The sequence below is a fragment of the Microcoleus sp. w1-18aA5 genome, from assembly GCF_036701705.1.
Classification (GTDB): Bacteria; Cyanobacteriota; Cyanobacteriia; order Cyanobacteriales; family Microcoleaceae; genus Microcoleus.
Window position 1 is genome coordinate 57672 of record NZ_JAUPTE010000014.1, and the last position, 46467, is coordinate 104138.

Annotated in this window: 32 protein-coding genes; 14 read left to right on the top strand and 18 right to left on the bottom strand. The window is 44.7% G+C overall.

The features are described from left to right. Window positions 1–94 precede the first annotated feature (94 nt). Window positions 95–991 carry a metal ABC transporter permease gene (locus Q5691_RS07655; RefSeq protein ID WP_333208812.1) on the bottom strand — a complete coding sequence of 299 codons (897 nt, stop codon included), beginning with the start codon at window positions 989–991 and terminating at the stop codon, window positions 95–97. Window positions 992–1262: 271 nt separating this feature from the next. Then, window positions 1263–2072: a metal ABC transporter ATP-binding protein gene (locus tag Q5691_RS07660; protein WP_333344332.1), complete on the bottom strand. Its 810-nt coding sequence runs from the start codon at window positions 2070–2072 to the stop codon at window positions 1263–1265. A 102-nt stretch (window positions 2073–2174) separates the two neighbouring features. Between Q5691_RS07660 and Q5691_RS07665 the strand changes: the two genes are divergently transcribed. Continuing rightward, window positions 2175–3410: a metal ABC transporter substrate-binding protein gene (locus tag Q5691_RS07665; RefSeq protein WP_445304805.1), complete on the top strand. Its 1236-nt coding sequence runs from the start codon at window positions 2175–2177 to the stop codon at window positions 3408–3410. A gap of 187 nt (window positions 3411–3597) precedes the next feature. Here the strand turns inward: Q5691_RS07665 and Q5691_RS07670 are convergent, their stop codons facing one another. Genes Q5691_RS07670 through Q5691_RS07680 form a run of 3 tightly spaced genes read right to left on the bottom strand, consistent with a single transcriptional unit; the run spans window position 3598 to window position 10574 of the window. Continuing rightward, a complete protein-coding gene (locus tag Q5691_RS07670; RefSeq protein WP_333344334.1) occupies window positions 3598–7263 on the bottom strand; it encodes an ATP-binding protein in 3666 nt (1221 codons plus the stop codon). Further along, the gene (locus tag Q5691_RS07675; RefSeq protein WP_333344336.1) at window positions 7253–10291 is read right to left on the bottom strand and encodes a hypothetical protein; all 3039 of its coding nucleotides are present in this window, start codon (window positions 10289–10291) and stop codon (window positions 7253–7255) included. The genes Q5691_RS07670 and Q5691_RS07675 overlap by 11 nt, the downstream gene beginning before the upstream one ends. 13 nt (window positions 10292–10304) lie before the next feature. Continuing rightward, a complete protein-coding gene (locus tag Q5691_RS07680) occupies window positions 10305–10574 on the bottom strand; it encodes a YciI family protein (protein WP_333344338.1) in 270 nt (89 codons plus the stop codon). 160 nt (window positions 10575–10734) lie between these two features. On the opposite strand from Q5691_RS07680, the gene Q5691_RS07685 reads away from it, so the two are divergent. Continuing rightward, window positions 10735–11307 (top strand): Uma2 family endonuclease, encoded by a 573-nt coding sequence (locus Q5691_RS07685; protein ID WP_333311759.1) that lies wholly within the window; start codon window positions 10735–10737, stop codon window positions 11305–11307. A 70-nt stretch (window positions 11308–11377) separates the two neighbouring features. Here Q5691_RS07685 and pheT read toward each other — a convergent pair whose 3' ends face one another. Further along, complete coding sequence (gene pheT / locus Q5691_RS07690; RefSeq protein WP_333344340.1) at window positions 11378–13822, bottom strand: phenylalanine--tRNA ligase subunit beta; 2445 nt, start codon at window positions 13820–13822, stop codon at window positions 11378–11380. Between the two features lie 533 nt (window positions 13823–14355). Here pheT and Q5691_RS07695 point away from each other — a divergent pair. The 4 genes from Q5691_RS07695 (at window position 14356) to Q5691_RS07710 (ending at window position 22143) form a co-directional block, all read left to right on the top strand. Continuing rightward, on the top strand, window positions 14356–15987 hold the full coding sequence (locus tag Q5691_RS07695) for a serine/threonine-protein kinase (protein ID WP_333344342.1): 1632 nt from the start codon (window positions 14356–14358) through the stop codon (window positions 15985–15987). A gap of 230 nt (window positions 15988–16217) precedes the next feature. Then, window positions 16218–19394 (top strand): MASE1 domain-containing protein, encoded by a 3177-nt coding sequence (locus Q5691_RS07700; protein WP_333344344.1) that lies wholly within the window; start codon window positions 16218–16220, stop codon window positions 19392–19394. A 128-nt stretch (window positions 19395–19522) separates the two neighbouring features. Continuing rightward, window positions 19523–21331 carry a PAS domain-containing sensor histidine kinase gene (locus tag Q5691_RS07705; RefSeq protein ID WP_333311764.1) on the top strand — a complete coding sequence of 603 codons (1809 nt, stop codon included), beginning with the start codon at window positions 19523–19525 and terminating at the stop codon, window positions 21329–21331. Window positions 21332–21645: 314 nt separating this feature from the next. After that, a complete protein-coding gene (locus tag Q5691_RS07710) occupies window positions 21646–22143 on the top strand; it encodes a hypothetical protein (protein ID WP_333208797.1) in 498 nt (165 codons plus the stop codon). Window positions 22144–22298: 155 nt separating this feature from the next. Here Q5691_RS07710 and Q5691_RS07715 read toward each other — a convergent pair whose 3' ends face one another. Further along, entirely contained in the window at window positions 22299–22790 is a 492-nt protein-coding gene (locus tag Q5691_RS07715; RefSeq protein ID WP_333208795.1) for a WbuC family cupin fold metalloprotein, read from the bottom strand. Window positions 22791–22866: 76 nt separating this feature from the next. Here Q5691_RS07715 and Q5691_RS07720 point away from each other — a divergent pair, with 76 nt between their 5' ends. Continuing rightward, complete coding sequence (locus Q5691_RS07720; RefSeq protein ID WP_333208793.1) at window positions 22867–24090, top strand: tetratricopeptide repeat protein; 1224 nt, start codon at window positions 22867–22869, stop codon at window positions 24088–24090. Window positions 24091–24218: 128 nt separating this feature from the next. On the opposite strand, the gene Q5691_RS07725 is transcribed toward Q5691_RS07720, so the two are convergent. The 3 genes from Q5691_RS07725 to Q5691_RS07735 form a co-directional block, all read right to left on the bottom strand. After that, window positions 24219–25166, bottom strand: coding sequence for a radical SAM protein (locus Q5691_RS07725; RefSeq protein ID WP_333344347.1), 948 nt, complete (start codon window positions 25164–25166; stop codon window positions 24219–24221). Window positions 25167–25195: 29 nt separating this feature from the next. Continuing rightward, window positions 25196–26527: a three-Cys-motif partner protein TcmP gene (tcmP, locus tag Q5691_RS07730; RefSeq protein WP_333344349.1), complete on the bottom strand. Its 1332-nt coding sequence runs from the start codon at window positions 26525–26527 to the stop codon at window positions 25196–25198. A 169-nt stretch (window positions 26528–26696) separates the two neighbouring features. Then, complete coding sequence (locus Q5691_RS07735; RefSeq protein ID WP_333344352.1) at window positions 26697–27569, bottom strand: S-methyl-5'-thioadenosine phosphorylase; 873 nt, start codon at window positions 27567–27569, stop codon at window positions 26697–26699. 209 nt (window positions 27570–27778) lie between these two features. Between Q5691_RS07735 and Q5691_RS07740 the strand changes: the two genes are divergently transcribed. Further along, entirely contained in the window at window positions 27779–27979 is a 201-nt protein-coding gene (locus tag Q5691_RS07740) for a hypothetical protein (protein ID WP_333344355.1), read from the top strand. 144 nt (window positions 27980–28123) lie between these two features. On the opposite strand, the gene Q5691_RS07745 is transcribed toward Q5691_RS07740, so the two are convergent. The 3 genes from Q5691_RS07745 to Q5691_RS07755 form a co-directional block, all read right to left on the bottom strand. Then, window positions 28124–28963, bottom strand: a complete 840-nt coding sequence (locus tag Q5691_RS07745) for a Tab2/Atab2 family RNA-binding protein (RefSeq protein WP_333344357.1) — start codon at window positions 28961–28963, stop codon at window positions 28124–28126. A 284-nt stretch (window positions 28964–29247) separates the two neighbouring features. Next, window positions 29248–30453, bottom strand: a complete 1206-nt coding sequence (locus tag Q5691_RS07750) for an adenylate/guanylate cyclase domain-containing protein (RefSeq protein ID WP_333344358.1) — start codon at window positions 30451–30453, stop codon at window positions 29248–29250. Between the two features lie 21 nt (window positions 30454–30474). Beyond that, a complete protein-coding gene (locus Q5691_RS07755) occupies window positions 30475–31017 on the bottom strand; it encodes a peroxidase-related enzyme (protein ID WP_333344360.1) in 543 nt (180 codons plus the stop codon). A 580-nt stretch (window positions 31018–31597) separates the two neighbouring features. Between Q5691_RS07755 and Q5691_RS07760 the strand changes: the two genes are divergently transcribed. After that, window positions 31598–32875 (top strand): valine--pyruvate transaminase, encoded by a 1278-nt coding sequence (locus tag Q5691_RS07760; RefSeq protein WP_333208780.1) that lies wholly within the window; start codon window positions 31598–31600, stop codon window positions 32873–32875. A gap of 288 nt (window positions 32876–33163) precedes the next feature. Beyond that, window positions 33164–33724, top strand: coding sequence for a Uma2 family endonuclease (locus tag Q5691_RS07765; protein ID WP_333311945.1), 561 nt, complete (start codon window positions 33164–33166; stop codon window positions 33722–33724). 48 nt (window positions 33725–33772) lie between these two features. Here Q5691_RS07765 and Q5691_RS07770 read toward each other — a convergent pair whose 3' ends face one another. The 5 genes from Q5691_RS07770 to Q5691_RS07790 all read right to left on the bottom strand — a co-directional run bounded on the left by Q5691_RS07770 (window position 33773) and on the right by Q5691_RS07790 (window position 40966). Beyond that, window positions 33773–35944 (bottom strand): caspase family protein, encoded by a 2172-nt coding sequence (locus Q5691_RS07770; RefSeq protein WP_333344362.1) that lies wholly within the window; start codon window positions 35942–35944, stop codon window positions 33773–33775. A gap of 207 nt (window positions 35945–36151) precedes the next feature. Beyond that, entirely contained in the window at window positions 36152–37333 is a 1182-nt protein-coding gene (gene sat / locus Q5691_RS07775) for a sulfate adenylyltransferase (protein WP_333208774.1), read from the bottom strand. A 162-nt stretch (window positions 37334–37495) separates the two neighbouring features. Further along, a complete protein-coding gene (locus tag Q5691_RS07780; protein ID WP_333311944.1) occupies window positions 37496–38566 on the bottom strand; it encodes a DUF6745 domain-containing protein in 1071 nt (356 codons plus the stop codon). Between the two features lie 126 nt (window positions 38567–38692). Then, complete coding sequence (locus Q5691_RS07785) at window positions 38693–39292, bottom strand: hypothetical protein (protein WP_333311943.1); 600 nt, start codon at window positions 39290–39292, stop codon at window positions 38693–38695. Between the two features lie 201 nt (window positions 39293–39493). Then, window positions 39494–40966: a site-2 protease family protein gene (locus tag Q5691_RS07790; RefSeq protein ID WP_333208770.1), complete on the bottom strand. Its 1473-nt coding sequence runs from the start codon at window positions 40964–40966 to the stop codon at window positions 39494–39496. Between the two features lie 33 nt (window positions 40967–40999). Here Q5691_RS07790 and Q5691_RS07795 point away from each other — a divergent pair, with 33 nt between their 5' ends. From Q5691_RS07795 to Q5691_RS07810, 4 genes are all read left to right on the top strand, one after another. Then, the gene (locus tag Q5691_RS07795) at window positions 41000–41674 is read left to right on the top strand and encodes an MBL fold metallo-hydrolase (RefSeq protein ID WP_333208769.1); all 675 of its coding nucleotides are present in this window, start codon (window positions 41000–41002) and stop codon (window positions 41672–41674) included. Window positions 41675–41812: 138 nt separating this feature from the next. Beyond that, window positions 41813–42373 carry a sugar O-acetyltransferase gene (locus Q5691_RS07800; RefSeq protein WP_333208767.1) on the top strand — a complete coding sequence of 187 codons (561 nt, stop codon included), beginning with the start codon at window positions 41813–41815 and terminating at the stop codon, window positions 42371–42373. A gap of 336 nt (window positions 42374–42709) precedes the next feature. Beyond that, a complete protein-coding gene (locus Q5691_RS07805) occupies window positions 42710–43174 on the top strand; it encodes a hypothetical protein (protein WP_333036242.1) in 465 nt (154 codons plus the stop codon). Window positions 43175–43868: 694 nt separating this feature from the next. After that, window positions 43869–46274, top strand: a complete 2406-nt coding sequence (locus Q5691_RS07810; protein ID WP_333344364.1) for a cache domain-containing protein — start codon at window positions 43869–43871, stop codon at window positions 46272–46274. The last annotated feature ends 193 nt before the right edge of the window (window positions 46275–46467 follow it).

A 46467-nucleotide genomic window follows, 5' to 3' on the forward strand; every position in this document is an offset into this window, starting at 1 on the left:
GCCTGTTCCACAAGAAAATTCACTCTGTGTGGAACAGGCCGGAAAGCCTGTTCTTGAGAATGGTGCAAGATGTGAGTTACTACAAACTTAATTGTTATCGGCCTTTAGTTAAATTTTTTAATTCCCGCCATATTGGAGGAATTTGACCGGAGTGTGTGCGGGGCTGGGTGAGGATTCCTTGAGTGGGACTGAAGAGCAATGATAGCACAAATAACCCCGATGCAACTAAAACTATTGCGGGGCCGGATGGCAAGTTATAGAAGTAGCTGAGATACATTCCGCTAATGCTGGAAATAACTCCGATTATTGCGCCTAAAATCATTACTTGGTGCAGGCGAGTTACTAGGAGATAGGCGGTACTTGCGGGTGTAATTAATAGGGACAAGACTAGCACTACGCCAACGGCTTTGAGGCTGGCAACTATTGTGAGGGCGATGAGTACCATCAGTCCGAAGTTGAGCAGGTTTACTGGTAAACCTGTGGCTTGCGCTCCTAATGGATCGAATGTATAAAATAGCAGTTCTTTGTAAAAGACTACTACAACTAATAAGACTACGGCGACTATGACGGCTGTGTCGATCGCATCTTCGACAGTAACCCCCAGGATGTTGCCGAAAAGAAAGTGGTTGAGGTCGATTTTGTTGTCTTTTTGGACGATCGTAATTAGGGTGATGCCGAGGGCGAAGAATGCCGAAAATACGATGCCCATTGCCGCGTCTTCTTTAATTGTCGATCGAGCTTTGATCCAAGCTATGATTACTGTACTCAAAACTCCGGCAATGAAAGCGCCGATAAAAATGTTTGCTCCGAGGATAAATGCGATCGCCAATCCGGGCAAAACCGAGTGGCTGATGGCGTCTCCGAGCAAGGCCAGCCGCTGTACCATTAAGTAGCTGCCGACGATCGCGCAGACGATGCCGACGAGAATGGCAATTATGAGCGATCGCTGCATGAATCCGTACTGCAACGGCTCAATTAAGGTTTGGATCATAAAATTATCAAATCACAGTTAACTAATGACTAACAACCAAAGCAACCCGGTTTTATCTGAGATGTTGTACCATTCTCAATAAGCTTTTTAGGAACAGGCTTTCCGGCCTGTTCCACAAACAGTGAATTTTATTGTGGAACAGGCCGGAAAGCCTGTTCTTGAGAATGGTGCAAGATGTGAGTTCGATCCGAGATTTATCGTTGCCCAATTCAATATTATCCAAGAAACCGGGTTCAAGAGAGTAACTCCTAGATTAATGACTGCTGGCTAATTAAGCTGCTTGTCCGGCAAAGAACATTACTTGTCCGCCGTAGGCGCGGTAAAGGTTTTCTTGGGTTAGCACTTCTTGGCGGGAACCAGCGGCAATCAATTCTGTATTCAGCAAAATTAAATCATCAAAATTGGTGATTGATTCGCCTAAGTCGTGGTTGACTACTAAGACGATTTTTCCGGAATTTGCTAGCTGGTGGAAGATGTCAAAAATGATATTTTGAGTTTTTTGGTCAACGCCGACAAATGGCTCGTCAAAGCAGAAAATAGCGGCTTCTTGGGCTAATGCTCTCGCTAGAAATACTCGCTGTTGCTGTCCGCCGGAAAGTTGTCCGATCGGTCTGTCTTTGTAAGCACTCATACCTACTCTTTCTAAGGCATCGGCAGCGGTGCGGCGGCTAGCTGCCGAAAAGCGGCGAAACCATCCGGCTTTTCTGACTCTTCCCATCATCACGACATCCCAAACGGTGGCGGGATAGTTCCAGTCAATTTGCGATCGCTGGGGCACGTAGGCTACTGTTTCGAGTCGATCGGCGATCGCTTCTTCGCCCCAGGTAACAGTGCCGCGATTTGCCGGAATTAAGCCCAACATTGCTTTGATCAGCGTGCTTTTGCCGGCACCGTTGGGGCCAATAATACCCGTCAGCCTTCCCGGTTTGACGGAAAGATTGATATCTCTGAGTGCCTCTACCGTGCGGTAGTTTACTGCTAAGTGCTTAACAGCGATAATTTCAGTGTCGGTAGCGCTGTCTTTGAGGTGGCAAACCATTTCAGACCAAGGATTCTCGTTGGGGAAGGTGGCGGTATTCATTGCGGTGACTCTATCTCCTTTTTATTAAGTTTACTGTAAAAATGAAAAGAATATGAAATCATCGGTAAATAGGAATAATCGGGAACGCACCAGAGGTAGATAATGCGACAGTCCAAGCTGGAAACCCCTCAAACTATAGGTTTGGCGGCGAAAATCTCAAGTCGGTTAAAACTCATATCTTCCACAATTCTCAATAACAGGCAAGATGCCTGTTCCACAAAGAGTGAGTTTTCTGGTGGGGTGGGCATCCTGCCCGCCCAGACAAGGGTTATTGAGAATGGTGTCAGATGTGAATTAAAAGCGAGGGCAATTGTGAAGCAATCCTATAAAGGGGAGTTTAGCAGTGAGTCGGCGATTGAAACCTCCCGCCCTGGATTGAACAAGTCCAAAGTATTTTTTATCAGAACTATTGCCTGCGGCATTTTGACTTTGGGCTTATTTAGTTGTACTCAAACCCAGGGTGATCGCCTCTCTCCAGAGGCAGATGCTAAACCCAAGGTAGTTGCTACCAGCACAATTATTGAGGATTTGACCGATCGAGTAGCGGGTGGCGAAATTCAGCTAACAGGAATTTTGCAGCCGGGAACCGATCCTCACGTTTACGAACCTGTGCCAAAAGATTCTCAAGCTTTAGAACAAGCTAACTTAATTTTGTATAACGGTTACAATTTGGAACCGGGATTAATTAGGATGATGAATGCGGCCGGAATTAAGGCGCGGAAATTAGCAGTGGGGGAAGTTGTCAAGCCTTTGCTACTGAATAAAGAAGGCAATACAGTACCCGATCCGCACGTTTGGGGAAATGTGGAAAATGTAGTTCAAATGGTGGAAGCAATTCGGGATGCGCTAATTGACCTGTCGCCGGAAGATCGGGAGAAGTTTACGCAGAATGCTGTGAAACTTACTGCAGAGTTAAAACGTTTGGATAGTTGGATCGAACAAGAGATTAAAACTATTCCCGAAAATAAGCGCGAATTAGTAACAACCCACGATGCTTTTCAATATTACAGCCGCGCCTACGGATTGGGAAGTGCTGGCAGTTTGATCGGGATTAGTACGGAGGAACAGCCCAGCGCTCAAACGGTGCAAAAGTTAGTAGAATCCGTGAAAGCTGCGGGAGTTCCTGCTATTTTTGCCGAGACTACAATTAACCCGCAACTGATTAGAACAGTGGCGGAGGAAGCGGGGGTGAAATTGGCGGCGCAGCAACTTTATTCGGATTCGATTGGGGCGGCAGGAAGCGAGGGCGATTCTTATGTGAAAATGATGTCTGCTAATACTCGCGCCATCGTCGAAGCTTTGGGGGGGAAATACACGCCATTTGAAGTTAGCAAATAGCAAGTATGGTGCCCCGGAAGAGTTTTATTTTCTCTGCGGGGTGATAGCTAGCTGACGCAGCCTACAAGTTTCAGTAGGCTTGCATTGCATAAGTCTTTGATTGGTACATAAACCGCAGATGCAAGGCAGATAAACACAGATAAACGCAGATTATTGAAGGGATTGAAAGCTTGGGAATGCGAGAGGTCTAGTTTATCTGCTTCGACAAAATTAAATTGAGCACGTTCAATTCGTTGGAACTTAAAAGATATTTATCTGTAAAAATTTTTTCTCGGCTTTGTTCTAAACTGTAGCTTCTAAACACGATAAACGGGAATTCGTGATACTTGTACCCGATCGGCATTACACTATCTACAGGGTAGATCGATCGCACATAAGCCGACAAAATATCCCGAAACCGCCTGTCTTCCGGTTCTTCCAGCCTGCTGTCAGCAAAATACTCCTGCATTTCCTCCCCGCTGACAAAAGCAAACAGCGGTATGGCATAATAGCGATCGAAATGCTGACTCTGCTCTTCAAAATACTGAGTTTTCTCGACTTCGCTGTTGAGAAATTGCAAAAGCTCGATCGCACCGCCTCTAATGGCCGATATTACATTCTCCGGGGACGAATCGCTATCCCTAATTCGATACATTTTGTCCAGCAACTTCTTCTCTAGACATTCCTTAATTTCTCGATGAAGTGGCATCTGGTATGTTTCTACCAAATTTTGCTTAGCTAGAGGTACGAGCAACAAACTACCGCAAACATGACCAGTCTCTAGATTATCATAACTCAGCAAACCATCCAGCGGATTACACTTCTCCAAAAACTTACGATTAAAATCGTCCCGCATTTCCAGATAGAAATCGCCCTTTTGACGAGACTTCTCAGAATTTTTCAAAAGAAACTCCCCGCGACCCAAAAGCTGTTCCAGACTCGTATAAACCTCCTTAAACAACATATTTCCTCGCTGGCTCTCGCTCTTTAATGTCTTAATTAGAGCCGCCATTTTGCTGCTAAAAGTATCCCCGACTGCGGAAACCGACTTACCGCCAATCGGAATCATCAAAAACTTATCCCTACCCAAATATCCATATCCCACAATCCGCGTCATCACCGCAGTCTTCAGAATTAGCAGTAAATTCAACAAACTCAACTTGCTTTCTTGTAAAGAAAGTTCCGCATCATCAGCGTAATAAACTGCTGTATCAGACAGATAAAAAACCAATTCCTTATCTTCACCATCAAGGGTTTTACCGTTGTCATATTCTCCGCGTCCCCGATAAATTACCTGTATCACTTCCATGAGATTTTTCTCAATCTGAAAGCGGGGAATATCTACTAAAATATGCTTAGTTTTTGGGAAAGATAAGCCGCGACTTCCCGATGCAGTCATAAAAATTACTTTAGCTGTATTTTTGCACTTTTGTATTTGCTCCTTCTCCTCTTCCGAGATATTCGCGTGGACTTCCAGATAATCGGTATAGCGATTAAATTCTCGCTCATTTTGGATTTTATCAATTAACTCCGCCAATCTTCGCTTATCCTGAATGTAGACGATAATTTGTTCAACTCCCGGTATTGCTAACCGCTGATTGATATCCTCAATTATTTGAGACTGTACCCGTTTTACCAAATCATAATTTATTTTTAAAGAAATATCTTCAGTGAATTTAACAGCTTCTACAAACACCTTGTAAGTTATCTCTAAACTGCTAGCCGGATAGGAATTCGTATTGATAAGTTTAGCAGCTAATCGTTTAAATTCAAAAGGAATAACTTGTAAAAACGGGATTTGCTCAGAAGTTTTTGGGAGCTTTTTGAAATAGATTTTATCCGGTTCCGGCGAGGTATCATCGAGGTGTTGTTTAATCACATCCGGGTCAACAATCGAAGCGTCGGCTACAATAATTTTAGTATTAAAACCGTGTTTTTGGGTGTGCAAGTCATATTTGTTAAGCAGCCTACCAATTCCATGCAAAAACTCAACGCCGCCGTCGTCTCCAGTGATTTCATCTATCATAATGAAAATGTGTTTGATGCGGCTGGAGATTTCTTGCATTCTAGGAGAAATGACTGCTTTTTCCCCCTTGTTGTAAGCATCTTGAAATATTTTCTCTAAATGCTGGAGAGTATTTTTTCCGGTTTCTGTCACCTTTAAAGACTGAATGGAAACGGTAGCCACGATATTGTTCGATGTTTTACGATTGACGAGCGAATATATTCCCTCACAAACGCTATTTAGCACTCCATGCTTTTTGCCTATCCTAGGTTTGATTACTGTTTCTCCCTTCCTTTCAAGTTGCGGCTGGTGATATTCCTTCCGCTGCATTTCGGCCCTGTTGTTGATGAAGTGGACACTTTTTTGTTGAAAATTTTCGTGATGATTATTTGCGACGTAGTTGACGGTACATTGTCCAAAATTGCTGTCTATAGTATCGGAACTTGAGTTAATGCAAAATAAGCGATTGTCGCACAGCAAACCAGTCTTTTTGTCTCGAAATTTATCGATGATATCTAAGTTGACTTGCTTGCGGGGACTGACGTACAGGAATAAGAAACCGTCCTCGATATGGCTTTTGAGAAAATTGGCGATCGCAGTTGTTTTCCCAATTCCCGGATTCCCCGTCAAAAAGATATAAGTTTCATCAGATTGCAGTGCTTTGACAATCAATTGAGCGTGAGCATTTCTCAGATGTAATCCGCGATCGATTTGCAAATCATCGGCCAGTTTATCTGATATAATATCTATGGAATTAACAAAATTATCGATCCGCTCTGTATTACGTACAGGTGTAGAACTTTTGCCAATCGTCAACAAATCGCTGACAAACTTTTTGCCATTTTGAAAACTGCGAGCTGCGTTGAGTTGAATCGTATCTAAAACATCGCCGCGAGCATCGTTAATCTCTTTATTTTTCGCTTCCTGCTGGTAGATTTTGGCACAATTCGCCAAGATGTCAATTTTATCACTGCGGAGGGAAATTGCGCTAATTGTGCGATCGCTATAACCGACAACATTCAACAACACCTCAGCATCATCAGGAATCATACCAGTCGTTTGCAGAAAACCGTAGAAGCTGTGAGCGTAGCTACCAGCCTGAATCAACTTAGCGCTTTCCTTATCCTTATACTTAAAAGCCGTAAAATATCGGTTTAAACCCTCCGAAAAGTCAATACCTAAAGTGCTAGTATCGATTCGCAGATTAGAAAAAACACTTTTCGATCGCAAGTAGCTAATTTCTCTGAGCAAAGACTTCCGCATCACCTCTATTTCGTTGAGATTATCGACTTTTTCCGAAGTCAACGGAGGAGTAAACACAGACAAATCAACGCACAGAATTCTAAACTCCTTACCATTTTGCAACAAAATCAGGGTATCAGCTTGCAAAAACTCGCCTTTTTTCTTGTAGCGGCGGATGTAGGAGTTAATCTCATCGTCTGAGAAATTGGGTTGCGCTGTTTCAAACTGAGATAATACCTTCTTAAACGCTTTAAAAACTTCTGTCTCATCGTCATTCTGGGTTCTAATACTGTTAGCACAACTCAAACTGCACTGAAAATACAAGATTTGCGATAACCTTAAAGTCCAGCCCGTAGATGTGAGGTACTCCCGGAAGAAATTCAACCCACCAATAAAGCCTTTTTGGAGAAAAAATAGACTCCACTTCTCAACAATTTTAGCATCCAAACTACCGAGGAGATTAGCTTCCCTAGTTATTTCCGCCATCATCTTTGGCAATTCTAGTTTCTGCAAATCGAGACGGTAGGAATCTCCGAAATTGTGAGCTATATTTTCACGCTGAATATACGCCAGAATCCCAATATTAAATCCCACCTCAAACAGCCGTCCAAAATCTTCACCAATCATGATTAATACCTCCCTCATCCACATTTAAGACTTCTCTTACCTTATTCAAAAATGCCAGGGAATTAAAATCCGCACTACCGCCAGCATGACTAAATACAGATAAAGCACCCACCGATTCATCGCCAATAATTCGCTCGTAGGGGTCAAGTTTTAAACTAATATTGTGACGAGCTTCATACCGAGAAAAGTGGAATATTGTTAGATAATGTAGCAAAGTATTTTTGATTGCACCATCATAAATCAAACCTTCACGAATATCTTGATCGTCTAGGATACCTTGATAGATATTCAACAGCGTCGAGTAGGAAATCACACCGTTATAAAAGTTTTTTTCCTCCCTGACTCTAATTCCGTTAAACAAGTTGAAAAACATCACAGCTTGCTGACTGGTATCTGCAAACAAGTTTTCAAGCTCCATTGCATCCTGAATGTAAAACGATTTTCCCTTATCGCCTAGGAAACTGCGGACATAGTATTTGTCAAAGAATATTGGATAAATTTTGATATCTCGGCGCTCTCCTTTCAAAGTTCGGAGCAATTTTTTTGACATGAAAGACAATTCCTCATCTTCCTCAGTCTTAGTAATATGCAGCGTACTCATGTAAGGTGCTTGGGAAATATATGCGAAATTCCGATATCCTTGCTGATAAAGCTGGCTCATGACATCTTCAAGGATTAACGGCTCAGAATAAAGACGGCTGACACTGTAATTCTCGGAAAGTGTTTTCAGCATTTCGACTTGAATTGTACTGTCATCTAGACGATTGATTCCGACAATTTCTCCGATTAAGCAGGCTTGTCTTTGGAAGCGGTTTTGATTGCTTCTTTTCGCATCACTATCCCGGCTGGAAACGACAATAATTGCCAATTTATCCAACTCAGGGGCTAGCTGTACATTATCATCGAATCGAAACTTTTTAGGAAGAATTGAATACAGGGAACTCAAACCGTTACGAATTGTGTAACCATTGGGCGTTTTTCTAATCCGAAATCCTTGAGAAGTTGAGCGTTGTTTTTCACTCAAAATATGAGACAATGTTTTAGAAAGGTTAGCCATAAATTTTTCTGATGGCGAAGGGTGTTTGTCGTCACCTTCGTGGAGCCTCACCATCGGAATAAACAAGTTGTCCGCAGTGTTTTCGAGTAATATCCTCAGACAGATATAGGACAGCAGCAACATGGTAAACTTATACACAAAAATTGCTGCGGGTTGTAAACCTTTGTCGCCGCAGTCTAGTCGTCTATCGTCATAGGGAAACACAACTAATTTGGTCTGAAAATGTTTTTCGTAGATTTCTCTAGAGCGAGGGGCTTTAGGTGCAGAAAGTACAGGCAAAACATCGACACCTTTGATATTGTATTCCATGCTAAAATTTTGGCGTTCATCAGTTGGGAAATACCGGACATCTTCGATGCTGATATTGACGGGTAGCTGACAAATAGATTTTTCATCCACACTAGGTTCTTTGACTGTAATATAATGAAGCGTTTGCTTGTAATTTCGCTCCATAATGTCATTAAAAAATTTACCATTCGTCAAAATATTGTCAATATCTTCTACCAGACCTATTTTGAGGTTTACGTGTCGCGTTTCTGTGCGGGTTGGTAAAATTGTTTGACGCTCCAGAAAGCCTTTTAGCATTCTTCTCAGATGCGTAATTTTGTGTTTTATGTTAAACTGATTAAGCCCTTTAATAAAGTTGCGAAAAAGCTCTTTTTTTTGCTCATCGTTAGAACCTTGCAAAACGGGCAAGACTCTTTGTTCAAATAGGATTCTAGGCTGATGATTTAGTTCAGATTCCGGGTCGTATTTTTTTGCTAGTGGGTCATTGCGGGAAGCCAGCACAAAATAGTAGAGCAATGCTATTTTTAACAGTTTGCGGACGAAGGTTTCGGGATTAGAATCCTCATCAAATTCTGCTTGATGTTCTTCACTGTCGGGATTTAGCAGGTTCAGATAATACTCAAATACATCTTTTCCGCTGCGCGCTTGAACTGAGTTATCAAATTTGATTTTGAGGCCAAAGATAAACTTACGCTCGTTACGATAATTGTCCGTACTTTCTCCCAAGTAACCTGATACAATAGGAATAATGGGCAGTGCATCTAAAAATTCTGATCGGGCAAATATCTCTCTGTAATTAACTCGAACTCCAGCATAATTAACTTCGTAGTCACCATCAGAGTTCCCTGGATCGTTGATGTATTCTTCTATTAATCTGAGGCGGCGAATTAAGTCTTCTAAATAGATGATGCCTACAGTATCTGTGTTGCTCGCGCGGATGTGTTCTAGCAGATACTCTAAGTAAGTAATCTTAGCTTCTTTTTGAATTTTGCCGAGAGTTTCTTTGTCTACCAGTCGGATTAATTTGTGGAAATCCGAGTCAAGATTTTTAACCATCTCATCAAGACCGTGGTTAAGGTCTTCTTTCTCACTGCTAGTCTCGGCATTTTCATTGATATAGTTTTGCAAACCCTGCTTGAGTTCTTGTTCAAAAATATCAGTATTTCGGACGGTAATGGTCAATTTATGCAATTTTAAAGCTGCATGGCTTCCAGTACCTCGGCTTTCCAAAGTTAGCCTTTCTTTTTCTAAAGAAGGGTGGCGGATGCCAAAATCGTATTTAAAGCCTAACTCTTGGCCGCTTCCCCGAAAAGAGGGTGAGCATAAGGGACTAATCAAACTAGCGACAAAGCTTTCAATAGAAGTATTTTGTGGCAGTTTAAATTCTAATTGCTGCAGCAAAAACTGTTGAATCTGTCTAACTTGACTGCCAAAACGCTCCTCAATTTCCGGCGGTAAGTTAACAGTAGCAGAATGTGCTTGACGTTCCCCGGAACCCAGGGGTTGCCGCACTTGCTTGTTGGAAACATCAGCAGCAATGGTGTCAATATCAATTAGCAAGCGGCGGCGGTCATCTGATATATTAAACGGGTTTTTCGATTGCAAAACTTCTAAAATCTTGTCCAGCAAATCGCCATAGTCAACTGGAACTAAATCGCTGTCATCCAATCTTAAGAGGTTCACCCTGTTAACTCCTTCAAAAAGCTTGAATCCACTCTTTCACATCGTACTCAGTCCAAACCCCATTTACCCAATAAGGATCGGATTCCACCAATTGTCGCACGGCCGCCTCCTCTTCTGCTTCGTAAATTGCAAAAACTTTTGTTAAATCTTTCGTTGGCCCGATCGTACTTAACACACCCGATTCCTTCTGCTTAGCCAATCCAGCCAAATGAGCGTCTCGAAACGGAGCGCGTTTTTCGAGAACGTCTTCGCAGTAACTTCCCCACATCACATATTTGGTCACGGTTTTGAGCCTTAGATAAATTTATTTAAAAGTTATTGTACAATAAGAGTAACAGGATTTAACGAAAATTTTAACGATAAGATTAATGAACCGCAGAGGGCGCAGAGGGCGCAGAGGAAGAGGGGAAAGAGAGAGGTTTGTTAGATAGGAGAAGATGGCTATGACTTTATTAGACATTCGTTTGTTGACGGTTCAAGAGTATCACCGCATGGCAGAAGTTGGTATTTTTGAGGAAGACGAACGAGTTGAATTATTGGCAGGACAGATAGTAAAGATGGCCGCAAAAGGAACAGCACACAGTGCAGCGGTGACACGTACAGAGAAGTTACTGGAAAACCGTTTGGGAGAGCGAGTTTTGGTGCGGCTGCAAGATCCTGTTCGGTTAAATGATTTCTCTGAACCTGAACCCGATCTTGCTGTGGTCGTACCCGATCCGCTTTACTATGAAGACCACCATCCAACTCCGTCTGAAATTTATCTGATTATTGAAGTTGCTGATAGAACCCTGAGAACAGATTTGGGGATAAAAGCGACAATTTATGCTCAATCTGGAATTGCGGATTATTGGGTTTTGGATGTTAATAATCGGCAACTTCACGTATTTAGAGAACCGAGTCAGGATGGCTATCAGAGTATAGTAGTTCTTGAGGATGATGCGAGTATTTCTCCTTTGCAATTTCCTGATTTTTCTTTTATGGTTGGGGAGATGTTGCGGCCGTTGGTGACAATTTAATTAACGTTAAAAATTGAGTCCGCCAGGGAATTCATTCCCTGGCGGTTTCCAGTGGTGAGTAGCGGCCTCTTTAGCTTCTCAAACTAACGCCGAATTTCTCTACTAAAACATCGCGAACTTTTTGTTGTGCCGGTTCGACATCAGTTTCGCTCAAAGTTCGATCGCCCGCGCGGTAAACTAACCGAAAAGCCAAACTCCGCTGTCCCGCCGGCACGTTGTCGCCCCGATATTCGTCGAACAGTTCCACCGAATCCAGCAAACTACCCGCCGCCTTTTTCATCGCACTCTGCATCTCAACAACCGCAACCTCTACAGGCGCGAAAAACGCAATGTCTCTGTCAGAAGCGGGGAAACTCGAATAACCCGCGAATTTGCGAGTTAAGTTGCTCGATCGATTCAACGCTGCCAACAGCACCGCCAAATCTAATTGAAACACGTAAACCTGTTCCGGCAAATCCTTTTCCTGCTGCAATTGCGGGTGCAACTGTCCGAAAACTCCTAAATGTTTCCCGTTTAACGATAAGGCCGCCGTGCGACCAGGATGCAAGCGTGTATTAGAGGAATCGCTTTGATATTCCACCGCCAAACCCAACCCTTGAAATGCGCTTTCCAAAATACCTTTTGCCTCAAACCAAGTCAAAGGTCGATCGCGCCCGGACTGCTGCCATTTCCACACAGTCGGATCGCCGCCGATAATCCCCGCAACTGCATCCGCTTCCTTCATTGCATCCCCATCTTTCCAGAAAATCCGGCCGACTTCAAAACCGTTTAGTGCGCCATTTCCCTGTTCCAAATTGTACTGGAAAGCATCAATCAAACCCGACAGCATTTCTGTCCGCAAAGCCGAATACTCCACAAACAGCGGATTCGCCAGCACCACCTGATTTTCTCCCTCAGTTTTCACCAAAGAATAGTGCATCAACTCCGTCAAACCGGCCGCCCGAAAAGCCGATCGCACATTCCGAATTGCCGCGTATTCTGGTGACAGATAACCGGGTTCCGTTTTGCTGGGCAAAGTATCGCAGAAATTGTCATAACCGTGGAGTCGGGCAACTTCTTCAATTAAATCGATTTCCCTTTCTAAATCTCGGTAGCGGTAAGGAGGAACAGTTATCGCAAACACCCGTTCTTTTTCTGTTGGAAAAACTTCGCATCCCAAAGCTATGAGAATATTTTTTACCTCTTCCGGTTCCAGATATTTAGAACCGCCAGTTTGTCCTCTTTTCAACTGCCCCAAAACCAGATTTACTCGGTCTAAACGCAATTCGAGCGATCGCAAAAAACTCAAATCATCACCCGAACTCGCCGTTTTCTGCACCGTCGCAGTGCCTCCAGCCAACTCCAAAATTAGAGCTACAGCGCGGTTGCAAGCAGTGGTCAAAGCTGCCTGATTCACCCCCCGCTCGTAGCGGATCGATGCCTCGCTACGCAAGCCTTGAGCGCGCGCAGAACGGCGAATCGTTGCCTGGTCAAAAATCGCTGCTTCCAAGACTAAATTTTGCGTTCCTTCGTGAACTTCCGTATCTTCACCGCCCATTACCCCAGCTAAGGCAACGGGTTTGTCGCTAGCAGTAATTAACAAATTTTGAGCTTGCAAATTGCGGTTTTGTCCGTCCAAAGTTTTGAAGGATTCGCCTGTTTTGGCAAAACGGACGCCGATGCTGATATCTTGAGTACCGGTGAAAGATTGCAGGCGATCGGAATCGAAAGCGTGCAGCGGTTGTCCCCATTCCAATAAAATGTAATTAGTTACGTCAACCACATTATTAATTGGTCGCACTCCCGCCGCCTGCAACCGCTGCTGCAACCAAGCTGGAGAAGCAGCAATTTTCACACCTTCAATTGCCGTGCCGATGTAAATCGGGCATCCTTGCGGTTCGGATATTTCTACTGCCAAACCAGGACTTTCTTTGCCCTCAATCGCTACACCATTCGCTGCAGGAATTCTCAAACTTGCCCCAGTCAGCGCCGCCACTTCTCGCGCTACACCCACCATGCTCAAAGCGTCAGCACGGTTGGCAGTTGCTGTCAAATCTAAAATCACATCGTCTAAACCCAAAAGTGGGCGAATATCGCTGCCCAATTTGGGATTTTCTAACTCGAAAATGTGAATCCCGGCTGACTCTTTAGATAGCCCCAATTCCGCCAGAGAGCAAATCATTCCTTCGGAAGGAACGCCCCGCAATTTAGCAGGTTTAATCTTTAAATCAATAGTCGATAAATAAGTGCCAACAACAGCGACAGGCACGTAAATATCTGCCCTAGCGTTGGGTGCGCCGCAAACAATATTCAAAGCTTCTGAAGAACCGACATCCACTTGACAAACTCTCAATTTGTCTGCATTCGGATGCTGTTCGCAGGCGATGATTTTGCCCAAAACTACACCGCTTGCCCACGGGCGGCGGTCTTCAATTTCTTCAACTTCAAAGCCTGCCATTGTCAGGGTTTCGGCTAATTCTTCCGGTGACATCGCCACATCCACCAATTCCTGCAGCCACTTTAGAGAAATACGCATAATTTAGTCAGTAGTTAGTTGTCAGTGCTCTGTAGTTATTAGTCATTAGTCGACGCCGACGGGCTACGACTTTTGAGTCCCAGAATTTATTCGGGAAAGCTTTTCATAGCATATTAACTTAAATTTGTCAAGACTGTTATGGTACACATCAGCAAAAACAATGGATCTGCCCAAAGGTAGATGTCTACTGGGGGATGAGTAGCATTCTCATTCAGAGAATGAGGTATGCTAGATACATCTAACAACGCAAAAAGCACTTAAGTTTAGAAAGACTTTACACAAAAAAGCACAACTTTAGCAAGTCTTTAAACTATCTTCAAGGATAATCAACCGAAAAAACTCAAACCAGCGAGATAATCAAAATAGGGAAAAGATATCGGCTTAAAAGACTTAGGTGCAATTCCAATTCGCGATCGAACGCACGGCTTGCCGAAAACTGATAGATTAGTATGTCTACCAGAAGCAGGAACAGGCTATTTGTGCAGTCGAGCGACGCTGACAAGATCAGAACAACATAGGCAAACTCAATCAATATGAGCTACTGCGTAAATCCGGGCTGTCCCCATCCTCAAAATCCTGCTGACTCTATTCTTCAGTGTCAGACTTGCGGTGCGCGGTTATTGCTGCGCGCTCGCTACCGAGTCATTGAACCGTTAGGACAAGGAGGTTTTGGAGCTACATTTCTGGCAAAAGACATCTCATTGCCCGGTCAACCGAGTTGCGTGGTCAAGCAACTGCGACCCAGTAGTTCGTCGCCGCGAGTTTTAGAAATGGCGCGGGAATTATTCAAGCGAGAGGCGAAAACCCTCGGCCAACTGGGCGACCACCCGCAAGTACCGAGGCTGCTAGACTATTTTGAAACGGAACAGCAATTCTACTTAGTTCAAGAGTATGTTAAAGGCTCGACTTTGAAACAAGAAGTCAAGCACTCAGGCCGTTTCAACGAATCGGATGTTAAAAATTTTCTATTAGAAATTCTGCCAGTAGTGCAATATATCCACAGCCAAGGAGTAATTCACCGAGACATCAAACCCGCAAATATTATTCGCCGAATTCAAGACGGTCACTTAGTTCTGATTGATTTCGGAGCGGTAAAAGACCAAGTTAGCCAAACAATATTATTAGACCCCGCCGACCAAAGCGCCAACACGAAATTTTCAGTGGGCACATTTAGTTTTGCCCCCCCGGAACAAATGGCGCTGCGGCCGATATTTGCCAGCGACATCTACGCGGTGGGCATGACTTGCTTGTACTTGCTGACAGGAAAATCGCCCAAGGATTTAGATTTTGATGGAGTAACCGGCGAAATTGTTTGGCAGCCACACGTTCAGGTGAGTCCAAATTTTGCGCGGATTCTCGAAAAAATGCTCAAGCCGATGGTTGGGCACCGCTTCCAATCGGCAGCAGATGTCCTCAGAGCTCTCTCGGGCCAATTTGAAGACCCAAGTCTTGTGGATGGCTTGGCAACTCAATTCAACGCCTCTTCTCGTACAGTTGAAGAACCGACAATATTTAATGACGAGGGTTCTTCGTGGTCACCCCCTCAGAGCAAAATTAATCAAGATTTACGATCGAACCACACCCGCACTGGTAGAACTTCCTTCAGCCAATCCGGGAACACGGGAATGCAGCCGAGAGTTTCCCGGACTCTGGCTGAGTCCGGCAGAACTTTCGGAACCGTTGGACCTTCTAGTGGCAATTTAGCAGGGTCAAAGCTATCGAAAGTTGCTCCTAAGTGGGACACCAACAGCGTGCGAGCGGCATATTTTAAAGGCAAGCGTGATTTTGCTGACTGCGAACTGTCGGGTTTGCAACTGCAAAAAGCGCAGTTAGCGGGGGGGAATTTTTATCAGGCTAGGTTGGTGAAGGCAAATTTGCAAGCAGCGGATTTGTCGGGCGCGAATTTGGGTCACGCGAGGTTAATTCAGGCGAATTTGCGAGATGCTAATTTGACTGAGGCTTATTGCAGCACTGCCAATTTTGAAGGCGCGGATTTCCGAGGTGCTGACTTGACGGGGGCTTATTTGACTAAGGCGAATTTGCGGGGAGCAAATTTGTGCGGGGCGAATCTTACGAACGCTACAGTTTCTGAGGAACAACTGGCAATGGCAAAGACCAATTGGCTTACTGTTAAGCCTGATGGTAAGCGGAGTTTTGGATTTTAAGTAGTCATGGGGCATGGGGCATGGGGCATGGGGCATGGGGCATGGGGCATGGGGCATGGGGCATGGGGAGTTGTTAGCTGCTACTAATCACCAATCACAACAGTCAACACTCAACAGTCAACAGTCAACTTCCCACTCCCCCAGTCAGGTGAGTCGTCAGGAGGAAGCTCGATCGCCCCAAAGCCGCCTAAATTAAAAACTAGGAATGGAGGATTCGATCGCACCTAAACATGAAACTGCTCAACCGCCGCACTCGAACGCTTTTGTACACCGGCATCCTGGCGCTTGCCTACTTTGTTACCGGAAAACTCGCAGCGTCGATGCTGGGACTGGTGAAAGCCGAACCCTCCCCCGTGTGGCCGCCCGCCGGTATTGCTCTAGCAGCACTGCTACTGCAAGGGCGACGGATGTGGCCGGGAATTGTTCTCGGTTCAGTGCTGTTAAACTCTACCGGCGGTGTACCGTCGGCTGTCATTGCCACATCGGCCTTTAGCGTCACCCTGCAAGCGCTGGCTGGAGAGGCTGTGCTGACTTGGAGCGGATTTTCTACCAAACTCGATCGATTACGAGATGTTCTGGCTTTAGTGGCAGGCGCTGTCATCGGGTCTACTTTGGTCGGTTCTATCCTCGGCAACTTGGGTACGTGCATTTTTGGTTGGGCCCAGTGGAGCAATTTCTCTCGGAACTGGTGGACTACGTGGCTCGGAGACGGCATGGGAATTTTGATTGTGACGCCTGTGCTGTTGACTTTGAACCACGCCGTTAACAGTTTTAAATTTCCACTAAAACTTAGATATTTCACTATTCTCAATTACTTGTTTAGGAACAGGCAAGATGCCTGTTCCACAAGAGATGAATTTGATTGTGTAACAGGTATCTTGCCTGTTCTTGAAAATGGTGTAACAGGTGAGAAAAAATCTCGAATCATTTCAAGTTTAAAAGCATTTTTTAAGTGGAACAATAACCAATCAGAAGTTACAAATTATTCCACCAAATTGTCTGCAAGTGAAAACCGATATAATCTTCTATTTTTAATTATTAATTATTCAGAAATAGCGCTCTGGCTGACTCTATTGCTGAGCGTGAGCTGGCTGTTTTTTTGCTCAAAAACACAAGCGGCGATCGCTCAGTATCCGCTGGAGTATCTGCCTTTTCCTCTGATAGTTTGGGCTGCCCTGCGGTTTCAATCGGCGGGAGCGATTTTTGCTTATTCGATCGTCTCTTACATCGCGATTTGGGGAGCAGTGCAGGGAGGCGGCCCGTTTTTGGCCAAAAGCGATAATCTCAAACAGGCGGTTTTATTTTTACAAGCTTTTACCGGTACGATCGCCCTTGTGGCTCTGATGCTGGCTGCAGCCGTAGCAGAACGCCAGCAAGCACTGGTGGAGGTGCGTCGCACGGCCGCCATGCTGCGCGATCGCGAAGCTAGTTTAGCCAACGCTCAGCGCATCGCTCAGTTGGGAAATTGGGATTTAAATTGCGCCACCCTCACAGCAACTGACAACTCCGAAGAATCCGCAGAACATCATATATCCAATATCAAATTGCGGTGGTCAAACGAACTTTACCGCCTCTTGGGTTTTGCTCCTGGAACTGTCAAACCGACACCAGAAGTTTTTTTGCAGGCTGTACATCCAGAAGACCGAGAATTGGTGGCGAGATCGCAGCGCCAAGCTATGTTTGAGCGCACACCCTATTGCATTAACTACCGAATTGTGCTAGCAGACGGCTCCGAACGCACTGTCTGCGAACAGTCGGCAATTCAGTCAGGGGCGATCGCCGCCACAGTCCAAGACGTTACCGAACGCCACCGCGCGGAAACCGCTTTGCGGGCGTCCTCCGATCGCGATCGCTTGCTTTCAGAAATCGCCCTGCGAATTCGCAACTCCCTCGACCTCGAAGAAATTCTCAACACTACTGTTGCCGAAGTCCGGCAATTTTTCAAGGCAGACCGCGCTTTCATCGGTATTGTGGACGCGGACGGGATAAATCTTCCTAGCCCGGTATACGGTAAGGTTGTAGCCGAGTCTGTGGATGCCCAATGCCGTTCTCTTTTGGGGTGGGTACTCGCTGACGAGAATCACCTCGAAAGCCAGAAAACTTTTTATGCTAACAACCGCGTCCGATCTATCTCCGATACTGCTAGCATTCAACTGAGCATTCCAATTGCCCAATTGTACAGCGACTATCAAATTCGCGCGACGTTAAATGTGCCGATCTTCCTAGGGGATGAATTGTTCGGGATCTTGGCCGTCAACCAGTGTTCGGGGCCTCGCCAGTGGCAGGAATTTGAAATTGATTTGTTGGAAAAACTCGCTACCCAAGTGGCGATCGCCCTTCAGCAAGCCCAACTTTTGCAGCAGGTAAAAGCTCTCAATGCCAACTTGGAATCTCAAGTCGAGGAACGCACCCACCAACTACAGCAAAAAATGCACGAGTTGCAAGAAAGCAATCGGCTGAAAGACCTATTTTTACACGCAGTTTCTCACAATCTCCGCACTCCTGTTATGGGAATGTTAATACTGTTGAAAAATTTGCTCAACAAATCGGCATCTGATTCTCTACAAGATGTTCCGGTTTCTCGATCGATCTTGCAGCGCATCGTTCAAGCCAGCGAACACCAGTTGACGATGGTTAATGCCCTGCTCGACGCTCACGCTAGCGAGGTCAAAGGGATTGTTCTCAATACTGTACCGCTGTATTTGCCGTCTTTAGCTTCAGCCATTGTTGCCGATTTAGAACCGATGCTGGCCAAAAATCAAGCAACTTTGACTCAGGAAATCCCGGCGGATTTGCCACAAGTCAAGGCCGACAGCAAACACTTGCAGCGGGTGCTAGAAAATCTGTTGACTAATGCTATTAAACACAATCCTCCGGGAGTCAACATCAATTTTAAAGCCGAGGTAATTGAAGTTGAAACAGCGCTAAGCTATGAAGAAAATTCAGAGGCTTTAAGATCGCCCAATAATCCGCTTGCCCGCTGTATCGCTAACCGAATACCTGCTGCGGGCGATCGTCCTAGGATCGGCGAGACCACCCAGAAAAATCAGGAAACCCTGGCCAAATTCAACCTCGACGGCAGTTGCAAAATGCCCCGCTATCAAGGTCAAATTGGCAATATCGGCAGCAAATTGCCGGGTGTCACCGTAAAAATGGTTCGCTGTACTGTAACAGATAATGGAGTGGGAATCAGCGCCAAACAGCGGGAATCTTTGTTTGAACTTTACGTTCAAGACCCTAATAGCCGACAATTAACAGGGCTGGGTTTGGGACTGTACCTGTCCAAGCAAATTATCAAAGCTCACGGCGGCTTCATCGGCGTCGAAAGCACTCCCGGCGGTGGTTCGACTTTCTGGTTTTCGCTACCTGCTGTCAACTCGGACGATCGATCTTTCTCAATTCTTTAATCTCTAATATAAAATCCGCGCAACCGCTAAGTTTTTCGACTCACAGTCAACAGTCAACAGTCAACAGTCAACAGTCAACAGTCATTCCGGTGCAACCGGAATTGATATAATCTAAAATCTAAAATGGTATGAACTCTTTGGGCAAGGCAAAATCTGTTCAGGCGTTAACGGTTTACGAGGTGTGGCGCGATCGCTTCCTCCGAGATCGGCTGCGCCCTGCTGTCGGAATTGCCATCTTTTTTGCCTTCACAATAACGATCTATTTTCTGGGCGAAAGATTCTTCGCTCGCCAGGAGTTTAAAAGTGTTTATTTGTATACGAGCGCTGCTGTAGAGTTGGGTTTGTTGACCTGTTTTGTGTTGCAAAAAACATCCTTCGGACAGCGCTATCCCGGTTTGCTATTTTTGGGTTTTTCCTGGTCGCTGACGGTAGTTGTACAGGTTGGGCTAGCTGTCGCACAAGCCGGGGAATTACCAATTTTTACCTGGATTTTAGCGTTTCTGATCCAAGCTACGCTGATGCCCGTCCGCTGGCGTCTCCACCTGATTTCTCAACTCGGCGTTTTGTGTTGCCACGTCGGGATAAATTTGGTTTTAAATCTAAGTTTTGCTAAGTATACTCCTTTTAAGTTGACCGGGTTGTACTTATATTTGTTTTGGATTTGTTTGATTTGCGATTTGTCGGTTTATTGGTACGAATGTCTGCAACGGAAAGAGTTTAGTACCAGGCGTGAGTTGGAATCTGCTTACCAGCAGTTGGAGGTGGCAGAGGCGAAGTACCGCAGCATTTTTGAGAATGCGGGCGAGGGGATTTTTCAAAGCACTCCCGATGGTCGTTATATTACTGCCAATCCAGCTTTGGCGCGGATTTACGGCTGCGATTCCCCGGAAGAAGTGACGGCAAAGTTTACTGATATTGAGCGGCAGTTGTATGTCGATCCGTCTCGCAGAAATGAGTTTTTGCGATCGATCGAGGAAAGCGGCACAGTATCGGATTTTGAATCTAAAATTTACCGCTGTGACGGCAGTATTGTCTGGATTTCTGAGAAGGCGCGGGCGGTACGGGACAGCAGCGGCGCCGTGCTTTATTATGAGGGTTTAATTGAGGATATCACGCAGCGCAAACAGGCACAAGAATCGCTGCGGCTGTTTATCCACGCTCTTTCTCACGACTTGCGAAACCCGGTAGCGGGAATGTTAATGGTGCTGAAAAATTGGCAGACGAAACCTGGGGATTCGATCGCAATTCCCCGTTCTATTTTGGAGCGGATGATTCAAGGTAGCGAGCAGCAATTGCGCTTGATAAATTCGCTGTTGGAAGTTCACGCCGGGGAATTGCGTGGTTTGGTTTTGCACTGCGAATCAGTTAATTTGAGGGCGATAGTTGAAGCTGCTGCGACAGATTTAGAGCCTTTAATGAAGGAGGGTAAAGCTACTTTTAAAAATTTGGTATCGGGTGATTTGCCAGCCGTGAATGCCGACAAAACTCAGTTGTGGCGTGTGTTTTCTAATTTAATAGCTAATGCTTTGAAACACAATTTTCCGGGACTAAATTTAACAGTTTCGGCTCAAGTAATCAATGCGGAAAAATTAACTAGAAATCAAAGCACAGCAAAACAAAAAATAGACAAATTACCGATTACCAATCCACAATCCCCCATTACCCATCCCCAATCACCAATCCCCAATCCCGGAAGTAGGATGATTTACTGTACCGTGGAAGATGACGGGGCGGGAATATTGCCGGAACAGTGCGAACATCTTTTTGACCTTTACGTTAGGGGTGATCAGTCCCGACACTCCGTTGGTTTGGGTTTGGGTCTATATCTTTGTCGGCAAATTATTGGTGCTCACGGTGGCCAAATAGGGGTAATTAGCACTCCCGGTGCTGGGGCAAGTTTTTGGTTTACTTTGCCGCTGGCTGAGAATTTCGGGTGATTTTTTGGTATTTTTAATTACATTTTATCTAGCACTTGTGCCAGATATTTAGAACGTTATTAATTGCTGAAACCCTTGCGAAATATGCTTCTTCGTTTTCCCGTGGCTATACTTGTGTTGTGCCGTCGCAGGTGCTTTTTGAGTGGTTCAAGCCAAATATGTCGATCGGACTATTTCGATCGGACTATTGATATTAACTTAAAACCGTGGTATAGTTACCGAAATGTTTTTCAATGAAAAATAAATTTCAGATCTTCACATTTTCTTTAGAAACATCATTTAATCTAGAAAATCTCTAAAACTAGATAAAAAATATGCAATTTATCTTGATCGAGCAAAGCTCAGAAAATACAGCCAAAGACGATGCAGCTAAGTACGACTCAGCTAAATATAACGAGCGGTCGTTCTCAACTTTAATTCGGGCTCTCCGTCTTTCCCAAGGTTACTTTTCTTTCGTTTTAGTAAACTGCAACTCGCTGGCTTTGCGGCAGCAAATAGTCGATCGACTGCAAGTAAATTGTCCCGTGAAACCGCGACAACTGTTTTTGCCCAAATCAGCGACAACTCTCTACACGACAATCGCAGCGGAAATAGACGGGGAACAGCCTCCAGCTTTAATGCTCCTCGGTTTGGAATCAGTGGAGCCGATCGATCGATTGCTCGTTTCTACCAACCTATTATGCAGCGAATTCAGCAAAAAATTTTCCTTTCCCCTCGTCTTTTGGGTGACGGATGAACTTCTGAGAAAAATTATTCGCACCGCCCCAGATTTATACAATCGGATGACGACAATTAGATTTATCAGTAATTAGTAATCAGTCGATCGATTTTAGATTTTAGATTTTAGATTTTAGATTTTAGATTTTAGATTTTAGATCTAAGATTTTTAACAGTCAACACTCAATCGATTTTAGATTTTAGATTTTAGATTTTTAACAGTCAACCGTCAACAGTCAACAGTCAACCGTCAACTGTTAAATTCCGCTTCCCAAATCAGGACTAATTCTCGCGCCGCCGCAGTTCCCTCAGCAGGAAAACCTGCCAAAAAGTCTTTATCAGCCCCCACGTCGTAAGGCCCTTCCTTAAACTCCAAAATCACAGTATCCTGTGTCAAGGCTACTAACGTGTGAATAGTCCCCTGTGGCAGTTCGACAGCGCGAGTCGGGCCGGCCGCGCTGACTCGCAAGGATTGCAGGATGTGACCGTTTTCGTTCAAAATAACAATACCAACTTCTCCTTGAATCACCACAAAAAACTCAAAACCGTTAACTGCAGGCGGGCGCAGGTGTTGGTGAGGGCGGACGTAAGTGCCTGGTTGCAGCACGTTGACAAACCGCTGCACTTTTTCAGATAAATCATGGAAATTGTAGTTTTGTCGCTGGCGGGGACTGCGCCGGGAGGAAGCGGCAACTTCGTCTAGCAATTCTTGCGTCAGCAATTTGATCGGAGGGGACTGCACAACAGATATCCTGTATTTAAGAGTTTGTGAACAAATGGGCTAGTCTGGGATCATCGTTATCAGCATCTCTTGACACATGGAAATCGCAACTCAGGTGCGTATCACTAAGGCAATGCGTTTGTCAAGTATCTTTAGAAAAAGTATTAGCCCGATCGCCCTTTTGACTATTCTAGTCTGCGCCAGTAGCGTTTTTGCATCTGAACCGACGGCGGCAATGTTACTTCAGCAGGAATTCCCACAGCAGCAACTTAAAGAAGAAATTCGCGATCGAGTTCAAGAAGAAGTTGACATTGCTTTCGGGCGCACGGCGGTACTGCTTAACGGACTGGTAATTGCCCTAACTTTGTTTCCGACAGCAGCCGGAGTCGGGGTTTGGTTTCTATTGAGAAAATTGTCCAAGCAGACAACAATTGCTCGCCAAGAAATTGAAAGTCTCCATTACGATACAATCTCTCAATTAAAACTATTAATTTCCGACGCTGAAACTATCTTAGGCGAACTTCAACACCAAAATCACTCGGCAGAGGCAGAAACAGACCTTTTATTCCCCGATGCCCAAATTCAAGAATTTGCTCCGGTTAACTATGGCAATTACCAACAGCTATTGACGGCCGGCGACTATGCTAAACAGGGAGATGCTTGTTTCTTTGAAAACCGTTATCAAGATGCGATCGCAGCTTACGATCAGGCCCTGCAAATTCAGCCTGATTTAGCCGATACTTGGAATAACCGAGGAGTAGTGCTCACAAGAATGCAGCGGTATCCAGAGGCGATCGCATCTTACGAACAAGCTACTACAATTCGCCCCAATTACCCCGATGCTTGGAACAATCGAGGCGTGGTATTGTTGGAGTTGCAGAAGTACCAGGAAGCGATCGGCTGTTACGAACAAGCAATTCAAGCCAAACCCGATTATGCCGATGCTTGGAACAACCGAGGCGTTGCTTTTTCCAAAATGCAGGAGTACGAACAAGCAGTAATTTCTTACAATCAAGCCCTACAAATTAAAAATGATTATACTGACGCTTGGAACAATCGAGGCGTTGCACTCTCCAAGTTGCAAAAATACGAAGCTGCGATCGCTTCCTACGACAATGCTGCTAAAATCCGACCTGATTTTTACAGAATTTGGTACAACAAAGCCCGATGTTATGCGCTACAAGGTAAAATTGAATTAGCAATTGAAAATTTAAAGCGCGCCCTCAATCTCAATCCGAATGTGTGTAAAGAGTTGGCAAAAAGTGAAGCTGATTTAGAAAAAATTCGCGAACATGAGGCATTCAAGCAGTTGATAAGTTGATACATTGGGCCTAGGGCTGTAATTAAGAAACCGGGTTTCTATACAAAAATATTTGTTTGGATGCCAAAGTTGTCTAAGAAACCGGGTTTCTGGTTTTAGTAGTTGAGATTTAGCCCCTTCTCTTAGGACTAATTCCATTTTTCTATAGTTGGTTTATATAGCCAATGATTAATTTTTTCTTCATTGACAAAACTTTTTAATGACGGATCGGGCCAAATATGTATTTTGTCTAAACACTCTAGTTCTGTTGCTGCTGTTTCAATAAATTCCCATTGTCTAATAAAGGTTTCACCCCAAGATTTTTTAGTCATAACTGACTGGGCAAAATCTAAACCTGCTGCTAACATTCTTTGACCATTTGATCCTCTGGCATTAATGGGTTCCCAAAATATTAATTCTGGATTAATTTGCATAAATTTATCTAAATTAAATCTAAAGTCATCTAAAGTCATCATAGGTGGAGTGGGAGCCATTGCTACATATAAACGACAATTAGCCTGATATGCCTTTTGTAACGCTTTATATCTATCGGAAGATAAAGGTGCTTGTGGTTCAATTTTTTTGAGTAATTCATCATTTATACAAGGAATACTCATACCTAATGTAATATTAGGGTTAACGAGAATATCTAAATCCTTTTGCCACAATAAACCCCGAGTTAAAATTCTAATTTTTTTATTATGTTTAAGTAAAATTTTTATTGTTTGACGAGTAATTTCTGCTATTTGTTTATTTTGATAAGGATCGGTTCCGGAACAAAGTAAAACAACTCCTTTACCTGAAGGTGTATTTTCCCATTTTCTTTTTCGGGTCAAAACATTTTCTAATTTTTCGGGGATTTCCTCTCTAATAAAAAGATATTTTCCCCAATCTAATTGAGGATTATCTACTCCTTTTTGATGTAATCTTTTTTGTTGTGTTCTAATACTTGGAGTCGAAGGAACATAACAAAATGTACATCCATGTAGACAGCCCGATGCTATGTTAACAACGTAATCACATAGACTTTTTTTATTTAAAGCACTCTTCTGGAGTGGATTGACTATTGTTTCTGTCCCAGTAATCATAATTTTCATCAGAATTCCACTTAATTAATGTTTAAATGTTATTTTTTAATATGAAGTATGTTAAATAAAGATAACTGTTTCATATTTGTCATTGTTATTATATCACAATTTTCAAGATTATTACTTGTAGTTGCTTTATATAAATTTGTTTTTTTATCTTTTCTCAATATTTTTATTTGTTTTTCATCTCTTAAGAGTCTGAGATATTCACAATAATGTTCTCTAGTCGCAGGGTTAAATTCCATTGTTTTATTACAAAGTTCTATAAAGGTAACGCCTTCAGAATTATTTCCAAGGACTAAATCATCTAAATTATTACTAAGTCTTTCAATACAAGCTATTTTACTATGCTGGTTAATATCTAGCTGCAACTCAAGCTGATGTTCTTCATAATAAGATGCTGTTCTAAATCCATAGCCATAAATTTCATAATGATATTGATAATTAATATTATTATATAACCAACTACTATCTTTCATAACTTCTAAAGCTCTTAAATGACTACAAATATGGATTAAATAGTATAAAACTCTTTTATCTTTAGTAGGAATCATTGCAAATGTGAAAACTTTTTTAGCATTTCCTTTCTCTCGAAATAATCTCATTGATTCATCTCGAAATTTTGCCTCCCTACCAAAACCTTGTAATTTTTCTAAGTTTTTAAAATAATCTTCTGCTTCAAGTTTTTTATAAAAATTTTCTCTTTCTTTACCATTTTTGTCAATTACAAATCTTTCAATATCTCTAGCCATAAGTGTATATATTATTTCCGATTTTTTCAAGCTATTTATTTTTCTAAAGCTTTCCATAGAAACATTAAGATATCCATAAGGATCGAGAAAAAATAAAGAATGACCTCTTCTTTGTTCACCGTGAAGAACGCAATAATTAACCTGGTTTTCAAATTCATCACTAATAAATTCACACTGTTCTATTCGTTGGCCTATTCCTTGAGGAAATTCCGTTGTAAAAGTATGTATTTCTTCATCCAATAACTCTTCAAATCCTGCTTGGCACATAGCAACATTTTTAAGACATTTTAAATGCTCTTTATTTTTTTCTATAAAAATAAACTTTACATCTAAAGGATAAGTCCTTTGTGATTTTAAATAACCTTCTCTCACGGCATTTATTAAGCGAATAGGTGAACCCTGCCAAGTATTATGTGATTCTCGATCGTTGTAAATACCTCCTCCAGAAAAACCATCAACAATAGTAAAAGTTGTGGTTCCATATTTTCCTTTCCCATAAAGTGTACAAATTAAATCTGTAACATATTGCTCTATTAATAAATGCTTAGTTTTAGTATGAGGTGCAATATTAGGAATGTTTGTACCATCAGCAGACCATGTAGTATCAGAGTTACTCATTGTTTAGAATCCTTGGATAATCGCTCTATTTATTTTAATATATTTTACTAATTTTCACTACCATAATCTGGCGATCGGTTAGTTGTCTAGCGCATAGGCTAATCTTACTCAATTAGATTGAATGCCCCATGCTTTTAGGCGATGGGGCCCATGCCCGATGCCTTATTCGCTACAAATATTTCTGCAATAGCAAGCCCATTTTCTCCTTAGTTGAGGTCGGCACTTGATCCAGCCGAGTCAGAATTGCATATTTTAAAGCTGAATGTGCATCAGATACTGGGGGATTTTCTGTTAGTCTACGGACTGTTTCTTGAATGACTTTTTGAGCATTCTCTGCATTGCGGTGCAAATTTGCTATTACCATTTCTACGGTTACGCTGTCGTGATCTTCGTGCCAGCAGTCATAATCGGTGACTAATGCTAAAGTTGCGTAGGCAATTTCTGCTTCTCTGGCTAATTTTGCTTCGGGCAAATTTGTCATCCCGATGACTGTCGCCCCCCAACTGCGGTAAAGGTGGGATTCTGCTTTTGTGGAAAATGCGGGGCCTTCCATGCAGACGTAAGTGCCGCCCCGGTGCAGGGTAACGTCGGTGAGGTTCAAGGATTCGATCGCACTTGCTAACACTTTAGCCAATTCGCCGCAAACCGGATCGCCGAATGTGATGTGAGCAACAATTCCTTCTCCAAAAAAGGTAGAAACTCGATTTTTTGTACGATCGATAAACTGATCCGGCACTACCATATCTAAAGGTTTCGCCTCAGCTTTCAGGGAACCAACCGCCGACGCTGAGATTAAATACTCCACTCCCAAACTCTTCATAGCATAAATATTTGCCCGGTAAGGCACTTCTGAGGGCAAAAAAGTGTGGTTGCGGCCGTGTCTAGCCAGAAATGCTACCGGCGTACCGTCCAAAGTTCCCACAATTGCGGCATCCGATGGCGCTCCAAAAGGTGTATCAATTTTTACCTCTTCAATATCCTTGAGGGCCTCCATTTTATACAAACCGCTGCCGCCGATAATTCCGATTTTTGCTTGTGCCATTTTTACCCTCTGCCTGAGTTTTACAAGAGTGATTTTATCGGGCCACCGTTAAGTTGGCGTAAAAATAATTGAAGATTTCGTGACAAAAGTCACCCGACATACACTATATTGTCACATAAAGTATGTGATATTAATCACAGTATGACTTCACGAAATCTTTAAAAATAAAGCTACACAGTTCTGTTATCTACTTTTAGCGTGTTAAGACCATGACAGTCAGCTCTGCTAATCTCCCCAAAATCTCGATCGAAGCGATCGTCCAGCGCATCTTTGCTTTTCGCCAAATTACCCCCCTTGACAGACGACTGCTGAAGTCAGCAGTCCTCGACGGGATCGACCAAAACGATCATGTTCACATCACCCGAGTCTGTCAGGGTATCCAAAACGGATTGATTTTAGTTGTAGAATAAATTTGCAGCACGATCTCTTGCTAGCTCCAGAAACTGTTTTAAAAGTTGTGTTTGAGTCTGTATCTCCTGGAACTGAGTTCGGGCTGTATTTTACTATTTTTCGGCGCGCGATTGAGCAACATCAAAAATAATATTATTTACATCTTATCGATCAAAATTCAACAGCCAAAAACCTGTATAAGTCATGCCGCTATCATCGGGCTGCACTAACAAAAAATGTAATCCTTTACTTAATTGCTTGCGCTGTTGGTAAATTTTGGCCGCTGCTTTCACCTCGCTATCTTCAAAAGTAGCCACAACCCACCTATCTACTAACCCAGCTTCCAATATCAATCCGTCGGGTTCTCCAGCGATATAATTTAAAGCAAAAGGTTTGGCATCCTGAAGCCATCTAGCCAACCGCATAGACTGGCGTCCGCCGTCAATCACAACTCCCGGTACGGGTACTGTGGAAGCCAAGCCCAAATTCAGCGGTAACAGCAATTCTGGCATTTCCAAAATTGGCAGGGGACGCCCTTGGAAAGCATCTTCAATGTCGCCGGCGGGTAGCGAAGCAAAACGCCAGCCATCCCCCCAGAGGTTTTCCGGTAAGGGTACGGGCGGCGGCGAGTCGAGGGCGATCGCACTGTAAGTTTCACCTGTATAATTAGGCATACTCGAATATTCTTTTGCGCGTTGTTGCAGCAGCAATTTCAGAGCGGCAGTCCGCCGAGTCGCTTCTACCTTGACACCCAAAACTTTGCCCGCAGCTTCGATTAAGCTGAGAGACTGAGGTCTAAATACTTGAATCAAGTCGGGCAAATTTTGGGTTTGAGCTTGCTGCTGCAACTGCGAGGCTAGCCAATTAGAATTTGCGGCCCCCTGGTGGCAAATAGCGCTAAATTGAAAACTGCCTTCCGAGTCGCAAATTAAGAGTTCCCACAGTGGTTTACCAGTTTCGTCTTGGACAGGGCGGCGGTAGAAATCGGCTTGCCAAATACGCATAAATAATTAAAAATTAAAATCTACAACTCGCTCATTTTAATATAGTCTGGGGGCACTGCGATACAATACCGATATCCTGAGAAAAAACTGCGAGCAATATATTTTACGTTCATAGTTGAGTTTTATTTCTACTAACACCAGTTAAAGAGAATACAACTGTAGGTCTGCGATCCCAACCGTGATAGTGATCGGTCATGCCCAATTTTATAATCTAAAATCTAAAATTTACAATGGTATCAACGCTCGGTTAGCCATCCTCCCTTAGTAATTAGCCATTCCCAAAATCATTTAAGATGGCGAACCAAATACATATCCAAGTTGCCCTTATTTTTAGCATAAATTTTTCCTCGGTATTCGCATTCAAAAAAATCTTTAACTAATTCAAACGTGTCTTGAGAGATATTGATATTTCCAGCTACGCCGGAAGATTCCATCCGAGATGCAGTATTAACTGTATCTCCCCAGACATCATAGGCAAACTTTTTATTGCCAATTACCCCAGCAAGTATTGGACCTGAATGAATGCCAATGCGGATATCCCAATAAGTAATATTTTGTTGAACTTTCTGCATTTTTCGCAAATCCATGAACTGTCGAATTTCTATGGCCGCAAGTACAGCGTCAAAGGCGTGTGTGGGGCGAGGCGTAGGAATTCCCGCCGCACACATATAGCTGTCGCCAATAGTCTTCAGTTTTTCCATAGAGTATTTATCCATCACGCGATCAAAATAAGAAAAACAGTAGTCTAGTTCGTCAACTAACTCTCGCGGCGTCATGTGTTCAGATAAGTGAGTAAAGTCTTGAAAGTCAGTAAATAAAACAGATACGCAATCATAATAAAGTGGTTCCACTTTGCCGTTATTTTTGAGTTCCTCGGCAATTTCAACCGGGAGCACGTTCAACAGTAGCTGGTCAGATTTGTGCTTTTCGGTATCGAGATCGGCATACAGGCTATTTATCTCTTTAAAGCGCTCAGCATTGCGGATGGCTGAGGAGAGTTGCAAAGCCAAAAGATAGCCAATCCGCAAGTCTTCTAGAGTGTAAGCTCGCGGCTTGGTTGTGGCAAAATTAATTGTCCCTAAAACCTTACCTTCGCTTTCCAAGGGAATTATAATTTGCGAAGCGTAGGGGGACAAAATAGCAGTAGCACCCGCTTCTTGAATTAATTGAGGTTGACGTGTTTTGAAAGCCTTGTTAATAGGGCTGCCCTCTGGGAGGGCTGCAATATCTACAGGGATATGCGGGCCAAATAAGGTCGTGCAAGCGTTAGTGCTGTGCAGGCAAACGCTACAGTGTTCAAAGTCGAGCAGCCATTTGGCTTGCTTGCCTACTACCCGCAAAATCTGGTTGAGATCTAGGGTGCGGTTAATGGCTGTGGCAACTTCGTTGACGGCGGAAATGCGGATGGAAAGCGCTTGAGCTTCTGCTAATAAACGGCGGGCTGTCAACAGAAGTTCTTCTCGATCTAGATCTTCTAGCCGCTCGCCCATAATAGGGGTATAAAATATAGATTACAAAGCATCTATTTCGAGGGCAATGGAATCGGTATATCGGTTGACAAAGCTAAACAGGTCGGCTGTTGCAATAATCTCAAATATTTCAGAATCATCTAGCCCTAAATCCCGCAGGTTTTGGTAATCAGTTTCTGTCACTTCCAAGGGTTTTGTAGCAGCCAGCAAGCCAAAGGTAATTACGGCTTTATCGCGTTTTGGCAAAGGGCAGTTGGCAAAGTCAGAAACTAGGGTTCGCAGGATTTCTTCGCTCATCCCCAACGCTGACAATCCGTGCAGGTGAACTTGGAGAGCGTACTCGCTATTATTTGATTGAGAAATAGCGACGCCGACCATTTCTTTAAGGGTGCGGGGTAAGTCTCCTTGCAGGATGGTTCCCCGGAATTTTCTCCAATTTGCTTCTAATATGTCAGGGTTGATTGCCATTGACTTAAACAGGTTGGGTACGATGCCAAACCCCAAGTCTGTCAAGATTTCTTCGTACACTGATTTGGCTTTAGGATCTGTAAGTTGCTCGTATTCTGTAAGTGGAAAGTGTGTCATTGTTGTGTTGAAATTTCTTGCTGTTAATTTGCGTTGGAATTTACGTATTTGTTGTATAACGCCACTCCAAAGGCGAGGTGACGAGCTATCTGGGCTTTAGTTGGATTGATGATGAAATGCACCGCTGTCAAAAAACCGCGAATCACGAACATGAGCTAGCAACAAATCTGAGTTTTGAGGCTGGATTGAACCTGCAATTATAGCAGTAACCGGAACCAATAAAATTATGTTGCGATCGGCTTCTAGTGCTAATCTTAGATTCTGCCAATGGTTGCTGTCAAGTATTGGAAATTAATCTGGCGCGGCGCGAAATTCCACCAAAACTCTTGAATTTGATAATACTGCCTGTTCGCGAATTTTCAGGCAAAAAACACTGTTCGATCGATAGGAATCCACCAATGCTCAGAATCTTAGGCTCGGGGGGGCGCACAGGGGAAAAAACAAATGCTGTCCGATCGAGTTTATTGAATTTGTCAGAGGCTCGATCGACAACCCATGCCCCAGACAAGCTAGGCTAACGCCTGCGACTGGAGTTATCATGGGTAAACTGTAAACTTCTATATTTGTCGCTGCATTTGCTATGAACCCTGCCCTTACTCAATTTGGCGCTCAGATGTCCCACCTCACGGGAGTTCGGGCAATTATGAAAGATATTATTGAAACTCTCAGAGCCGGCAGCGGGCAGGAGTTTATCAATTTGAGCGCCGGAAATCCGGTGATTTTGCCGGAAGTCGAACAGTTGTGGCGCGACTGCACTGCGGAACTTTTGGCGAGCCCGGAATACGGCGAGGTGGTTTGTCGCTACGGTTCCAGTCAAGGTTATCAGCCCTTAATCAATGCGGTTTTGGCGGATTTTAATCAGCGTTACGGACTGAATTTGACCGATCGCAATATTCTAATTACTCCCGGAAGTCAATCAATTTACTTCTACGCAGCCAACGCTTTCGGCGGCTACACTACCAGCAAACAGCTTAAAAATATTGTTTTACCGCTGAGCCCAGACTACACCGGTTACGGCGGCGTTAGCTTGATTCCCGAAGCGGTAGTCGCTTGCAAACCCACCCTCGATATTGATGCCGCCGCCCACAGGTTCAAATACCGCCCGGATTTCAGCCAATTGTCGATCGACCAAACCACCGGCTGCGTCATTTTTTCCCGTCCCTGCAACCCCACCGGCAACGTTCTCAGCGACGAGGAAGTGAAGAAAATTGCCGATTTAGCGGCCGCTTTTGACGCGCCGGTGTTCGTGGATTCCGCCTACGGCCCTCCCTTCCCGTCTTTGAATTTTACCGAAATGACGCCGATTTTTGGCGGCAATATCGTGCACTGTATGAGTTTGTCGAAAGCCGGATTGCCGGGTGAAAGAATCGGAATCGCGATCGGCGATGAAAAACTCATTCAAGTATTAGAATGTTTTCAGACCAATATGTGCATTCATTCGCCGAGATACGGACAGGCGATCGCAACTCGTGCGATTACATCCGGCGCTCTTGCCGACATCTCCATCAACGTAATTCGGCCGTACTATCAAGGCAAATTTGCGATCGTAGAAAGCACTCTAGAACAAGCAATGCCGAAGGATTTGCCGTGGTTTTTGCACCGGGGCGAAGGAGCAATTTTCGCATGGTTATGGCTGAAAGATTTGCCAATCACTGATTGGGAACTGTACCAAGAGTTGAAAAAAGTCGGCGTAATTGTGGTGCCAGGAAGTTCCTTCTTCCCCGGTTTGCGGGAAGATTGGCAGCACAAACATGAGTGTTTACGCATTAGTTTAACTGCAACAAATGATGAGATTGAAACTGCTATGAAACGGTTGGCTCAAATGGTAGAAAAGCTTTATCAGTCAGTTGACAGTTGACAGTTGACAGTTGACAGTTGATACCAATTTAATGTGAAGTTGCACATATCTCGATCCCCCTAAATCCCCCTGGTTGTTGGGGGACTTTGATCGGAATCTTGTCCCACCCCCTACTCCCCTTATTAAGGGGGGCGCTAGGGTGATCGGATTCTATGCAGCCTCATAAAAAATTGGTATGACGGTTGACGGTTGACGGTTGACGGTTGACATTACCAACTACTCATGACCATAACTTTTCATTTGGCAGATTGACTACAATTGAAATAACAATTAGCAGCGCGGTGGGTTATGGCAGTGCAATTACTCAAAAGGTTGTTGACCGTAGAAGAATATCATTTAATGGGCAAAGCTGGTATTCTTTCCGAGGGCGATCGGGTAGAACTGATAGAAGGAGAACTGATCCAAATGGCAGCAATTGGAACTCGTCATGCTTCCTGTGTGAGACGATTCATCGGACTGTTCAGGGAAATTCCCAGTAACCGGGCTTTTCTGGATGTGCAAAACCCCATCCAGTTGAGCGATCGCACCGAACCTCAACCTGATATAGTATTGCTGAAACCCAGGGCTGATTACTATTCAACTGCACATCCATTACCGTCAGAAGTTTTGCTGTTGATAGAAGTATCCGATAGCACGGTTGATTACGATCGAGATGTGAAAGTTCTTATTTACGCTCAATCGCTCATTCAAGAAGTCTGGCTAGTAGATATAGAGGCACAATGTTTAGAAGTTTACCGCCAGCCAACTCCTAATGGTTACAGTTTAATCCAAAAGTTGTGGCGGGGTCAACAAGTTGCGTCGCTCGCCTTTCCTGATTTGGAAGTGAATATCGATTTCGTACTGGGATAGATTCAGATTATAGGTTATAGAAAACATTCCCCAGTCCCCATTTTTCACTTAAACTACCCGATAAACAAAACTCAGAGTTGCCCAAACATTCACATCCAAAGCCCAATCATCCGTCGATATCCCCACTTTCTGTACCCCCGGAATGCTAGCCGCGTGCAAATCTTCGAGCACCGCGCGCGCCACATTTAAAGGATTCAACAACACTCGAATTGGCAGCGCATCCCTCGTTTGCTGCATTTCGGCTTCTATTGCAGCCAGAGTTCGATCGAAGCTATTCTCACTAAATATAATCACAATTTCCGCAAGTCCGATCGGCGCAGATACCGGCCACCCGCTCGTCCCAGCCGCCGGCACGGTCAAATTCTCTCCCGGAGCGATCGCCCGCGACATTCCACCCACAGCCTCTTTGCCCTCAGCGCCGAGCACAGACAGCCGTCCCGCGCTGTCCGAGCCAAACACCGCAAAGTAAACCGGGCGATCGCTGTCGTTATACAATCTGTACCGAACTCGACTGCCTTCTGTTAAACTTAGTATATGAGCGCTGGCGGATTTCTCACTTTCCCCGCTCAGCGGTTCCAGCCGATAATCACCGCCTGCCCGCACCGGCTCTCGCTGCGCCACGGCCCGCGCTTGGGGTGCAGTAGTTGCCAGCACTGCTCGCACCTTCAGGCGTGAAGATCCCTCATTGGCTGTCAGCCGCAGCAACTTCCCAGCCAGCAGCGCTTTCAACTGCGGAGTCAAGCGCTGCACCGCCACCTTGACTGCTTCTCCCCCATCGCCCTCAGTATCGGGAATCAGCATTTGAGCCAAAGAAAACAAACCGTAACGGCTTTGAGACAAAGCAGGCTCGTGAGGCGAGACTGTTTCGGCTAAAGTTGTTTCCGGGACTCTGCCGAACCGACAGTCAGCCAATTGCTCGCTGCCTACCGCCGAAACTTGCGGCACAGTCGCAAAGGCGCTGGTAGCGTCCACGCGCTCGATGCGTTCCAAACCTGAGTCCAAAGCTACTGTCAAACCGATGTTTCGCGGCAATACCCGAATTTCTTCCCTCACGAGTTCGCCGACAGTTAATTCGCCGTTTGTTCGATCGAACCCGTCTAAAACTTGGGCTTTAGCAGAGAGGCCCGTGCGTCCCCGCAGCAAAAGCCTCGCGCCCTCGGAGGAATCCACAGCAAACACAGAACCCCCGGAGCACTCCAAAACCGAGGGCGACAAACCGCCCAGCCACAACTGCACAGTTTTGCCCCCCTCTTCCACCGCCGTCACAGCGCCGTCAGATGCAGGGGAATTGAAGATTAAATTTGAAAAATTTACCGCCGCCGCGGTTGTTAAATCGTGATTGAGAATTTGCGGTTGCTGCGATAACCCCGCGATTTGCTCGACAGTACCTGCAGCGCGACTGAAATTGACGCTGAAGCTGCTAGCGGGAGTTGCCCACCACAAAGTTTGGGTGAGGGCGTAGGTAAACAAACCTGCGGTAAATCCGTTCCACTCTTGTTCGGCGGCGAGTTGGGAATCCGCACCGGCGGCAAGTACGGTGGCCGCAGGACGAAGATTTTTGCGGGTTCGGAGGCCTTCGGCGAACGTTAATTCTGCGAGGCGAGGCTCGCCGATGGTGGGGCGGGGGCGGGAGCGAATGCGAAAGTTGCCGTTTGTGGGGAAACCCCGATAGTGGTAGCTGGTGTCGAGGATGGCGATCGCATTTTCTGTCGCGAGCGATCGCATCAACAGCAACAGCGTTTCCTCTAAAATATCGTTCACCGCCCGGTTTGCTAACAGCGGCAAAACATCATCCGCCGGCACCAAACTGTTTTGGATTTTTCCGGGAGACTCGCCCAAACTGACTCGGCTACCGCAGCCACTAAAGTGAAAAACTACCACGTCACCGGGTTTTGCTTGTTGAGTCAAGTGAGTGATAAAAGCCGTCTCGATATTCTCCCTCGTAGCTTGAGCGTCAGTCAAAGTCAAAATGTCCGACGGCACAAACCCAAACCGATGTATCAGTAGTTCCCGCTGCAGTTCCACATCCGTGACGCAGCCGTGCAGGGGCGAGTCTGGATATTTGTCAACGCCCACCAACAAAGCCAATTTCCTGGCTGTCGGTTGCGCTAAGGCTTGGAGGTAGCGATCGCCCAACGGCAGCCACAGGGCCTCGCTGATGCCGATGGCGGCCAGCACCCGGCCAGCTTGCTGCAAAAATTCCCGCCGCTTGAGTCCCATTTTTAAATAGCTTTGAATTTTAAGTTTTGAATTTTCAGTTAAATTCCCCTCAATAATTTTAGGGAATTTAATTAAGTTGTGAGTGTTTAGTATTAAGATAATTTTTAAGTTTTAAGTTTTGAGCTTTAAGTTTAAAATTTCCCATTTAAAACTCAAAACTCAAAATTCAAAACTATTCAGAATGTCGCCCACACCCAAGATCAAGATTTAAATCTCGTAATTGAAAATATTCATGGCTTTGGCTAATTCTGCGGCGACTTCCGGCCGGGAAAACTGCGGCGGCGGCAATTTTCCAGCGCGCAGCATTTCCCGAACTTTGGTTCCCGACAAATGCACCCGTTGTTCGGGAGTGCTTGGGCTTGTTTTAGTTGTAGCCATTTGTTCCGTCAGTGTGCAATAGAAAGCGTGCTCGAATTTCATCGGCACAATTCCCAATTCTCCCGGCTCAAATTCGTCAAAAATATATTGGGCATCGTAAGTGCCGTAATAATCGCCAACTCCAGCGTGATCGCGCCCCACGATAAAGTGAGTGCAGCCGTAGTTTTTGCGGATTAAAGCATGAAAAATTGCTTCTCGCGGCCCGGCGTAGCGCATCGCCGCCGGATTAATTGCCAAAATTACGCGATCTTTTGGATAGTATTTTTCTAGCAGAATTTCGTAGCAGCGCATCCGCACGTCAGCGGCGATGTCGTCATCCTTAGTCGTCCCGACTAGCGGGTGCAGAAACAAGCCGTCTACTGTTTCTAAGGCGCATTTTTGAATGTATTCGTGTGCCCGGTGGATGGGGTTTCGGGTTTGGAAACCGACTATGGTTTTCCATCCTTTTTCAGTGAACAGCATTCTCGATTTCGCCGGGTCAATTTGGTATTGGGGAAACCGGGGATCTAGTCCGCGTTCCAGCAGCCAAATGTCGCCTGCGAGGTTAACGGGGCCTGATTTGTCTACTACCTGGACGCCCGGGTGTTTGAGGTCGTCGGTGCGGTAGACGTTGAGGGCTTCTTCTTCTTTACTGTAGTGATATTTTTCTGCAAGTTCCAAGAGCCCGACAAATTTGCCCGACGGCGTGTCGAGGCGCACTAAAGTTCCTGTTTTCAGGGGGGCGGCGACTTCTTCTGTTACCGAGAGGGTGATGGGAACCGACCACGGAAGGCCGTTGGAGAGGCGCATTTGTTTAACGACCGATCTATAATCAGCTTCGTTCATGAACCCTTTGAGGGGACTCAGGGCGCCGATGGCGATCATTTGCAGGTCGGAGATCGATCGATCCGAAAGCTGGACTCGCGGCAAGACTTCTGCTTTATCGAAAAATTCTTGTCTTTGGTCTAGTGTGGCAATGCGGTTGACCAGGATGCCGCCGTGAGGGGCAATGCGGTCTGAATGCTGGCTCATGTCGATTTGAAGTTGTGGGTTTTAGCTGCCAGAGTACATAGTATCAAGCGGTGGCTGCAATTCTACATTTTTTAATTGTTCTGGACTTGTGCAGAACGCTACTTTTGTGGCGCTGTAATTCTTTAACTGTAAACTCGCGCACTCAAAACTCTAAAGTTTCCCTCAAGTCTGGACTTGAAATTCTTCGGGATCTATTCCCCAATTTACCCAGCTAATCGCTTCTTTAGCCGAGCCCACTTTTGGCGGCACTCGCAAAACATGAAGGTGTCCCGTACTCGGACAAGTCATCTTTAACAAATAAATTGGCTCTATGTCAATATTATTCTCAATTTTCAACAAAGTATATTCTTGCCAACTATCCAATTCAGTTGCTTGCAATTCTTGACAAATTCTCGGATAGCCGATCGCCTGAATCAAAACTCGCCGCACTTCGGCATTATGTTCTGTGAACAGCCATGAAGCTTGCCAAGATTGGGGCGGAAGTTGACCGATTCTTTCCGGCAGTCGGACGCCACGATAAGAGTATACACTGAACTTGTCAGCAAATTCAACCGCTGGTTGACATAAAGCGTGGAGCAAATATTCGCTATCAAAATGAAGTTGTATCGGGCGATCGCACACAAAGCACATTCTCTCAAACGGGTAAATCCAGCCGCAGTTTTCCACTAAAGATTTAAAGGCTGAGTATAAAGGGCGATCGTACTCCAAATTTAACACGCCAATACAAAAATCCACCCAACTTCCGTGACAGGCTGACAGTTCGGAAACTATGCTGTTATTATGATAAGCCTGATCGATCAGGAATCTCTGAAATCTCCCGCCCAACTTACGTGCTAATTTGACGTAAACTTCGTCTTTAACATGAAGGTGCAGTTGATTCATTAGTTGAGCGTACAGCGGATTATAGAGTTGGCTGTAAATCTTATTTTCTAATTCCCTGCCGAGTTGACTTCTTAATATATCGTACAATTCATTATGAATTTTGTTTCGGATTTCGCTGGCAGTTCCCAGGCCCGAATCGCGTATCCTTAGCGGTTCAATTGCTTCCAAAGCTATGTAAGGGCTGTCACAGAAAATAATTTTCGGTTCAGGACAGCCGATGATGTTGTAGGCGGTGTTGATGGCCGCTGTCGCTTGCGGGCGATCGACTGGTTCTATCGAAAGTCCAATTTGTCGCCACCTCTCGCGATAGAGCGGAATTAGCGCTATTTGTTCGGGAGTAATTGCGATCATTTCTAGAGCTAGATTATTGGATTTTCGGTTAAAAATTTTCGCTCTCGCATCTAGTTAAAACTCTAATTAAGGTTCTAGTGAACACTGAAATCCCCCATAGCAAACTATTTTATTATCTTCATTAAATTATTGGTATAAATTAATTATTGTTTGCAAAACACCTAAAATCATAGGAACATTATCAAGACAATAAACATCAACATCAATAATCAAATTATTTTCTTCTAATTTAAGAAACCGCCAGACAACGCCAGTAGTTACGCAGCCATATATTGCAGGTATGGAATTGTGTTCGCGTTCGTTAAATAGCTGAGCAGCTACCATTTGTGCTGCACACTGTGGCAAACAAGACTCTATTTCTCCGCCTTTAGTTTCTCTCAAGGCAAAAACCGGAACTTTTATTTCAAAATCAAACGGCACGGAAGACAATAGAAAGTCGCATTCCCCATTCAATCCCTGATCAGCATCTACATCAAATGACCAACCAGAAAAAATAGAAAATTGTCTGTTGTTCCTTTCTCTAAATTCTAACAGAATAGGAGAAACAATCCGTTCCGAACGTTCTTTTACAGTTGTAACAGCAGTGTTAGAACTAATTTCGATTGCTCTCCAAAGCCATTCGGATGGTTCTACAGGAAACACCTTGGCACTCAAGATAGGACTGAGTGATAGCTTCAATCCAAATCGCTCTTCTAATTGTTGGAAAGTAAAGGATTTGTAAGACATATTTCTCTAATCAGTCGGTGAAAATAAAGATTACTTCGAGATATAAAGCGAGTGGATAAATTCTAAACTCGCTTGTATAGCAACCCTTGCAGGATTTTGTCAACCTCTCTTTTCTTTCTTCCTCTCTATTCCCTCGAACTTCGACATCGATCTGTTAGTTAAATCCGTTACAGAATCCGTTGCCGAACTTCCCTCTTCCTGCTAAACATTTAACCACTCAAGGAGTACCCTGGGCGCGGGCAACAAAATCATTAACAAAAGCCCGATCGCCATTAGCCCCAAAAAATCCCGCCGATTATCCAATTCACTGACATCATTCAACGCCGGTTCGTCGTTTAGCGGTGTGAAAAACAAAATAATCGCCCACAGCAGCAAACCCTGTTCCAAAAAAGAAAGCAGCAGCATACAAAGTCTAGCAACTTGCCCGATCGCCATACTCGCTCGCTGGCCGAACATCGCGTGTACAATGTGCCCGCCGTCGAGTTGTCCCACCGGCATCAAATTAAACGCCGTCACGATCAAACCCAAATAACCCGCCACCGCTACCGGATGCAAATCGATCGCAGTTTCCGCATTCAAAGCGCCACCCAAGGTTAACTTGCTCAACAAAGTCATCAGCAGCGAAAAACTGGGTTTGAAAGAGTCAAAATTTAACATTCCCGACTTGTCAGACAGCGGTACAATAGTCGAATGATTCAAACCCCAAATTAATAAGGGCACTGTCGCCACTAAACCCGCCAGGGGGCCGGCAATGCTAACATCAAATAAAGCTCGGCGGTTGGGAATTGGACTCCGTATTTGAATGAAAGCCCCAAAAGTTCCTAAGAAAAAAGGAATCGGGATAAAATAAGGCAAAGTCGTGCGAATTTTGTAGAATTGGGCAGCTAAATAGTGGCCGGATTCGTGAATTGCTAAAATTGTAATTAGAGCCAGCGAGTAAGCCAAACCCTGCAGCAACATTGATGGGTTAGACTGCAAAGCTTGTTCAGTAACTCCGGCAAGTCGCGTCCCGACAAGGGTAGTCGTAAACACCGTGATCAGCAGCAAAGCTAATGCAAAAAATGGCCTGGTTACAGATTCGGTTTTGACAGGAGTTTCCCCTGATTGGTGGCTGGGATTGGGAACTATAGCAAAAAAAGGTTGACCGCTCAAGCTGTTTTGAAATACTACTAAAAAGCGATCGCCAAAAAGCCTCTCCACATTCTCCCGAATTGCCTGATAAGCCGCCTCCGGGTTGGTACGCAACTGTCCGCGACAAATTACAGCCTGTGGCCGAAATTCCAAATCTCGCAAAAAGTAAATTGACCAAGGAAAACAATCGCGCAAACTCGCTTCTTCCGCTGCATCGATCGGGCGCACGGGCGGTTTTGGCTTTGCAGGTTCAGTCGCAGAGTTTGCTATCTGCTCAGCAGTTTCGGCGGTAATTTTCTTGCGCCCCAACTGTACCAAAAACCAATACAAAAAAGGGCAAACCAGAAAAGGTATAATTACCAACTCCGGCGGTACAGTTTTGCTCGTGCCGTAAACTAAAATCCAACCACCCCAAATCAGCGCGGGCGCCATCATTACCAGCCACAGCAGCCATATCGGAGTCCTAGTGATGCGGCTGGTGCCGTTTTGCAACAAGTAGTACGAGATCAGCCCCAATACGAACAACCATAGTAAAAAGAACATAATATTTATCCCATTCCCTTCTGAAATACTTCCTTGAAACAACAGAGTTCAGTCTCCAAACAACCCAGGCCCGTGCTCGACAATATTCTGGCTTTCCCCCCTAACCGGGATACCCTGGGTGCAACAGCCTATTTCATTGTAGAAAACCAAACTAACATCCTGGTGGATTGTCCCGCTTGGGATGAGATTAACCAAACATTTTTGCGGGAACACGGCGGCGTGCGACTGCTGTTCCTCACCCACCGTGGCGCTATCGCCAAGGCGCGGGAGATTCAGGAAGCCACGGGGTGCGAGATCCTGATTCAAGAACAGGAAGCTTATTTACTGCCGGGTTTGAAGGTGACGGTTTTTGAGCGAGAATTTGTTGTGAGCGATCGAATCAAAGCATTTTGGACTCCCGGCCATTCTCCTGGTTCCTCTTGCCTTTATCATAGTGGCAGCGGTGGAGTGGTGTTTTCGGGTAGGCACTTGCTCCCCAACCGAGAAGCCGCCCCAGTACCGCTGTGGACGCCAAAAACTTTTCACTGGCCCCGGCAAATTAACAGCGTGAAGTCAATTATCGATCGATTTTCGCCGGAAACTTTACAGTATATTTGTCCCGGTGCAAATACTGGTTTTTTGCGGGGAAAAGGATCGATCGATCGAGCATTTGAGAAATTAGCCAATCTGGATTTAGCTGCTTGTTTGCAGTCCAAACCTGAACCCTAAATGTCTGCTACAACATCAAAAAATGATCTGACGCGCTAATTATAGCGGTAAGGTGCGCCTAGCGCACCCTACATTATTCTTCAGTCTGTTAAAGAGCGAGGAAAGTTTGTATAGTTGCGGTTACAACCGCCTACTCTGATGGAAAAAACCGAAAAACAAAAAATGCTCGCCGGCGAATTGTATTTAGCTGCTGATGAGCAATTAATTTTAGAGCGCCAACGAGCTCGCCGCCTCGCCAGAACTTACAATTATACCCGCGAAGACGAACCAGACAAACGGTTAGAAATTCTCGCAGAATGGTTCGGTGCAGTTGGGCCAAAAGTTGAAATCGAGCCACCTTTCTACTGCGACTACGGCAGCAATATTTATGCGGGAAACGGATTGTACATGAATTTTGGTTGCGTGATTCTCGACTGCAATCGAGTTAACATTGGCGAAAATTTACTGTGCGGGCCCAACGTACAAATTTACACCGCTCTTCACCCCACAGACCCGGAAATAAGGCTTTCTGGCCAAGAACTCGCGGCTGAAATTAATATTGGCAATAATGTTTGGATTGGCGGCGGCAGTATTATTTGTCCAGGAGTCACTATTGGCGACAATAGCACGATCGGCGCAGGCAGTGTTGTTGTCAAAGATATTCCCGCAAACGTCGTGGCGGCGGGGAATCCTTGCCGAATCATCCGGCATCTACCTTGATGTGGTACGATCGACACACTCGTGCGATCGGCTCCTTGGAGCTTAACCAAAAAATTTTAGGTTTAGAACAGACGGTTTGAGATTTTTCACGTAAAATCCCGGGAAAAACCCCTGGAAGAAAACTCAAATTTCAAATCTAAAATCTAAAATCTAAAATCGCTTAATATCAAATCCGTTAGCATCGGAATAGTAAATTCGAGTTGACGGTTGACGGTTGACAGTGAACAGTCAACAGTCAACAGTCAACAGTCAACAGTCAACAGTCAACATCATTCCGGTGTAACCGGAAATGATATAATTTCTCGTTCCCGGTTTCCACACTACCAAGCTTTTCTTATGACGACTGCAACAGTTTATCCCAACGCTCCTGATCTCTGCACCGACGACTACATAGCAGTCGGTGTAGCTACCTGCTTCATAAAAGAAGAAGGCGAAGTTTTTGAAGTGCAAGTAATCGAAGCTATTCCCTCAGCAGCTTTGGAAGCAATTTTGAAGGGAATTCCCACATCTTATTTAATGATTTGCGGGACGACTTTGGGAGCAGTGCTCGACGGCGAAACACCCAAAATGTTGCCAGAATTCCCGACATCAGCTCAGTTTAGCGAAGAATTTGGCTTTCGGGCGATCGCCGCTGCCCGCACTTACAAAATCCGCCCCCAAGCTCAACTTCACATTCCCTTGGGAACAGTTCGCAACGACTTTACTTATTCCTTAGAACGCAAAAGGGTGCTCAACTCCGAGCGCGTCATTCGCACTGAAGATAATGTGAAACAGCACGAACACACTCACAAGGTTCTTTAAACAAATCCCGCAACTGGGGCAATTTAACAGTGCCTCAGCCAGCGGATGCACCGAAAATACTTTTGAGTGTTGAGATATAAATTAAAGATTTAACAACTTTTTATTTCATTAATAATAAACGAAAAACTTTTAATATTTTGTTATTAAGCAATACAGCGGACAGTTTTTGATTACAACCGCAAAATAAGGGTTCCAACGCGATCGCGTACTCGAAATACCAACGGAAAATCACAGGTTTCAGACTACAAACTAAAAACAGTCTGGACTATTAATTAAGACACACACCCAACATCTACACCTAAAAAGTCTACTGCTCACATCACCTCAATAACATAAATTATTAACGATTGTAAAAATAATTAAGTAGTTGATAAAAATTTTTAATTGGTCAAAAATGTGGTATAATATTATTCCTGTTTAACAAAGTGATATCCAATCGGGTAGCATCGGGATTAATATTACCCACCGCCAGGAAACGGCACTGCCGTGTCCCTACAATTAACCTGGGTAGGGAAACGGCACTGCCGTGTCCTTTATATCATTCCCGTGCAACCGGAAACGATAGGATATGCTCGGTGGGAAAAAATTAAAAAATCCCCGCAATTATTAAATGCTCGTAGTTTAAGACTACTAGCGGGCGGGCGAGTAGATCGTAGGTGAGCTAAAGATTTCAATCTCACAAATTGGTCAAACCATGCGAAGCTTTGCGAGAGTAAAGTGGTGGAAATTAACTCGACTATTGCCAGCGGGATTAAAGGGCGAATACCATCTTGGGTACCAAACTGCGCTCTTAATTTTGGGGGTAACAATTCTGGCAGCTAGCATCACGGGTTGTATCAGCTATCAAAGCGTTCGCCGCTTGATTATCACCAAAAGCGAGCGAAATGCTTTGTTAGAAGTTAGGGCTCGCGCCAACAAGATCGATCGCTGGCTCGGCACTAGAAAGGCTGAGATCGAAATCCTCGCCCACACTCCTCCCGTTCGTTCCATGAATTGGTCAGTGGCAGAGCCTTATTTAAAATCGGAAGTAAATCGACTACAAAAATTCCAGCACTTGGCATTAATTGATCCCCACGGTTCTTATTTCACCACAAAAGTCGGCAGAGCGTTGATTAATGTGAGCGATCGCCAACACTTCAAAAAGGCAATTGCTGGGGAAGTCTATGTTTCCGATCCTACCATTTCTCGCACGCTCAAAGGACAAAGTATTGTTCCCATTTCGGCTCCGGTGTGGTCAAGTTCGGCAAATTCTATTGATAAAAAAGCACAAAAGCCGATCGGAGTAATGAACGGCGTCATTAGCATCGACCGAATTGCCGAAGTAGTAGGAAAGCTGGAATATGGCCCCGGAACTTATGCTTTTGTTCTCAATTCTCAAGGAGTGCCGATTGTGCATCCCGACGCTCGATTAATTGGAAATATCGACAATTCGGCTCCCAGTCTTTTAGAATCTGCAGATGCTAATTTGGCCAATGTAGCGCGGGAGATGGTTCATCAAAAAACTGGCATTGTGCTGACTCAAATCAAGGACGCCAGAGTTTATGTTGCCTATCTTCCTTTAGAACAAGCTGAATGGTCGATCGCCCTCGTAATTCCCCGCGACAATCTCGAAAAAGAACTCCTTCCTTTCAAGATACTAGCAGTAGCCGCCGGCGTACTTGCCGCCGCAGCTATTTTCTCCGCAATTGTGGCGCTCAAGCTGTTTGCCCTAAATGGCATTCGCAGTCGCACAGAAGCCCTTCTCCACCGCTTAACTAGCCGCATTCGCGCTTGCTTGGAACTCGATCGCATCCTCCAAACTACAGTAGACGAACTCGGTACTTTACTGAAGCTCGATCGAGCAATTTTCGCATGGTACGATCCCCGACAAGATACGTTAGAATTTGGCTGGGAATATTGCCGGGAAAGTTTGCCGGCGCGCTTGGGAATCTTTGGTGTTCCAGGAGGGCCATCTGGAGATTTAGCTGCACGGCTTCACCGCTGCGAAACGATACTGCTACATAAAACCGGTGTCCCTGATGCCACAGCGTCTGAGGAACACACCCATATCGAACTCAGAAATAGTCACTACGCAGCAGTACCCATACTAACTGAGAATCATCGGCTTGGATATCTGTTCGCCTGTGCAAACCGCCGATTTGCGACTCCCAACGAGGTGCAAGTTTTGGAAGCAATTGCAGACTCGCTGGCGATCGCAATTTCCCAATCCCAACTCCACGGGCAAATTCAAGAAGAACTCAAACTTTTGGAAGAAGTATTAGCCAAACTAAGAATCACCGAAGAGCAGTTATTACAAAGTGAAAAAATTACAATGGTGGGTCAACTAGCCGCCGAAGTTGCCCAAGAACTTAATAACCCGATTAACTTTATTTACGGTCGCCTGATTCACCTCAACGATTATATCAAAGATTTGCTTAGTATAATTCGCCTCTATCGCGAACAATATCCCGAACCTGTGCCGCGAATTGCCAAAAAAATAGAGACTTGCGACCTAGATTTTATCAGCCAAGAGTTGCCACAAATCCTCAATTTTTTGAAAATAGGAGCCGATGGCATTCGCCAGATAGTCCTGGCTTTGCGAAATTTTTCACTTCCTGATGAAGCCAACAAAGAACACGCCAACGTTAATGAGAGCATCGATAATCTTTTGCTGTTGCTGGCTCACCGACTGGAGCCAAAAATATTAGTAGTCAAGGAGTACCACAACCTGCCGCCAATTTTGTGTTATCCCGGTCAACTGAGTCAGGTATTCGCGAGTCTGATCAGCCATGCTATAGATGCAGTTAAAAGTATTGAAAACTCTGCTCAAATTATTACAATCAAAACCGATATTGTCGAGGAATATAAAGGCAGATTTATTGTTGTATCGATCGCCCACAATGGCTCTATAATTCCGCCGGAAATTCAACCCCGAATATTTGACCAGTTTGGCCATACTAAATCCTTTAAAAATTTTACAGGGTTGGAGCTGTCGGTGTGCTATAAAATTATTGTAGAATTGCACGGCGGCAGGCTGACAGTTGAATCTCCGGTTAAACCTCAAATGAAATCTCAAACTGGGGGCGGTGCTGAGTTTAGGGTAAAATTGCCCATCTTTTGATATCTATCGCATTTTGTCGCCAGGGAAACCCGTCGCAAATCTTGCCCGCCAGTTCCGCGAAAAGCTTAATGTCGGTTTGTAGCGAGGACTTTAGTCCTCATAAAACGGAGGACTGAAGTCCAATGGCACTGAAAAAGTGAGCCAAAAAAAATCTGTAAGGCAAGATATACATAGATAATTGCCTTACAAACCA

Coding starts and splice junctions, on each gene's coding strand:
- Q5691_RS07655 (WP_333208812.1), bottom strand. CDS start 991: ATGATCCAAACCTTAATTGAGCCGTTGCAGTACGGATTCATGCAGCGA.
- Q5691_RS07660 (WP_333344332.1), bottom strand. CDS start 2,072: ATGAATACCGCCACCTTCCCCAACGAGAATCCTTGGTCTGAAATGGTT.
- Q5691_RS07665 (WP_445304805.1), top strand. CDS start 2,175: ATGCGACAGTCCAAGCTGGAAACCCCTCAAACTATAGGTTTGGCGGCG.
- Q5691_RS07670 (WP_333344334.1), bottom strand. CDS start 7,263: ATGATTGGTGAAGATTTTGGACGGCTGTTTGAGGTGGGATTTAATATT.
- Q5691_RS07685 (WP_333311759.1), top strand. CDS start 10,735: ATGACTTTATTAGACATTCGTTTGTTGACGGTTCAAGAGTATCACCGC.
- pheT (WP_333344340.1), bottom strand. CDS start 13,822: ATGCGTATTTCTCTAAAGTGGCTGCAGGAATTGGTGGATGTGGCGATG.
- Q5691_RS07695 (WP_333344342.1), top strand. CDS start 14,356: ATGAGCTACTGCGTAAATCCGGGCTGTCCCCATCCTCAAAATCCTGCT.
- Q5691_RS07700 (WP_333344344.1), top strand. CDS start 16,218: ATGAAACTGCTCAACCGCCGCACTCGAACGCTTTTGTACACCGGCATC.
- Q5691_RS07705 (WP_333311764.1), top strand. CDS start 19,523: ATGAACTCTTTGGGCAAGGCAAAATCTGTTCAGGCGTTAACGGTTTAC.
- Q5691_RS07710 (WP_333208797.1), top strand. CDS start 21,646: ATGCAATTTATCTTGATCGAGCAAAGCTCAGAAAATACAGCCAAAGAC.
- Q5691_RS07720 (WP_333208793.1), top strand. CDS start 22,867: ATGGAAATCGCAACTCAGGTGCGTATCACTAAGGCAATGCGTTTGTCA.
- Q5691_RS07725 (WP_333344347.1), bottom strand. CDS start 25,166: ATGAAAATTATGATTACTGGGACAGAAACAATAGTCAATCCACTCCAG.
- tcmP (WP_333344349.1), bottom strand. CDS start 26,527: ATGAGTAACTCTGATACTACATGGTCTGCTGATGGTACAAACATTCCT.
- Q5691_RS07735 (WP_333344352.1), bottom strand. CDS start 27,569: ATGGCACAAGCAAAAATCGGAATTATCGGCGGCAGCGGTTTGTATAAA.
- Q5691_RS07740 (WP_333344355.1), top strand. CDS start 27,779: ATGACAGTCAGCTCTGCTAATCTCCCCAAAATCTCGATCGAAGCGATC.
- Q5691_RS07745 (WP_333344357.1), bottom strand. CDS start 28,963: ATGCGTATTTGGCAAGCCGATTTCTACCGCCGCCCTGTCCAAGACGAA.
- Q5691_RS07750 (WP_333344358.1), bottom strand. CDS start 30,453: ATGGGCGAGCGGCTAGAAGATCTAGATCGAGAAGAACTTCTGTTGACA.
- Q5691_RS07755 (WP_333344360.1), bottom strand. CDS start 31,017: ATGACACACTTTCCACTTACAGAATACGAGCAACTTACAGATCCTAAA.
- Q5691_RS07760 (WP_333208780.1), top strand. CDS start 31,598: ATGAACCCTGCCCTTACTCAATTTGGCGCTCAGATGTCCCACCTCACG.
- Q5691_RS07765 (WP_333311945.1), top strand. CDS start 33,164: ATGGCAGTGCAATTACTCAAAAGGTTGTTGACCGTAGAAGAATATCAT.
- Q5691_RS07770 (WP_333344362.1), bottom strand. CDS start 35,944: ATGGGACTCAAGCGGCGGGAATTTTTGCAGCAAGCTGGCCGGGTGCTG.
- sat (WP_333208774.1), bottom strand. CDS start 37,333: ATGAGCCAGCATTCAGACCGCATTGCCCCTCACGGCGGCATCCTGGTC.
- Q5691_RS07780 (WP_333311944.1), bottom strand. CDS start 38,566: ATGATCGCAATTACTCCCGAACAAATAGCGCTAATTCCGCTCTATCGC.
- Q5691_RS07785 (WP_333311943.1), bottom strand. CDS start 39,292: ATGTCTTACAAATCCTTTACTTTCCAACAATTAGAAGAGCGATTTGGA.
- Q5691_RS07790 (WP_333208770.1), bottom strand. CDS start 40,966: ATGTTCTTTTTACTATGGTTGTTCGTATTGGGGCTGATCTCGTACTAC.
- Q5691_RS07800 (WP_333208767.1), top strand. CDS start 41,813: ATGGAAAAAACCGAAAAACAAAAAATGCTCGCCGGCGAATTGTATTTA.
- Q5691_RS07805 (WP_333036242.1), top strand. CDS start 42,710: ATGACGACTGCAACAGTTTATCCCAACGCTCCTGATCTCTGCACCGAC.
- Q5691_RS07810 (WP_333344364.1), top strand. CDS start 43,869: ATGCGAAGCTTTGCGAGAGTAAAGTGGTGGAAATTAACTCGACTATTG.